The 57,057-nt window shown below is 72.2% G+C and carries 49 protein-coding genes (2 of these 49 only partly in view); 21 read left to right on the top strand and 28 right to left on the bottom strand.

The window, feature by feature from the left end:
* Positions 1-970 carry the 5' end (the start) of a BTAD domain-containing putative transcriptional regulator gene (locus ACZ3II_RS20805; RefSeq protein ID WP_465519307.1) on the bottom strand. The gene continues 2,066 nt to the left of window position 1, outside the view, so 970 of the gene's 3,036 nt are visible here — the first part of the coding sequence; its start codon is at positions 968-970; its stop codon lies off the left edge, out of view.
* 86 nt (positions 971-1,056) lie between these two features.
* On the opposite strand from ACZ3II_RS20805, the gene ACZ3II_RS20800 reads away from it, so the two are divergent.
* Positions 1,057-1,713: an ElyC/SanA/YdcF family protein gene (locus tag ACZ3II_RS20800; protein WP_465519306.1), complete on the top strand. Its 657-nt coding sequence runs from the start codon at positions 1,057-1,059 to the stop codon at positions 1,711-1,713.
* Between the two features lie 34 nt (positions 1,714-1,747).
* Entirely contained in the window at positions 1,748-2,137 is a 390-nt protein-coding gene (locus ACZ3II_RS20795; RefSeq protein ID WP_465519305.1) for a hypothetical protein, read from the top strand.
* Between the two features lie 67 nt (positions 2,138-2,204).
* Here the strand turns inward: ACZ3II_RS20795 and glnA are convergent, their stop codons facing one another.
* Positions 2,205-3,629: a type I glutamate--ammonia ligase gene (glnA, locus tag ACZ3II_RS20790; protein ID WP_465519304.1), complete on the bottom strand. Its 1,425-nt coding sequence runs from the start codon at positions 3,627-3,629 to the stop codon at positions 2,205-2,207.
* Positions 3,630-3,820: 191 nt separating this feature from the next.
* On the opposite strand from glnA, the gene ACZ3II_RS20785 reads away from it, so the two are divergent.
* Entirely contained in the window at positions 3,821-4,204 is a 384-nt protein-coding gene (locus tag ACZ3II_RS20785) for an RDD family protein (RefSeq protein ID WP_465519303.1), read from the top strand.
* A gap of 48 nt (positions 4,205-4,252) precedes the next feature.
* On the opposite strand, the gene ACZ3II_RS20780 is transcribed toward ACZ3II_RS20785, so the two are convergent.
* Together ACZ3II_RS20780 and ACZ3II_RS20775 are read right to left on the bottom strand one after the other, a co-directional pair.
* Entirely contained in the window at positions 4,253-6,439 is a 2,187-nt protein-coding gene (locus tag ACZ3II_RS20780) for an ATP synthase subunit B family protein (RefSeq protein WP_465519302.1), read from the bottom strand.
* 5 nt (positions 6,440-6,444) lie between these two features.
* Positions 6,445-7,449, bottom strand: a complete 1,005-nt coding sequence (locus ACZ3II_RS20775; protein WP_465519301.1) for a hypothetical protein — start codon at positions 7,447-7,449, stop codon at positions 6,445-6,447.
* 239 nt (positions 7,450-7,688) lie between these two features.
* Between ACZ3II_RS20775 and ACZ3II_RS20770 the strand changes: the two genes are divergently transcribed.
* The 3 genes from ACZ3II_RS20770 to ACZ3II_RS20760 all read left to right on the top strand — a co-directional run bounded on the left by ACZ3II_RS20770 (position 7,689) and on the right by ACZ3II_RS20760 (position 9,734).
* The gene (locus ACZ3II_RS20770) at positions 7,689-8,030 is read left to right on the top strand and encodes a WXG100 family type VII secretion target (RefSeq protein ID WP_465519300.1); all 342 of its coding nucleotides are present in this window, start codon (positions 7,689-7,691) and stop codon (positions 8,028-8,030) included.
* Between the two features lie 41 nt (positions 8,031-8,071).
* On the top strand, positions 8,072-8,356 hold the full coding sequence (locus ACZ3II_RS20765; protein ID WP_465519299.1) for a WXG100 family type VII secretion target: 285 nt from the start codon (positions 8,072-8,074) through the stop codon (positions 8,354-8,356).
* A gap of 181 nt (positions 8,357-8,537) precedes the next feature.
* On the top strand, positions 8,538-9,734 hold the full coding sequence (locus tag ACZ3II_RS20760) for a S8 family serine peptidase (protein WP_465519298.1): 1,197 nt from the start codon (positions 8,538-8,540) through the stop codon (positions 9,732-9,734).
* A 166-nt stretch (positions 9,735-9,900) separates the two neighbouring features.
* Here the strand turns inward: ACZ3II_RS20760 and eccB are convergent, their stop codons facing one another.
* Positions 9,901-11,253 (bottom strand): type VII secretion protein EccB, encoded by a 1,353-nt coding sequence (gene eccB / locus ACZ3II_RS20755; protein ID WP_465519297.1) that lies wholly within the window; start codon positions 11,251-11,253, stop codon positions 9,901-9,903.
* A gap of 6 nt (positions 11,254-11,259) precedes the next feature.
* Positions 11,260-12,669 carry a type VII secretion integral membrane protein EccD gene (eccD, locus tag ACZ3II_RS20750; protein ID WP_465519296.1) on the bottom strand — a complete coding sequence of 470 codons (1,410 nt, stop codon included), beginning with the start codon at positions 12,667-12,669 and terminating at the stop codon, positions 11,260-11,262.
* A gap of 91 nt (positions 12,670-12,760) precedes the next feature.
* Between eccD and eccCa the strand changes: the two genes are divergently transcribed.
* Positions 12,761-16,678 (top strand): type VII secretion protein EccCa, encoded by a 3,918-nt coding sequence (gene eccCa / locus ACZ3II_RS20745; RefSeq protein ID WP_465519295.1) that lies wholly within the window; start codon positions 12,761-12,763, stop codon positions 16,676-16,678.
* Positions 16,679-16,741: 63 nt separating this feature from the next.
* Here the strand turns inward: eccCa and ACZ3II_RS20740 are convergent, their stop codons facing one another.
* From ACZ3II_RS20740 to ACZ3II_RS20725, 4 genes are all read right to left on the bottom strand, one after another.
* Complete coding sequence (locus tag ACZ3II_RS20740) at positions 16,742-17,704, bottom strand: hypothetical protein (protein WP_465519294.1); 963 nt, start codon at positions 17,702-17,704, stop codon at positions 16,742-16,744.
* Positions 17,701-18,993: a type VII secretion protein EccE gene (locus tag ACZ3II_RS20735; RefSeq protein ID WP_465519293.1), complete on the bottom strand. Its 1,293-nt coding sequence runs from the start codon at positions 18,991-18,993 to the stop codon at positions 17,701-17,703. The genes ACZ3II_RS20740 and ACZ3II_RS20735 overlap by 4 nt, the downstream gene beginning before the upstream one ends.
* A 45-nt stretch (positions 18,994-19,038) precedes the next feature.
* Positions 19,039-20,697, bottom strand: a complete 1,659-nt coding sequence (locus ACZ3II_RS20730; RefSeq protein ID WP_465519292.1) for an AAA family ATPase — start codon at positions 20,695-20,697, stop codon at positions 19,039-19,041.
* Between the two features lie 288 nt (positions 20,698-20,985).
* On the bottom strand, positions 20,986-21,678 hold the full coding sequence (locus ACZ3II_RS20725) for a DUF4191 domain-containing protein (RefSeq protein ID WP_465519291.1): 693 nt from the start codon (positions 21,676-21,678) through the stop codon (positions 20,986-20,988).
* 160 nt (positions 21,679-21,838) lie between these two features.
* Here ACZ3II_RS20725 and ACZ3II_RS20720 point away from each other — a divergent pair, with 160 nt between their 5' ends.
* From ACZ3II_RS20720 to ACZ3II_RS20710, 3 genes are all read left to right on the top strand, one after another.
* The gene (locus ACZ3II_RS20720) at positions 21,839-22,006 is read left to right on the top strand and encodes a hypothetical protein (RefSeq protein ID WP_465519290.1); all 168 of its coding nucleotides are present in this window, start codon (positions 21,839-21,841) and stop codon (positions 22,004-22,006) included.
* Positions 21,970-22,278, top strand: a complete 309-nt coding sequence (locus ACZ3II_RS20715) for a LuxR C-terminal-related transcriptional regulator (RefSeq protein WP_465519289.1) — start codon at positions 21,970-21,972, stop codon at positions 22,276-22,278. The genes ACZ3II_RS20720 and ACZ3II_RS20715 overlap by 37 nt, the downstream gene beginning before the upstream one ends.
* A gap of 321 nt (positions 22,279-22,599) precedes the next feature.
* Positions 22,600-22,827, top strand: coding sequence for a hypothetical protein (locus ACZ3II_RS20710; RefSeq protein ID WP_465519288.1), 228 nt, complete (start codon positions 22,600-22,602; stop codon positions 22,825-22,827).
* Between the two features lie 55 nt (positions 22,828-22,882).
* Here the strand turns inward: ACZ3II_RS20710 and lipA are convergent, their stop codons facing one another.
* Positions 22,883-23,779 carry a lipoyl synthase gene (gene lipA / locus ACZ3II_RS20705; RefSeq protein ID WP_465519403.1) on the bottom strand — a complete coding sequence of 299 codons (897 nt, stop codon included), beginning with the start codon at positions 23,777-23,779 and terminating at the stop codon, positions 22,883-22,885.
* Positions 23,780-24,061: 282 nt separating this feature from the next.
* On the opposite strand from lipA, the gene ACZ3II_RS20700 reads away from it, so the two are divergent.
* Complete coding sequence (locus ACZ3II_RS20700) at positions 24,062-25,231, top strand: outer membrane protein assembly factor BamB family protein (protein ID WP_465519287.1); 1,170 nt, start codon at positions 24,062-24,064, stop codon at positions 25,229-25,231.
* Between the two features lie 304 nt (positions 25,232-25,535).
* Here the strand turns inward: ACZ3II_RS20700 and ACZ3II_RS20695 are convergent, their stop codons facing one another.
* The 7 genes from ACZ3II_RS20695 to lpdA form a co-directional block, all read right to left on the bottom strand.
* Positions 25,536-25,700, bottom strand: coding sequence for a peptide ABC transporter substrate-binding protein (locus ACZ3II_RS20695; RefSeq protein ID WP_465519286.1), 165 nt, complete (start codon positions 25,698-25,700; stop codon positions 25,536-25,538).
* Positions 25,700-26,329 carry a lipoyl(octanoyl) transferase LipB gene (lipB, locus tag ACZ3II_RS20690; RefSeq protein ID WP_465519285.1) on the bottom strand — a complete coding sequence of 210 codons (630 nt, stop codon included), beginning with the start codon at positions 26,327-26,329 and terminating at the stop codon, positions 25,700-25,702. Before lipB ends, ACZ3II_RS20695 begins: the two co-directional genes overlap by 1 nt.
* Positions 26,330-26,339: 10 nt before the next feature.
* Positions 26,340-28,223 (bottom strand): DUF6311 domain-containing protein, encoded by a 1,884-nt coding sequence (locus tag ACZ3II_RS20685; protein WP_465519284.1) that lies wholly within the window; start codon positions 28,221-28,223, stop codon positions 26,340-26,342.
* 26 nt (positions 28,224-28,249) lie between these two features.
* The gene (locus tag ACZ3II_RS20680; RefSeq protein WP_465519283.1) at positions 28,250-30,127 is read right to left on the bottom strand and encodes a DUF6311 domain-containing protein; all 1,878 of its coding nucleotides are present in this window, start codon (positions 30,125-30,127) and stop codon (positions 28,250-28,252) included.
* A 41-nt stretch (positions 30,128-30,168) separates the two neighbouring features.
* Positions 30,169-31,086, bottom strand: a complete 918-nt coding sequence (locus ACZ3II_RS20675; protein ID WP_465519282.1) for a TIGR01777 family oxidoreductase — start codon at positions 31,084-31,086, stop codon at positions 30,169-30,171.
* 88 nt (positions 31,087-31,174) lie between these two features.
* Positions 31,175-32,965, bottom strand: a complete 1,791-nt coding sequence (gene sucB / locus ACZ3II_RS20670; RefSeq protein ID WP_465519281.1) for a 2-oxoglutarate dehydrogenase, E2 component, dihydrolipoamide succinyltransferase — start codon at positions 32,963-32,965, stop codon at positions 31,175-31,177.
* Between the two features lie 37 nt (positions 32,966-33,002).
* Positions 33,003-34,394 carry a dihydrolipoyl dehydrogenase gene (gene lpdA / locus ACZ3II_RS20665; protein WP_465519280.1) on the bottom strand — a complete coding sequence of 464 codons (1,392 nt, stop codon included), beginning with the start codon at positions 34,392-34,394 and terminating at the stop codon, positions 33,003-33,005.
* A gap of 164 nt (positions 34,395-34,558) precedes the next feature.
* Between lpdA and ACZ3II_RS20660 the strand changes: the two genes are divergently transcribed.
* A complete protein-coding gene (locus tag ACZ3II_RS20660) occupies positions 34,559-34,879 on the top strand; it encodes a hypothetical protein (protein ID WP_465519279.1) in 321 nt (106 codons plus the stop codon).
* 19 nt (positions 34,880-34,898) lie between these two features.
* On the opposite strand, the gene ACZ3II_RS20655 is transcribed toward ACZ3II_RS20660, so the two are convergent.
* Entirely contained in the window at positions 34,899-36,434 is a 1,536-nt protein-coding gene (locus tag ACZ3II_RS20655) for a leucyl aminopeptidase (RefSeq protein ID WP_465519278.1), read from the bottom strand.
* 120 nt (positions 36,435-36,554) lie between these two features.
* Here ACZ3II_RS20655 and gcvT point away from each other — a divergent pair, with 120 nt between their 5' ends.
* Positions 36,555-37,646, top strand: a complete 1,092-nt coding sequence (gene gcvT / locus ACZ3II_RS20650) for a glycine cleavage system aminomethyltransferase GcvT (RefSeq protein WP_465519277.1) — start codon at positions 36,555-36,557, stop codon at positions 37,644-37,646.
* Positions 37,647-37,819: 173 nt separating this feature from the next.
* Here gcvT and ACZ3II_RS20645 read toward each other — a convergent pair whose 3' ends face one another.
* Together ACZ3II_RS20645 and ACZ3II_RS20640 are read right to left on the bottom strand one after the other, a co-directional pair.
* Positions 37,820-38,560 carry an adenosylcobinamide-GDP ribazoletransferase gene (locus ACZ3II_RS20645; RefSeq protein ID WP_465519276.1) on the bottom strand — a complete coding sequence of 247 codons (741 nt, stop codon included), beginning with the start codon at positions 38,558-38,560 and terminating at the stop codon, positions 37,820-37,822.
* On the bottom strand, positions 38,553-40,454 hold the full coding sequence (locus ACZ3II_RS20640; RefSeq protein WP_465519275.1) for a bifunctional adenosylcobinamide kinase/adenosylcobinamide-phosphate guanylyltransferase: 1,902 nt from the start codon (positions 40,452-40,454) through the stop codon (positions 38,553-38,555). The genes ACZ3II_RS20645 and ACZ3II_RS20640 overlap by 8 nt, the downstream gene beginning before the upstream one ends.
* Before the next feature lie 84 nt (positions 40,455-40,538).
* Here ACZ3II_RS20640 and ACZ3II_RS20635 point away from each other — a divergent pair, with 84 nt between their 5' ends.
* Both ACZ3II_RS20635 and ACZ3II_RS20630 read left to right on the top strand, forming a co-directional pair.
* A complete protein-coding gene (locus ACZ3II_RS20635; RefSeq protein ID WP_465519274.1) occupies positions 40,539-40,736 on the top strand; it encodes a hypothetical protein in 198 nt (65 codons plus the stop codon).
* Between the two features lie 10 nt (positions 40,737-40,746).
* The gene (locus ACZ3II_RS20630; protein WP_465519273.1) at positions 40,747-41,571 is read left to right on the top strand and encodes a site-2 protease family protein; all 825 of its coding nucleotides are present in this window, start codon (positions 40,747-40,749) and stop codon (positions 41,569-41,571) included.
* A gap of 7 nt (positions 41,572-41,578) precedes the next feature.
* On the opposite strand, the gene ACZ3II_RS20625 is transcribed toward ACZ3II_RS20630, so the two are convergent.
* From ACZ3II_RS20625 to ACZ3II_RS20615, 3 genes are all read right to left on the bottom strand, one after another.
* Positions 41,579-42,577, bottom strand: a complete 999-nt coding sequence (locus tag ACZ3II_RS20625) for an aldo/keto reductase family protein (protein WP_465519272.1) — start codon at positions 42,575-42,577, stop codon at positions 41,579-41,581.
* Between the two features lie 9 nt (positions 42,578-42,586).
* The gene (locus ACZ3II_RS20620; protein ID WP_465519271.1) at positions 42,587-46,771 is read right to left on the bottom strand and encodes a WG repeat-containing protein; all 4,185 of its coding nucleotides are present in this window, start codon (positions 46,769-46,771) and stop codon (positions 42,587-42,589) included.
* Between the two features lie 302 nt (positions 46,772-47,073).
* On the bottom strand, positions 47,074-47,388 hold the full coding sequence (locus tag ACZ3II_RS20615) for a hypothetical protein (protein ID WP_465519270.1): 315 nt from the start codon (positions 47,386-47,388) through the stop codon (positions 47,074-47,076).
* Between the two features lie 878 nt (positions 47,389-48,266).
* Here ACZ3II_RS20615 and ACZ3II_RS20610 point away from each other — a divergent pair.
* The 4 genes from ACZ3II_RS20610 (at position 48,267) to ACZ3II_RS20595 (ending at position 51,309) form a co-directional block, all read left to right on the top strand.
* The gene (locus tag ACZ3II_RS20610) at positions 48,267-48,416 is read left to right on the top strand and encodes a hypothetical protein (RefSeq protein WP_465519269.1); all 150 of its coding nucleotides are present in this window, start codon (positions 48,267-48,269) and stop codon (positions 48,414-48,416) included.
* Between the two features lie 277 nt (positions 48,417-48,693).
* Positions 48,694-49,554 (top strand): ABC transporter permease, encoded by an 861-nt coding sequence (locus ACZ3II_RS20605; RefSeq protein WP_465519268.1) that lies wholly within the window; start codon positions 48,694-48,696, stop codon positions 49,552-49,554.
* A complete protein-coding gene (locus ACZ3II_RS20600; RefSeq protein WP_465519267.1) occupies positions 49,547-50,347 on the top strand; it encodes an ABC transporter permease in 801 nt (266 codons plus the stop codon). The genes ACZ3II_RS20605 and ACZ3II_RS20600 overlap by 8 nt, the downstream gene beginning before the upstream one ends.
* Positions 50,344-51,309, top strand: coding sequence for an ABC transporter ATP-binding protein (locus tag ACZ3II_RS20595; RefSeq protein ID WP_465519266.1), 966 nt, complete (start codon positions 50,344-50,346; stop codon positions 51,307-51,309). The genes ACZ3II_RS20600 and ACZ3II_RS20595 overlap by 4 nt, the downstream gene beginning before the upstream one ends.
* 91 nt (positions 51,310-51,400) lie before the next feature.
* Here ACZ3II_RS20595 and ACZ3II_RS20590 read toward each other — a convergent pair whose 3' ends face one another.
* Positions 51,401-51,958, bottom strand: coding sequence for a helix-turn-helix domain-containing protein (locus ACZ3II_RS20590; protein WP_465519265.1), 558 nt, complete (start codon positions 51,956-51,958; stop codon positions 51,401-51,403).
* A 66-nt stretch (positions 51,959-52,024) separates the two neighbouring features.
* On the opposite strand from ACZ3II_RS20590, the gene ACZ3II_RS20585 reads away from it, so the two are divergent.
* Positions 52,025-52,732 (top strand): AzlC family ABC transporter permease, encoded by a 708-nt coding sequence (locus tag ACZ3II_RS20585; RefSeq protein WP_465519264.1) that lies wholly within the window; start codon positions 52,025-52,027, stop codon positions 52,730-52,732.
* Positions 52,729-53,037: an AzlD domain-containing protein gene (locus tag ACZ3II_RS20580; protein WP_465519263.1), complete on the top strand. Its 309-nt coding sequence runs from the start codon at positions 52,729-52,731 to the stop codon at positions 53,035-53,037. Before ACZ3II_RS20585 ends, ACZ3II_RS20580 begins: the two co-directional genes overlap by 4 nt.
* 694 nt (positions 53,038-53,731) lie before the next feature.
* Here ACZ3II_RS20580 and ACZ3II_RS20575 read toward each other — a convergent pair.
* The 3 genes from ACZ3II_RS20575 to nadA all read right to left on the bottom strand — a co-directional run.
* Positions 53,732-54,358, bottom strand: coding sequence for a DUF3043 domain-containing protein (locus ACZ3II_RS20575; RefSeq protein ID WP_465519262.1), 627 nt, complete (start codon positions 54,356-54,358; stop codon positions 53,732-53,734).
* 67 nt (positions 54,359-54,425) lie between these two features.
* A complete protein-coding gene (gene murA / locus ACZ3II_RS20570; protein ID WP_465519261.1) occupies positions 54,426-55,781 on the bottom strand; it encodes a UDP-N-acetylglucosamine 1-carboxyvinyltransferase in 1,356 nt (451 codons plus the stop codon).
* Positions 55,782-55,990: 209 nt separating this feature from the next.
* A protein-coding gene (nadA, locus tag ACZ3II_RS20565; protein ID WP_465519260.1) for a quinolinate synthase NadA crosses the window boundary here: on the bottom strand, positions 55,991-57,057 show its 3' portion. Its footprint extends 112 nt past the window's final position; the window shows 1,067 of its 1,179 coding nt (coding positions 113-1,179); its start codon lies beyond the right edge, outside the window; the stop codon is at positions 55,991-55,993.

Here is a 57,057-nt window from a genome sequence, read left to right as displayed (position 1 = left end):
CCGCCTCCCGCAGCCGGGCCGGCGTCTCCACCGCCGGACCGCTCAGCATCACCCGGCCCCGCAGGCCCAGGGCGGTGAGCACGGCTTGCGGGAGCTCGGCTGGGTCCCGTACCGGAGCCAGCTCCACCAGCCACGCCGAACCCGTCAGCCGGGCGCCGACCTCGACCGACAGCCTCGTCTTGCCGCTCCCGCCCGGGCCGGTCAGGGTGACCAGCCGATGTGCCGTGAGCAGCGCGCACACCGCCCGCACCGCGTCGTCCCGGCCCACGAAGCTGCTCATCTCGGCCGGCAGGTTCCCCACCCCGTGCTGCTCCCGCAGAAGATCCAGATGCAGTGCCGCCAGCTCCGCTGACGGATCCACCCCCAGCCGGTCCGCGAGCCGCCGCCGCGTCTCCTCGAACACCTCCAGCGCCCGCCCCCGGTTCCCCGCCCGGCGCAGCGCCCGGACCAGCAGCACCGCCAGCGGCTCGTCCAGCGGATGCGCCGCGACCAGCGCCTCCAGCTCCGGAACCACATCCCGGTGCGCCATCTCCCCGGCCAGCCATTGCCGAAGCGCCGCCGATCTCGTCGTCTCCAGCCGGGCAGCCTCGGGCCGGGCGACATCCGGGAACTCCAGCTCCCCGCGCCACAGGGCGAGCGCCTTCGCCGGATCCTCCACCGCCAGCCGGGCGAACCGGTGCGCGTCCACCCGATCCGGCTCGATCACCAGCCGGTATCCGGTCGCCGTCGCTTCCACGACCAGGCCCGGCGCGGCCCGCCGCAACCGCGACACCAGCGCCTGCAGGGCGTTCCCGGCGCCGGCCGGCGGCTCCGCACCCCAGATCCCGTCGATCAGCCGGCCGGCGGCCACGGTGCGGCCCGCCTCCAGAGCGAACAGGACCACGAGGGTGCGCAGCCGCGCCCCCGCCACGGGCAGCAGCACCCCGTCCCCATCCCGTACCTCCACCGCCCCGAGCACCGCGATCTCCACCCGTCGATTCTCCCGCCCGAGCCGCTCCGATGGTGACCGCCATCTCCGCCCGCCGGTCGCTCCGGGGCGCTGGCAGACTGATCACCGTGGAGTTCGAGGTGCTGGACGGGACACCGGGCCTGATGCTGGCCCAGGTCGCGCACGTCCTGATCCCCGGACACGGCCGCGACCCCGACGCCGTCGGCCTCACCCCGGGCGGCGCCGACCGCTGCCGGACCGCGCTCGCCGTGCACGAGCACCTGGGCCGCGGGCTGATCGTCTGCTCCGGCTACAAGTCGCCGGTGGACGGCAAGGGCGCCGACTGGACCGCCCTCGACGCGCCCGGTGAGACGTTCCGCGGCGTCCCGGAGGCCGACCTGATGCGCTCCTACCTGATGGCCGCCGGCGCCGACCCCACCGTCATCCGCGTCGAACGGCACTCCGTCGACACCGTCACCAACCTGCTCCGCGCCGAACACGAGGGCCACTTCGGCGACGACCGCCCGGTCGCCGTCGTCGCCCAGCGCGGCCACCTGCGCCGCATCCTGTCCACCGTGGCCCCGCGTACGCTGCGCCGCCCGTACCTCGGTGTGGTCGTCCCCACCGCCGGCGCCGCCCGGGAGAACCCCCTGGCCGCCCCGGTCAGCCGGCTGATCAGCGCATCCCTCCCCGCCGACCCGGCCGCCGCGATCGCCACGGCGACCCGCCGCTCGGAGTTCCTGTGGGGCGCCGCCCAGCGCCTCGGCAAGCGCTCCTACCACTAGCCGGCACGAGCCTCCGGATCGCTAGGCTCCGTCCATGATCGAACGACCGACCGGCCGGTGGCGACGTGAGACGGCCGAGCAGGAGGCTGCCGTGGCGGCCGGGAAACTGCCGCCCGGCGAGGCGTACGCGGCCGCTTGGTGGCCGGAGGACTTCCTCGCCCGAGTCGACGCCGTCCTGGCGGCCTACGAGCGGGACGTCGCCCGGCTCGATCCGGGCAGCGACGCGGAGGTGTGGGCCGCGGTCGAGCGTGTGGTCGTGGGGCTCAACGAGGCGGACAGCGGCGAGATCGAGACGACGATCCGCGAGGAGCTGTGCGAGTACATCGACGAGGTCCTGACCGGGGCGGGCGTCGACGTCGAGGCCCTGACCGGCCGGCGCGGCCTGGATCCCGCCGAGCTGACCGACCAGTGGCGCGACTGGTAGACACACGAGACGGCGGTCATCCCCGGCCGGAGCCGGGCATGACCGCCGTCGTCGTCAGGCGCGAGCGTCAGACGTTGTAGTACATCTCGAACTCGTGCGGGGTCGGGCGGAGCCGGACCGGGTCGATCTCGTTGGTGCGCTTGTAGTCGATCCACGTCGAGATCAGGTCGTCGGTGAAGACGCCACCGGCGGTGAGGAACTCGTGGTCGGCCTCGAGCGAGTTGAGCACCGCGTCGAGGGAACCCGGCACCTGCTTGACGTTGCCCCACTCCTCCGGCGGCAGGTCGTACAGGTCCTTGTCGATCGGCGCCGGGGGCTCGATCTTGTTCTTGATGCCGTCGAGGCCCGCCATCATCTGGGCGGAGAACGCCAGGTACGGGTTCGACGACGGGTCCGGGACGCGGAACTCGACGCGCTTGGCCTTCGGGTTGCTGCCGGTCACCGGGATGCGGGTGCAGGCGGACCGGTTGCGCTGCGAGTACACCAGGTTGACCGGGGCCTCGTAACCGGGCACGAGACGCCGGTACGAGTTGACGGTCGGGTTGGTGAACGCGAGCAGCGACGGCGCGTGGTGGAGCAGGCCGCCGATGTACCAGCGGGCCATGTCGGACAGGCCGGCGTACCCGGTCTCGTCGTAGAACAGCGGCTCGCCGCCGAGCCACAGGCTCTGGTGGGTGTGCATGCCGGAGCCGTTGTCACCGAAGAGCGGCTTCGGCATGAACGTCGCCGTCTTGCCGTGCTCCCAGGCGGTGTTCTTGATGATGTACTTGAACAGCTGCATCTGGTCGCCGGCGTGCAGCAGCGTCGAGAACTTGTAGTTGATCTCGCCCTGGCCGGCGGTGCCGACCTCGTGGTGCGAGCGCTCGACGGTGAAGCCGGTGTCGACGAGGCGGCGCACCATGGCGTCCCGCAGGTCGGCGTAGTGATCGACCGGGGACACCGGGAAGTAGCCGCCCTTGAAGGCGGTCTTGTAGCCGCGGTTGCCGCCCGGCTCCTCGCGGCCGCTGTTCCAGGCGCCCTCGATCGAGTCGATGTAGTAGAACGCCTGGTGGGCGGAGGTCTCGTGGCGGATCGAGTCGAAGATGTAGAACTCCGCCTCGGCGCCGAAGTAGGCGGTGTCGGCGATGCCGCTGGAGGCGAGGTAGGCCTCGGCCTTCTTGGCCACGTTCCGCGGGTCGCGCGAGTACGCCTCGCGGGTGAACGGGTCGTGGATGAAGAAGTTCAGGGCGAGCGTCTTCTGGATCCGGAACGGGTCGATGAAGGCGGTCGCGACGTCCGGCAGGAGCAGCATGTCGGACTCGTGGATGGCCTGGAAGCCGCGGATCGAGGATCCGTCGAAGGCGAGGCCGTCGGTGGCAACACTGTCGTCGAACGACTCGACCGGGATGTTGAAGTGCTGCATCACACCCGGGAGGTCACAGAAACGTACGTCGACGAACTTGACGTCCTCGTCTTTGAGGTATCGCAGGAGTTCCTCGGGATTGGCGAACACACGTCCTCCTGGCACAGTTTTCCGATACCGGGCGGCATGGGCCGCCACCTGGCAGGGCTGGTCGCGACGTTATGGGTCCGGAGTTGCCCCGGCGTATCCCTATTGTTTCCGCCGTGTTACGTAGTGCGTTCAGCAGGCACGGCGACAGCGCGAGCCGATCAGAAAAACCCTATCGCGTACGCTCGTAAGGCGTGGCTGCTTCAGTGAACGAGACGACCGCCCTGGAGCCTGCCGGCCTGGGCCCGCGCCTGGGTGCGATCGTGATCGACCAGATCCTCTTCGTGCTCGTCGCCAGTCTCTACGCCAGCCCGACGGCCACCCCCTGGCCGGCCGTCGTCGTGCTGATCGTGGCGAACACCTTCTTCCTCGGACTGTTCGGGCAGACGCCGGGCATGCGACTGTGCCGTGTCCGCTGTGCCTCTTACCCCGACGGTGGCGTGATAGGCCTGTTCCGCGGACTGATCCGCGCCGTCCTGCTGGCTCTCTTCGTCCCCGCGATCATCCTGAACAGCCAGGGCCGGGGCCTGCACGACCGCGCTGCCGGCTCGATCGTGGTCGCGGTCCCCCAGTCCTGAGCGTGTGGATTTCGGCCGTCATACGCGCCCGAAATCCACACGCGGGACTCAGCGGAAGGCCCGGCGGATCTCCGGCTCCGGCGGCTCGTCACCGCGGCCGGTCACCACGCCACCGCCCGGGGTGCGTACCCCGAACGCCTGCTCGTCGGTGACCAGCTCGTGCTCCTCGCGTACCGGGATCGGCTCCCCGCCGCCCCGGCGTTTGCCCAGCTCCGGCGAGACCGTGCCAGGCCGGTTCGGCGCGGCGGGAGCGTCCGGTGTGGCCGCCCGGCTGCGCAGGCCCCACGGCCCGCTGTCCGGCCGGGCCGGTTCCGGCGCGTCGATGACCCCGGAGCCACCGCGCCGCCGGGCCTCGTCGGCGCCGAACAGGTCCGACCAGGCCGCGCCGCCGCGTGCCGCCGTGCGATGCGGTTTCCAGGGCGGGGGAGCGGTGGGCGAGGCCGGGCGGTTCAGCACCGGTGGCGCGGTGCCGCCGGGCCGCTGCGCGGCGGGCGTCTGACGGACCTCCGCGGCACTGCCCGGCCGGATGTTGCGGTCCTCGACGGGATTTTTCAGTACGGGCGGAGCAGCCGACCCGGGCGGCCGCCGGAACGTGTCCGTCCCGCCCGGCTTGCCGGGTCTGGCGCCGGGCCGTTCCCCGCGCCGTCCGGCGCCGGGCGGCGGCGGGGTCACTCCCGGGGTACCGCCGGGACGTCCGGCCTGCCCCGGCGGGGTCGTTCCCGGGGCGCCGCGGCCGGGACGTCCGGCCTGCCCCGGCGGGGTGACGCCCGGCGGCTGCGTGCGCCTGCGGTCCCCGGGGCGCCCGCCGGGCGGGATCGGCGGGGTGATGCCGGGCGTGGTGATGCCGGGCGTGGTGCGGCCGGGCCGCTGGGCGCCGGGCGGCGGCGGGGTGACGCCGGGCGTGGTGCGCCCGGGACGGCTGCCGGGCGGCGGGACGAAGACGGGCCGGTTGATCTGCCGCCCGCCCGGAGGCACGATCGGCACGCTCGGGACGGCCGGCCGCCGGATGGTCCGTCCCGGCAGGTTGCCGGGCGGAATCGCGACGCTCGGCCCGCCGCCGGGCCGGGGGATCTGCGGCGGCAGCCCCGGCCGTACACCGCCGGGCGGGAAGATCGGGGTCCCGCCGGGCGGCAGCTTCCCCGGCGGAAGGGTGCCGGGCGGCAGAGCGCCCGGCGGCAGGGTTCCGGGAGGCAGGGTTCCCGGCGGGAGAGCACCGGGCGGAAGCGTTCCCGGCGGCAGGACCGCGGGCGGCAGCACGCCGTTGCCACCCGGCTGGGGCAGCGGCGGCGCGACGCCCGGCGGCACGGCCCCGGGCGGCGTCACACCGGGCGGAAGAGTTCCCGGAGGTACGGCATTCGGCGGCTGGACACCGGGCGGCAGGACACCGGGCGGATTGATGCCCGGCGGCAGCAGCCCCTGCGGCGGAGGGGTGCCCGGCTGGACCTCGCCCAGCGGCGGCGGGGATCCCGGAGCGGTCGATCCGGGCCCGAACACGGGACCACCGGGCCCGCCCGTCCCGGGAACCGCCGCGGGCTGGCTGAGCACCGCGTTCAACGGCTGCACCGGCGGACCGGCCCCGTTGCTGATCATGCCGAGGTAGTCGAAGTACTGGTTGCCGTAGTGCTGCGCCAGCGCCTGCGCCTCCTCCCGGTACTTCCGCTCGACAGCGGAGACGTCCTCCTCCCGTTTCGCCTGGGCTGCGTCGTCCCAGCCGTCGCGCTCGGTGAAGACCGCCTTGAGGTTCTCGCCGAAGCCGATGTCCTGCGCCCCGGCCAGTTCCTGCCGGTAGTCCCGCAGCAGCAGCTCCATCTGGTCACGTGCCTCGGCCGAGACGTCGCTCAGGTGCCGGAGCGCGACGATGTTGCGCTGCGCCGCGTCCATCCACTCGTCCAGGTAGACCAGGGTCTCGCCGGGTCCCTTCCGGAGGAAGGCGTCCCGGGCGGCAGGCGACTTCCAGGTCTCGTTGCGCAGCACGATGCTCTGGTTCAGCACGAAGTCCCGGACGTCCAGCAGCAGCTGCCAGGCGTTCTGCCACTGGTCGGCGAGCGTGGCGATCTGCTCCGGGTGCATGTTCCGGATCCGCTGGCTGATCTGCTCGATGGTGGCCGGGTTGCCCGGTCCGGGCGCCCCGGTGAACGGCGTGGTCGACGACGGGTACTCGGCGTACCGCGTCTGCCCGGTCTGTGGGGTGTACCCGTAGTTGCGGTCGGCGGTCGCGCCGAAGTGGTCGGCCATGACGATCAGCCCTCCACCCGGTACGGGTCGGCGATGGACGGGCCGACATGGTCCTGCCCGGCGGTCGCGACCCCGCTGTTGACCCGGTTCGTCACCACGATCCGCCCCTTCTCGTCACGTTCCTCGGTGACCGTGATCCGCTCGGCCGAGTCCGAGTCGGTGAACTCGGTCGTCCGGTGCACGGTGTTGCCGTCCGCGTCCCGGACGTCGGTGCTGCGCCCCTCGACCCGCTGGTCCTCGTCGAACCTGGTCCGGGTCTCGGTGGTGCCGATCTGCCTGCCGTCGGGGCCGAACGTGTCCTCGACGGTGATCTCCACGTTGTCGACCTGCCGGGTCGTCGCGCGGCCGGTGACCGACGCGACCTTCTCGCCCTTGCTGTCGTACACCGTCGTGGTGGTCGTGACCGGGCCGCCGGGCGGGCTGAACGTCAGCACGTCCCGCCGCTCGCCGTTCGGGCCGGTCGCCGTCTCCAGGGTCTGGTACGCCGAGATCCGTGTCGACGAGGCCGGCTGCCACAGCGGGCTGTTCGCGGGCGGCGGCACCGGCCCGGTGGCCGCCTGCTGCTCCTGGAAGGTCCGTCCGACGCCCTCGGGCAGCCCGGCCGGGCGCGGCGCGCTCTTGTCGCCGAACGCGAACAGGACGTCGTTGAGCGAGGCCGCCGCCATCGCGTCGCTGCTGCCGTAGCTGTCCGCCACGACCCGCGCCGCGTTCGCGATGTTGCCCACCGACTCGGCGAGCTTCTGCAGGTAGATGGACATCTCGCCGGCGTTGGCGATCAGCCCGGTCCGGACCGCGTCGGCCTCGCCCAGGATCTCGCCCTGGAACGCGGCGTCCGGGATCGTGCTCAGCGGCGCCAGGTAGCCGGCCCGGGAGGTGATCTCGTTCTGGTGGCTCGCCAGCCGGGTCGCGTAGTCCCGCAACCCCTCCAGGTCGATGTCGACCGGGATGGTGCCGTCCAACCACGGTGCGCCCGCGCTGCCGGCGTCCGGATAGGGATTGCTCGCGCCCATCACGCCTCCCGGGATTCCCTTCTCTCCGCCCCGCTATTGATCAAGATAATTGTTGATCGCGAAAGCGGCTGACAGAGGAGAGTACGCGCGCTCCCCGGATCGGGTTCGACGAGATTATTTGAAAAAGTCTCGAACCGAGTACGGGGGAGTGGCGTACGGATAGGCATAACCCACTGGCGGCCCGGAACCGGATCGCCGACCGATGAATCGGGGAGAAGATCGTGGCAGGAACGCCGGGCATGGGTCAGGTCCATGCCACTCAGGAACAGCTCACCGCGATGGCCAACCGCTGCGCCGACACCGGGCAGAACATCTCCAGCGGGATGAACCAGCTGCTCGGCCAGATCCAGGGCCTCAGCGGCGGCGCCTTCGCCGGTACCGCGAACAACGCGCTGCAGGACGTCTCCGCGCAGCTCAACGACGGCCTGAACAAGATCATGCAGGCGCTGGCCGAGCTCGGCGGCAAGATGTCCGCCGCCTCGCAGACCTACGGGGTCAACGACGAGGAAGCCGCCACGAACCTGCGCAACGCCGCCGCCGGTGGTGGCGACACCGCCGTCATGAACGCCCTTCGCGGCTGACCAGGCCCCGACGAGAACCCGGATCGGAGAGAGCAGAGACCATGAACATCACGTACAACTTCGGCCAGATCAACGAGGCCTCGGCCAGCATCAACAAGTTCCAGGGCGACATGGACCAGCAGCTCAACGACCTGTACACCGCGTTCACCCAGCTCTTCGCGCAGGACTGGACCGGCGCCGCGGGCACCGCCTGCGACGAGGCCCGGCAGAAGTGGAACCAGGGCGCCACCGAGATCAAGCAGGCCCTCGCCAGCGTCGGTGTGAAGCTGGGCGCCTCCGCCGACCGGATGCAGCAGGTCGACGCGCAGATCGCCTCGAACATGTGACGACCCGGCCGCGGAGGATCGGCCGCCGGCAGTCCCACCGGCGGCTGATCCGCGTACTTTTGAAAGGTACGGGGGAATGGCCGTTCCATCGCAATTCCGCCAGCAGCCCGAGACGGGCGTGAAACGCCGCGCGACGATCTCCGAATGGTCGCGAAAAGGGCTCCCGATCATCATTTCCGCCGTGACGGCCGGCACCCTCGCCGCCGTTCCGGCAGTCGCTGCTCCGGCAGGGGCCGCTCGGGTGGCAGCCGCCGCGCCCGGGCAGAACTGCGCCGAACCGGGCGAGGCGGAGGTCCGCGTGTCCTGGCCGCGGACCATGCTCCAGGCCCGCGACATCGGCCCGATCGAGAACGGCGCGGGCGTCCTCGTGGCCGTCCTCTCCACCGGTGTCGACGCCGGCCAGCCGCTGCTCGGCGGGCGGGTCGCGGCGGGCGCCGACGTGGCCGGCACCGGCCGGGCCGACACCGACTGCACCGGCGCGGGCACCCAGGTGGCCGGAGTGATCAACGGCCGGGCGGCCGGCGAGGTCGCCGGGATCGCGCCCGGCGCACGGGTGCTGCCGATCCGCGTGATGCCGGACGACCCGGCCGGATCCGAGCCGACGCCCGGGTCCCTCGCGCAGGGCATCCGTACCGCGGCGCAGAACGGCGCCGCCGTCGTGGTGGTGACCGTACCCGTCTACACCGGCCAGCGAGCGTTGGAAACGGCGGTCGCGGACGCGGTCGCCGCGGGCACGGTCGTGGTCGCGGCGGTCGGCGAGGTGGAGCGGGACGAGAAGGCGCGGCGTACGCCGTACCCCGCGGCCTACGACGGCGTCATCGGTGTCGGCGCGATCGGCCCGGACGGCCGGATCATGGCCGGATCCCGCCCGGGCGGCTTCGTCGACCTGGTAGCGCCCGGAGTCGACGTCCCGTCCACGCAGACCGGTCGCGGGCTGGTGCTGACCGGCGGCACCGCGATCGCCGCCGGATTCGTCGGCGCGTCGGCCGCCCTGGTCCGCGCACGGTACCCCGGGGCCACCCCGGCGCAGGTCACCCGGCTCCTGGCGGCCACCGCGAGCCCCGCCCCGGCCGACCCGGCGTTCGGAGCCGGTGTGGTCAGCCCGTACGCCGCCCTCACCTCCCGCATGGTCGGCACCGAACCCCGCGTGCTCCCCGGCGTGCCGGCCGCCGCGCCCGCGATGGACGCCGCCGAGTTCCAGCGCCGGGTCATCGCCATGAACGCCGCCGCGATCACCGCCGTCCTGGTGCTCGTCCTGCTCCTGGTCGCCGCCGCGTTCCGCCGCAGCCGCCGCCGCAAATGGCGCCCCGGCCTCCCACCCCGCCTGCCGACCCCACCCGAGCCCCTCGAACCCACACCCCCGGTGATGCTGCACTGACCCCAACCCCTGGCTGGTTGTCAGGGCTGTCTCGGCGGCCGGGAGACAGCCGTGACGACCAGCCGGGGAACGGCCGGGGCCGCGCTGGGGTTCGGGTCAGCGCGGACCGTGCGCGCCGGGGCACGGGACGGGCGGGATCGGTGGGGGCGGCGTACGGCGGAAGGGGTTAGTCGGCGGCCTGGACAGCGAGGCGCGGGTCCAGGGTGACCCCCTCCGGGATCGCGTTGATCAGGGCGGTCGGCACTCCGGTGGCGGCGGCCGGGTCGTAACCGAGCGCCTGCGCGGCGGCCTCACCGGAGAGCGGGTGGGCCAGGGCGACGTCGGTGACCAGTACCAGGGTGCCCGAGCCGGGGACCCGGACCAGGGCGAATCCGCCGGCGCCGACCTGGACGGAACTGGCGAGGGCGCGGCCGCCACCGTTGTTGCCGGGGGTGGGGATGGCCGCGCCGAACGATCCGGCGGCGCCCGCGGCGACGCCGACCTTCGGTGGCGCGCCGGCGTCGGCGGTGACCGCGCAGACGGCGTCGGTGGCGGTGGCGTTCTCCAGTGGGGGAACCTTCGCGGGCCCGGCCGCGTCGCCGAGGGCCCGGCTGACCGGGAGGCGGCCCAGGTCGTTGAGGGAGATCTCCTTCGGCCGCTCGCCGGACACCCCGGTCTCGATGGCCTGCTGCAGCTCGGTGATGCTGGCGACGCCGTCGTTCAGGACGATGTGGAACTCGGCGCCGCTGGCTGGCCGGCTGACCAGGATGTCGCCGTTGTCGAAGCCGGGGACCGCGCCGGACTCGTCGCCCGCTCCGGCGACCGGGACGGCGGTGATGTCGGCGCCGGCCGGGAGGGTGTCGAGCCAGGCGGGCGCGACCGGGACCGGCCGGCGGTTCTGGCCGAACAGGGCGTTGAAGGCCGCGGTCTGCGGGATGGGGTGCTTGCGGCCCTGCCAGATCAGGTGGGTGCCTGACGTCTCCGGATCGTCGTCGACCACGAGGGCGCTCGCGTCCAGGGGCTTGCCGGCCGGGCCTTTCCCGCCGACGACCAGGACGGCCTGCGGGTCGTTGCCGGGGACCGCGCACATCGTCCACGGCAGGCGAAGCTGGCGGGCCGGTTCGGGCAGGGAGGCGGGTGCGCCGGCGATGCCGATGACGTTGCCGCGCGGGGTGCCGGTGAGCGATTTCGCGGCGATCCGGTAGACCGGCGGGTTCGGGCGGCCGGCGGCGAGTTTCGCGGAGGCGAAGTTGAGCGCGGGCAGGAGGCGTTTCCCCCGGTAGACGAAGCTGGCGCCGGATTCCCGCTCGACCACCACGGCGCCCTCCTGCTGCCACTGGTTGGCGCCGGTGCGGGTGAGCAGGCCGTAGACGCCGAACCCGGCGGCGACCAGCACGGCGATCATGAGGCCGCCGAACAGCGCGCCGATGCCGCGTCGCAGCGGCGACTGGGCCGGGTCGGTCTCGCGCATGACGAGCGCGGAGATCACCCGCTGGTTCATGAACTGGTACGACTGGAGCTGATCGCGCCGGGAGATCATCGCCGGTCACCCGCCGATCGACGCGAACAGGCCGCGGATGTCGTCGAAGACCCCGATCACCGCGCAGGCCAGCGGGATCAGCGCCATGATCGCGACGATGTCCAGGATGTCGGCGGCCCGGCCCAGGTACGGCGACGGCGGCCGGCGGCTGTAGATCAGCGCCGTGGGCAGGGCCACCGCGACGATCACCGCGGCGACCGCGATCAAGGCCAGCCCGGACCGGTCGGCGGCGAGCGCCGGGCCGATCCCCAGGCCGGCCAGCCCGAGCAGGCCGGCGGTCAGCAGCGGCACCCGCTGCTGCGGGGTGGGCAGCAGCCGGGCCCGCAGCAGCAGCGCGGCGACCGCGGCGATCATCAGGAGCACCGTGGACGTCGTCGGGTCGGTGCGGGCCAGCCAGATCATCGCCACCACGCTGCAGATCGCCGCGGACAGGATGAACCCGGTGAGCACCTCGGAGGCCCGCACCACGGCGGCGAACACGTCCTCGCGGCGGGGCAGTTTCTCGTCCTTGAGGATCTCCTCCGCCCGGTTCGGCAGCTGCGGGAACGGCAGCCGCCCGATCCAGCCGGCCAGCACCGGGTAGGCCGGGAGCAGCCCGATCGCGGCGGTCAGCGCGACGGCGGCGGCGCCCGCCGGGGACATGCCGGCCAGCGCGAGCATCGCCGCGAGCAGACCGGTCAGCCCGGCCGCGATGCCGGCCACGAAGAGCCGGGTCAGGCCTGCCACCCCGGCGTGCCCGATCACGCTGACCAGCAGCAGGGTGGACGAACCGAGGACCAGGCCGGCGACGCCGACGTCGAGCGGGCCGGCCGCGTCCGGGGTGAGCAGCCAGGCGCCGCCGAGGAACGCCCAGGGCAGGCCGGCCGCGGCCACCACCGCGCCGGCGCCCGCGTCGCCGAACGCGCGGGAGAGCAGGATGCCGAGGACCGCCAGGGCGAGCGCCACCCCGAGCGCGAACGCGCCGGGCAGCACCCACGCCGGGCCGGTGGCGGCCAGCCCGGCCAGGCCCAGCAACAGCGCGGCGGCGGTGACGGCGAGACCGCAGCGCCGGGTCGCGGCGGGACTCCACGACCGGGCGGCCCGCCGGGAGCCGCCGGCGATCACCTCGACCACGTCGTCGTACGCCAGCTCGGGCCAGTCCTCCCGGGCCGGGTTGAGATGCAGCAGGGCGCCGTCGCGCACGCCCTGGGCCGCCAGGTTCTTCCCCGGCTCCAGGACGGTGCCGGTGGCGTGCCGCAGGACCCAGCCGCCGTAACGCTCCGACGGCTCGCCCAGGGCGCCCTCGGCGTGCCGCAGCAGGTGCGGCAGCAGCTCGGCGACCAGCATGTTGTCGGGCAGGGCGAGGTCGAGGCGGCGGGTCGGGGCCGCGATGGTGACCCGGGCCAGGGAGGGCCCGCTCGCTGCGGGTGCGCTCACAGAGGACAACGTAGCGCGTCCGGAAGATCCATTCACGCTCACGGATGAACGCTAGGATGGGCGTCGCTACGTCACCGACGGGGAGCCCAGCGTGACAGTAACGATCATCAAGCGCCCGCCACGCCGTCCCGCGCCCGCGATGCCGGGCGGCGAGGTCCCGCTCGACCCGCCGCCGGAGATCCCGCCGCCGCAGGGCAAGGGCTGGAGCCGGATGCTGATGATCCTGCCGATGGGCGCCGGCGCGGCGGCGATGGGCCTGATGATGGGCACGCAGCAGCGCGGCCCGATCGCGTACGTCGCCGGCGCGATGTACGGCGTGTCCATGCTCGGCATGATGGCGATGATGGCCACCAACAGCGGCGGCCCCGGCAAGCGCGAGATGATCGAGGCCCGCCGGCAGTACCTGCGCCACCTCTCCCAGCTGCGCGCCCAGGTCCGCGCCACGATCCGCCAGCAGCGCGAAGCCCTCTACTACCGCAACCCCGACCCGGCGACACTGTGGACGTTCACCGACAGCGGCCGGCTGTGGGAGCGCCGCCGCGGCGACGCCGACTTCACCGTGGTCCGGATCGCCGTCGGCCCGCAGGAGGTCGCCACCCGCCTCGTGCCGCCGCAGACCCGCCCGGTCGACGAGCTGGAGCCGCTGTGCACGATGGCGCTGCGCCGGTTCCTCAACACCTACTCGGTGGTGCCGGACCTGCCGGTGTCGGTGGCGCTGCGCGACTTCTCGCACATCTACGTGCGCGGCGGCGAGCGGCAGGCACACGACTTCAGCCGTGCCCTGATCGCCCAGATGGCCACCTTCCACGCCCCCGACGACCTGCGGATCGGGGTGTGCGTGCCGGACCACGATCGGTCCCGCTGGGAGTGGGCGAAATGGCTGCCGCACACCCAGCACCCGGACAAGACCGACGCGATCGGCCAGGTGCGGCTGGTCGCGCCGAGCGTGCCGGCGCTCGAGGCGATGCTCGACGACGTGCTGGTCAACCGGCCCCGGTTCGACCCGGCGGGCGCTCCCGGCGGCGGCCCGCACGTCATGGTGATCATCGACGGGGGTTCGACGGCGGGCTCCGACCATCTGATGACCGAGGGCGGCGTCGCCGGGGTCACCATCGTCGACCTGTCGGTGCCGCCGCCCCGGCTGCTCGACGACAGCTCGGTGGTGCTGGAGATCGCCGCCGACGGCACCGTCACCGGCACCACGATGGACGGTCCCACCGAGGTGGGCCGGGCCGACGCGCTGAGCCTGCCGGAGGCCGAGGTGCTGGCCCGGGAGCTGGCCCCGCTGCGGTTGTCCGCCGCGTCGTCGTCCGACGAGACCGCCATCTCCCAGGACACCGGGCTGGCCGAGCTGCTGGAGCAGGACGACCCGTACCAGATCGATCTGAACGCCCTGTGGGCCAGCCGCCCCAACCGGGACCGGCTGCGGGTGCCGATCGGGGTCGGCGCCGACGGCCGCCCGGTCGAGCTGGATCTGAAGGAGTCGGCGCAGGACGGGATGGGCCCGCACGGGCTGCTGGTCGGCGCGACCGGCTCCGGCAAGTCGGAGCTGCTGCGCACGCTCGTGCTGGCGCTGGCCATGACGCACAGCTCGGAGATCCTCAATCTGCTGCTGGTCGACTTCAAGGGCGGCGCAACGTTCGCCTCGCTGGACCGGCTGCCGCACACCGCCGCGATGATCACCAACCTGGAGGGGGAGCTGCCGCTCGTCGACCGGATGCTCGGCGCCATCCAGGGCGAGCTGACCCGGCGGCAGGAGCTGCTGCGCAAGGCCGGGAACTACGCGTCCCAGCGCGACTACGAGCGGGCCCGGTCGGCCGGGGTGCCGCTCGCGCCGCTGCCCAGCCTGCTGTTCATCGTCGACGAGTTCTCCGAGCTGCTCAGCGCCCGGCCGGACTTCATCGACATGTTCGTCCAGATCGGACGCGTCGGCCGGTCGCTCGGCATCCATCTGCTGCTGGCCTCGCAGAAACTGGAGGAGGGCCGGCTGCGGGGTCTGGAGTCCCACCTGTCGTACCGGATCGGCCTCCGGACCTTCTCGTCGATGGAGAGCCGGGCCGTGCTGGGGGTGCCCGACGCGTACGAGCTTCCCCGCTCGCCCGGCCACGGCTACCTGCGTACCGGTACTGAGGGCCTGGTCCGGCTGAAGGCGGCGTACGTGTCCGGCGCCGTCCGCAACAACGGCTCGATCCCGGGCGCCGGTGGCCGCGGCGGCAACCCGATCCGCGACTTCTCCACCTACTACGTGGCGCCGCTGCCGTCCGCGTCGGAGAAGGCCGAGGAGCAGCCGGAGGAGACCGCGGCCGGCGACACCCTGATCGAGGTGCTGGTCCGGCAGATGGAGGGCAAGGGCGCGCCCGCCCACGAGGTGTGGCTGCCGCCGCTGGACAAGGCGCCGACCCTCGGCCAGATGCTGCCGCCCGCGATGACCACGCCGGAGCCGGGGGCGTTGCAGGCGCTCGGCGGGATCATCGACAAGCCGTACGAGCAGCGCCGTGATCCGATGTGGCTGGACCTGGCCGGCGCCGCCGGCAACGTGATGGTGGTCGGCGCCGCCCAGTCCGGCAAGTCGAACCTGCTGCGCACCCTGGCGGTCAGCCTGGCGCTCACGCACACCCCCCGCGAGGTGCAGATCTACGGGCTGGACTTCGGCGGCGGGCCGCTCAGCGCGCTCGCCGGCCTGCCGCACGTGGGCGGCGTCGCCACCCGGCGCGACGTGGACAAGGTCCGCCGGACCATCGCCGAGCTGCACGGGCTGATGCGGTCCCGGGAGGAGATGTTCGCCCGGGAGAACGTGGAGGGCGCCGCGGCGTACCGGCGGGCCCGCGCCCAGGGCCGGTTCGCCGACGAGGCGTTCGGTGACGTGTTCCTGGTGGTGGACGGCTGGGCGACGCTGCGCACCGAGTTCGAGGACCTCGAGACGTCGGTGCACGAGCTGGCCAACCGCGGCCTCGGGTTCGGCATCCACATCCTGGCCGCGACGAACCGGTGGATGGACGTGCGGCCGCAGATCCGCGACGTCTTCGGTACCCGGGTCGAGCTGCGGCTCGGCGAGGCCGGCGACTCGGTGATCAACCGGCGGGAGGCGGTGAACGTGCCGGAGAACGCGCCCGGCCGCGGCCTCACCCCGGACGGCTACCACTTCCTCGCCGCCCTGCCCCGGATGGACCGCGAGCAGCGCGTCGACGACCTCTCCGAGGCGGTCGCCGAGCTGGTCCGGCACGCCGCCGAGCAGTGGACCGCGCCGCCCGCCCCGCCGGTCCGGCTGCTCCCGCCCGAGCTGCCGTTCGAGGCGCTGCCCCCGGCCCACGGCGGCCGGATCCCGGTCGGCATCGCCGAGTCCGACCTGGAACCGGTCTGGCTCGACTTCGACGCCGAGCCGCACGCGCTGCTCTTCGGCGACGTGGAGAGCGGCAAGAGCTCGTTCCTTCGCAGCCTCGCCCGGTCCATCGTGGCCACCCACAGCCCCGCCCAGGCCCGGATCCTCCCGGTCGACCTGCGGCGCAGCCTGCTCGGGTGCGTGCCCGCCGAGAACACCATCGGCTGGGGTACGTCCCATCAGGTCACCGCCGATCTGATCAACCAGGCGGTGGTGGTGATGAAGGAGCGGCTGCCCGGACCGGACGTCACGCCCGAGATGCTCAACAACCGCAGCTGGTGGAAGGGTCCCGAGTTCTACGTCCTGGTCGACGACTACGACCTGCTCGCCGGCGCCAACCCGAACCCGCTGAACCCCCTCCTCGAACTTCTGCCGCAGGCCCGCGACATCGGCCTGCACGTCGTGATCACCCGGCGGATCGGCGGTGCCGGCCGGGCCCTCTTCGACCCGGTGGTCGGCCGGATCCGGGAGCTCGCGTCGCCGGGGATCATGATGTCCGGGCCGCGGGAGGAGGGCGCGCTGTTCGGCAACCTCAAACCGCAGCCGCTGCCGCCGGGCCGCGCCTGGATGATCACCCGGCGGCATGGCGCGCGGCTGGTGCAGCTGGCCTGGTCACCGCCGGTCCGTTGATCTCTCCGGCTGGTTGTCAGGGCTGTCTCAACCGCGTTGAGACAGCCCTGACAACCAGCCGGGTCAGCGGCGGGGCGGGCCGATGTACTGCTGCTCGATGCCGGTCTGGTGCAGATGCACGTACCGGTCGTCGCCGTCGCCGATCAGCGCCAGCATGTCGTCCGCCATGCTCTGCAGCAGCTGCCCGCTCTGCGCGCCCAGCCGCAGCGCCGACGCCGCCAGGGCCGCCTCGTCCCCGCCGAGCCGCTGCAGCACCGTGATCCCGGCCTCCTGCAACACCGGCGTCCCCGGCCGGTCCAGCTGCCGCAGGATCGTCAGCCCGGCGTGCCACGGCCCCAGCGGGGGACTGGCCGCCGGCCCGGTCACGCCCAGGTCGTACACGGTCAGCAGCGGGGTCTGCGCGGTCCCGCCGAACGGTCCGCCCGGCTCCTGCCCGACCACGGTCAGCCGGTTCGGCAGGCCGGTGGCCCGCTCGCCGAAACCCGCCCACGCCCGCGGCTCGGTCGTCACCACGACCACCCGGACCCCGACCGAGAACGCCCGGAAGATCAGCAACTGGGCCGCCCACACGCCGCCGACCAGGGCGGCCCGGACCGGGTTCGGCCCGAACAGCCGCACCGGCACCGGGGCCTGCCGCTGGTCACGCCCGAGCACCAGGCCGGCCGGGCCGGGCTGGTTGGTGGTCATCCGGCGCAGCCCGGCCCGGGGGATCGCATGCCAGCCGATCCGCAGCCGGCCGGCCCGTCCGGACGGGCCGGTCCGGTCCCGGGGCCCGTCCTCCGGGGGTGTGGGCGGGCCGTCCGGGGGTCGTTCCGGGACGAACGTGCCCGGGCGGGCCAGCGGCGCGTTCGTCACCTGTGGCGCGACCCGGCCCCGGGCCGCCGACGGCTGGGCGGCGGGGACGCGCACCGGCACGGAGGCCCGCCCGGATGTCACCTGGCCCGGCTCGCGGCTCGCGGGCGCTGGTGCGGGCGGCGGTTGCTGTCGCTGGTAGGGGCCCTCCTCCTGGGGCCACGGGTAGCTCATCCGGCGCCTCCTCCGGTCGGTGCGGTCGCGTACGCCGCAGGCCCCTGCTCGCCGTCGAGCGCCAGCAACTCGCCGCCCGCCCGGCGCACCCCCTCCTGCAGCACCCGGTCCAGGGCCGCCGGGTCGGCGTCGGGGCGGGTCGCCAGCCGGATGAAGGCCCGCACCGCCACCTCGTCGCCGGCGCCCGCGTCGAGCACCAGGGCGACGCTGGTCTGCGCGGCCGGGGCGGTCGACGCCCACGCGAACAGTGACCCGATCTCGGTGGCCGACGCGGGCCAGGTCTTCAGCCAGTACGTCCGGTGGACCAGCCGGGCCGACCGCCAATGCCCCCATGCCTCGTCCACGCCCGGCCCGTCGGCGAGCGCCCACGGCTCGACGTCGCAGGACCGGGCGAGCAGCGCCAGCAGCCGGTCCGCGTCGAGGGCCCGCCCGGTCACCCCGAGCCGCCGCAGGCTGGTCACCACCTTGCGGGCCAGCCCGGCGACCAGGGTGGCGGCCGCCTCCGGGTCGGCGGTGTGGTCGAGCAGCGCCTCGGCCAGGGCGCGGGCGTCGACACGGACGCTGATCGACGACTCCCGGAAGGCGGGCACCGGCCCGGCCGCTTCGACGAGTTGCCGGTACGAGGCGCCGGCCGGCGACGCGGCCGGCACGTCCGGGCTGGGCGCCGGCACGGTGTGCGTGACGAGTTCCAGCACCAGGCCGGGCTGGCCGGTGCCGGCGAGCGCCCCGACGAGGGTGTCGAGGGGGATCGGGCCGGCGGCCGGATCGAGCCCGACGGCGCTGAACCAGCCGGCCTCGTCCCGGGCCACACCCACCGCGCCGTCGGCGTCGTCCGAGGTGGCGACGTCGCGGACGGTCAGTCCGGGGGCGATCGTCCGCAGCGCCGCCAGGACCGGCCCGTTCCGCTGGTCGAGGCGGGCCGTACGCCGCCGTCGATGGTCCCGGGCGACCTGCCGGTGCTCCAGCCACCAGCGGTGCTGCCGCCGGGAGAAGAACACCAGCAGGAGCACGGCGGCCGCGGCGCCGGCGGCCAGGACGGCGAGCGGGGTCTGGGTGAACGACGCGGCGACCGCCAGGATCGAGGCCTCGGCGACCAGGATCTGGGTCACGTGGAACGGGCCGAGATGTCCCTTCTTCGGCACCGCGCGGACGGTGGCCTCCGGTGGCCGGTACGCGACGGCGGGCCGGGACCGGGGCGGTGGTGGCGGCGCCGCGGGAGGCGGCGGCGGGGAAACAGCGCCGCCACGGACCGCGGCAGCGCCGTACGTCGTTCCTTCACCACGGTGCACCGATCGCCTCCCCGGGGAGAACAGGTCACATGAGACAAACGTAGGTCAGCGGACCGCCACCCGCAGATCGTCGACCGTCAACGTCCGCAGGTCGTCCCGGCTGGGCATCCGGCCCATCGCCCGCAGCCGCCCGGACTGGGCCTTGCGCATGCCCTCGAGCAGCTTGCGGGCCTCCCGGGCGTTGCCGAAGTTACGGTCCCGTTCGAGCCGTCCGAAGTGGTCGAGCAGCGCCTCGGGCAGCCCCGGCCCGAACAGGTAGTCGTCGGTGCGGGCGATCCGGCCGGCGATCATCACGAGTTCCTCCGGCCCGTAGTTCTCGAATTCCATGGTCTTGGCGAACCGGGAGGCCAGACCGGAGTTCGCGTCCAGGAAGTCGGACATCTCCCGGGTGTACCCGGCGACGATCACCGCGACCCGGTCCCGGTGGTCCTCCATCAGCTTCACCAGCGTGTCGATCGCCTCCTGGCCGAAGTCGGCGGTCGCCCCACCGGCCCGGGCCAGCGTGTACGCCTCGTCGATGAACAGCACCCCGCCCATCGCGTCCTCGAAGACCGAGGTGGTCTTCTCCGCGGTGTGGCCGATGTACTGCCCGACCAGATCCCGCCGGGACACCTCACGGAACCTGCCGTCCGGCAGCACCCCCAGCGCCTTGAGCAACTGCCCGTAGATCCGGGCGACCGTCGTCTTCCCGGTCCCCGGCGCGCCCGTGAAGATCAGATGGTGGCTGACCGCGCCCACCGACAGGCCCGCCGACCGCCGCCACTCGTTCACCTGGATCTCGTCGAGCAGCGCCCGCACCTCGTCCTTCACCCCGGCCAGCCCGATCATCGAGTTGAGTTCGGTGATCAGCCGGTCCATCTCGGCGAGGTCCTGTGCCGTGCCGGCGGTCGCCACGCCCGCCCGCGGGATGTCGCCGCTCTCGATCAGATCCACCGTCGCCTTCGCGGTCGGATCCACCGTCACCGGCCGCTCGCGGGCGTCGGTCACCACGCACCGCACGATCTCGGCGGCGCACTCCGCGCCGATCTCGATGCCCGACCTCTCCGTGCCCCGGACCGTGGTGGCCACCACCCGGACCGATTTCGCGTGCACCACCATGATGCCCACGTCACCGATGCCGCTGATCTCACAACCCTCGATCAACGGGCCGGACTGATAGACGTACACCCCGCGCTTGCCGCAATCGCGCACCGTCGAGCGGGCGACGGTCACCTTCGAGCCGACCACGATCACGCCGTCCGCCTTCACGTCGCGGACCTCGCACTCCTCGACGGCGCCGTCGGCGTAGGAGAACTCGAACCCGGACTCGCCGCCCGGCACCACCACCCGGGTCGCCTCGACCAGCGCGCCCCGCTCGGCCTTCAGCCCGGCGTTCTGCTCCGCCCGCAACTCGCAGTCCCGCAGCCGCAGCTCGGTCCGGTCACCGGCCACCCGCACCGCCGGATGCACGTCCGAGAGCAGCGTCAGCCCCTCCACCTCGACCCGGCCCGCGGTGACCGTGAGCGCCGGCCCGCCCAGGCCGGACGCGTCCACCACGGACGATCGCGGCTCGCCGGACGCCCGCACCGTCAGATCACGCCCGGCCGGATCGATGCGCTCCCGGTAGGTGCCGGGAGCCAGGGTGATGACCGCCCCGTCGGGCGCCTGCTCGAGGGCGTCGGCCAGGGTCGGATAGGTGCCGGGGACCGCCAGGGTGCTGACCACGAGCGGAACTCCTTCGTGCCCACGGGTGCGAGTCTGCGTCACCGTCCGGCGTGGATCGCCGGCGGCGGCGTAGACCCGAGGCTAGCGCCCCGGACCGATCATGGAGGCACTTGTCGATGAATGCGGCCCACTCACCCTCTTGCGCGGGTTCCGCTCACACCGACTTATCCGGTACGCCCACACATGCACGCCCTGGCACGACAACGGCAGACCGTCCCTCGCAGAGACGACGACGCCCGCCCCGCTGGTCGCGGGACGGGCGTTACGTCGTACAGCCGGAAAGGGTTGTCAGCGAGGCCGCTGCTGCCGGAAGGCGCCCTTGCTCGGCCGCATGTTCTTCGGGATCGCGCCCTTGGGCATCTGCGGCCGCGACATCAGGGCGCCGAGCCGCTTGTCCAGAGCGTTCACGTCCTTGCCGGTGAGGTTGCGGGGCAGCTTCAGCATGGTCGTCCGCAGCTTGCGGATCGACAGCTGACCCTCCTCGGTGCCGATCACGTAGTCGTAGAGCGGCGCGTTGCCGATCACCTTCACCAGACGCTTCTTCTCCTGGCCGAGCAGGCCGCGCACCCGCTGCGGGTCGCCCTCGCCGAGCAGGATCACGCCGGGCTTGCCGATCACCACGTGCACCATGTCGAACTGCGTGGTGGAACTCGCGGCCGGGCGCACCCGCCAGTCGCCGCGCATGTTCTCCATCAGTGAGGCCGCGGCGCCGGGCTGGCCCTCCGCCACGTTCATCATCGCCGTGTTCGACCGCAGGTTCAGCACGATCAGCACGGCCAGCAGCGTGAACAGGATGCCGACCGGAATCCACGGCCAGGAGCCGGTCAGGAGCACGATGGTCACGGTGATCGCGAGCGGGATCACGACGGCCGCGATGACCAGCGGGACGAACCACTTGTCCTGCTTCGCCGTGAAAGCGAACACCTGGCCGATCTGCTTCAGCCGCGTGCCGGACGGCACCTTCTCCTGGGGTTTTGCCATAGCCGCAAAGTGTAGTGGGACTCAGGTACCTTACGGCGTCCCGGGCACCTGAGGACGTGCCGGTAAGGAGGGGACGGGGCGGGAGATCAGGCGACATCCCCATGCGAACGGGGCGCCTGAGCGCGAAAAGTCGGTGACACACCACCGACAGGAGCGTCAGATGATCCCGTTCAGCGACCCCGGCACCCCGTTCGACCTGGTCCGGCACCGCCTCGACGACCTGCTCCGGGAGGCCGGCGACCGGCGGCGGGCCTGGGAGAACACGACCGAACGGGTACGCCGTACCGGCCGATGGCCATGGCCGCGCCGGCCCGGGCGGGCGGACTGACCGCGACGATCGGGCCGGAAGATCTGTCGTACCCGCGCGGCATGCTCGACCTCATGACGGTGAGCGCGCACAGCTCGGCCGGGAGCCCGACCTGGCTGTGCTGCGCTCGGCGCTCGCCGACCCCTCCGCCGGCCTTCCCGACCTGCGCCCAGCGCCTCTTCATCTCCCCGAAGACCGCGAGCGTCCATGTCTCCCGCATCATCGCCGAGCTGGAGGTCACGACCCGCGTCGAGGCCGCCGCGGTGGCGCACCGCCTCGGCCTGTTCAGCTGAGGCCGGATCCAGCGCCGGCTCGGGTGGTGGAGTGACCACCCGGCCGCCGGCGCGGCCTCGAAGGCGTTCCAGCGGCATGCCGGCCCCAGAAGCGGGACGACGATTTCCGGGGGCGCGGCAATGGTCACTCCACCCGCCATCCCGGCGCGCCGCGGTTCACCACGTAGTGGCAGCACCGGCGCCGATGTGGTGACCACGGGAACCGGCGAGCGAGTGGGAAAGGCTAAGGCGGTAGGACGCGGATCCGATGGTGGGGGCCGACTCTGATTCGCCAAGGGCGACCTGCCCTGCTGGGGTCATTCGCTACGTCCGGAGGCATGTATGGATACCGCAGTCGAGGTGAGTTATGGCGTGGCCGGCATGTTGGTCGGGCCGAACTCTCTGCTGCCGTGGTGGGCGTGGCTGGCTCCGCTCGCCATGGTCTTCATGAAGCTTCTTGCGCCGGTGTTCCTTCCGGAGGTGGCCGAAGCCAAGTGGGCTTCCGAGAGGGATGACGACAAGGACGGCAAGAAGGGCAAGAAGTCGAAGAAGGCCAAGAAGAAGAAGTAGGCGGAACGCGAAGAGCCCCGTGCCGGACGGCACGGGGCTCTGTCGTGGGCGGGGGTCAGCCGCGGGCGTCGAGGGCCTGACGGTAGAGGCGGCCGGCACGGTAGGAGGACCGGACCAGCGGGCCGCTCATCACACCGGCGAAACCGATCTGCTCGGCCTCCTCGCGGAGCTCGACGAACTCCTCGGGCTTGACCCAGCGCTCGACGGGGTGGTGCCGCGGGGTGGGGCGCAGGTACTGCGTGATGGTGATCAGCTCGCAGCCGGCGGCGTGCAGGTCGCGCAGGGCGGCGGACACCTCGGAGCGCTCCTCGCCCATGCCGAGGATCAGGTTGCTCTTGGTGACCAGGCCGGCCGCGCGGGCCTGGGTGATCACGTCGAGGGACCGCTCGTAGCGGAAGCCGGGGCGGATGCGCTTGAAGATGCGCGGAACCGTCTCGACGTTGTGCGCCAGGACCTCGGGGGCGGCGCCGAACACCTCGGCGAGCTGCTCGGGGTCGGCGTTGAAGTCGGGGATCAGCAGCTCGACGCCGCAGCCGGGCTGGAGCTTGTGGATCTGGCGGACGGTCTCCGCGTAGAGCCAGGCGCCGCCGTCGGGCAGGTCGTCGCGGGCGACGCCGGTGACGGTGGCGTAGCGCAGGCCCATGGTGGCGACGGACTCGCCGACGCGGCGGGGCTCGTCGGCGTCGAACTCGGCCGGCTTGCCGGTGTCGATCTGGCAGAAGTCACAGCGGCGGGTGCACTGGTCGCCGCCGATGAGGAAGGTGGCCTCGCGGTCTTCCCAGCACTCGTAGATGTTGGGACACCCGGCCTCCTGGCAGACCGTGTGCAGGCCCTCTTTCTGCACGAGACCGCGCATCTCGGTGTATTCAGGGCCCATCTTCGCCTTGACTTTGATCCACGGCGGCTTCCGCTCGATGGGAGTTTCGGCGTTGCGCGCCTCGATGCGCAGCATGCGGCGGCCCTCGGGAGCAATAGTCACAACCCGAAGATACGCCCGCCACGGCCGGTCGCGCCGCAGGGGCGACGAGGCTCACGTGACCATTGGTGTGAAGGCCGTCACTCAGAATTCGGGAGAAAGGCGCATCGGCGACTGTTAGCGTTCACGGCCCGCGCCGATCCGCCGACCGGAAGCCGCCGTCCGAGAGCGGCGAAGGGTGGCGACACCCCGGCGAGGGGCGGCGATCGCGACCCGATCACACCGTCGAGGATTGACATACGGCGGGATCATGTCGGCGTGGTTATCGACCTCGACCGGCCCCCACCGTCCCGCACGGCGCCGCCGTCCCCGCTCCGGCCGCGCGTTCTGGCGCTGGCCCTGGCCGGGCTGCTGACGTTCCTGCTGGGCGCCTCCCAGCCGCCCGGCGCCGAGCCCGCGCCGATGCCGGTCGCGGCGCGGACCGGGGCGCGGACGGTGGCGTGGCTGCTGACGGGGGACGCCCTCTACAGCGTCCACACGCGGCCGCAGGACTCGGTGCTGACCGTGGTGGCGCGAACCCTGTCCGGCGGCCGGGAGCGGTGGAGCCGGCAGATCGACGGGCAGGGCTTCAACCCCGAGCTGCACGAACTCGGGCCGAACCTGGCGCTGTCCCTCGGCGGCGTGTGGATGTCCCTGCTGGACGCGGCCACCGGCGCGGAGGTCTGGAACGACCACGCGTATCCCGGCGCGATCCTGGCCGGTGACCTGATCGTGCTGTTGAAGGACGACGTGCGCCTCGGCGTCCTCGACCCGCGGACCGCCCGGCCGGTGTGGTGGCAGACGGCGCGGACCCCACCGATCGCGGCGGTCACCACGGCACGCCACCTGCAGGTGCTCCACGGGGACGGCACCGCGGTCCTCCATGATCGGCGCACCGGGGCGAGGGTCGCCGAGGCCCGCGGGATCCCGATCGGCGACGGCTTCGACGACCGCCCAAGGCTGTCGGTCGCCGGTGACATGGCATTCGTCCTCGGCCGCGGCAACGTGACGGCGCTGCGGCTGCCCTCGCTGGACCGGTTGTGGACGACGCGGATGAACCACCCGACCGCCGTGAACCGGTGCGGCACCCGGCTCTGCGTGACCGGTTCGGCGGGTCTGACCGCTCTGGATCAGCAGAACGGAGCCGTCGCCTGGACCGGTCCGGTGTGGGTCTCCTGGCACAACGGCCTGGCGGCGTCGCGGTCCGGCCAGGTGGCGCGCCTGGACCCGGAGACCGGCGCGGTGACGGGACGGGAGATGTCCGGCTGGCTGAGCGGTGATCTGTTCCTGCGCAAGAGCGGCGAGGAGCACTACGTGATCGACACCGTGACCGGCCGCATCCGGGGCTGGCAGGTGGCGCCTGGCGGCTGGCTGAGGTGCACGAGCACGCGTACGCACCTGGCCTGCCCGGCGGGCGGCGACACGGTGACCGCCTGGCGCCTGAACTGATCAAGAGCTTCAACCCGGCGACGGTACGGGCCACGCAACGTCCCGTGACTCCCCGTGGCTGCGGCAGGAGTCCCTCCGGACCGTCCCCGGGTGCGGGTCATGCATGCGCGTCCCGGTTACCCCCCCGGCTGGTTGTCAGGGCTGTCTCAGCGCCGCTGAGACAGCCCTGACAACCAGCCGGGGTTCGGGGTGAACCGGTAGCCGGGATCGCAGCCCGTCGGCCGCGCCGTCGGCCGTGAGTCCCGCCTGCCTCGCGGAGGACTGGCACGGGACCGTCGTTGGCCCGTACAAGAAAAGAAAGAACCTAGAGGAAGACGGCCACCGTGACCACCGCGACGATCACGAAGGGGATGATCGTCGTGCAGACGAGAATGGCCCAGGCGATGGGGTGGCCGAAATTGAGCACCACCCCGCCGCCCTGCTTGGGGACGAAGACGCGTTTGTCGCGCGGATCGCGGTGGAGGGCCATCAGAGCAGCGTCGCCAGGTGGCGCTCGATCACCGGCATGACCTCGCTGACCGGGACCGGGCGGCCGACCTCGGCGCTGAGCGACGTCACGGCGGCGTCGCGAATGCCGCACGGGATGAACCGGTTGAAGTTGGACAGGTCGCAGTCGCAGTTGAGGGCGAACCCGTGCAGCGTGACGCCGCGGGAGACGCGGATGCCGATCTGCGCGATCTTGCGGTCCAGGCCGCCCTCGGTCGCCTTGATCCAGGCGCCGCTCCGGCCCTCGACGCGCTCGACGGTGACGCCGAACTCGGCGCACACGTCGATCAGCATCTGCTCGGTGCGGCGCACGTAGGCCACCACGTCGACCGGGTCGGGCAGGCGCAGGATCGGGTAGCCGACGAGCTGGCCCGGGCCGTGCCAGGTGATCTTGCCGCCGCGGTCGACGTCGACGACCGGAGTGCCGTCGAACGGGCGGTCGGCGGGCTCGGTGCGCTTGCCGGCGGTGAAGACGCTGGGGTGCTCCAGCAGCAGCACGGTGTCCGGCTGGGTGCCGGCGACCACCGCCTCGTGCAGACGCTTCTGCTCCTCCCAGGCCGCCAGGTAGTCGACCAGGCCGGGGCGCAGGACGGTGAGAACGGAAGAGGTCACAGCCGCAAGCCTAGCCCCGGGCCGGTTGATCGACCGGATCCACACCCGGACGGATTCGCCACACCAGCACGTCCTGCACGTGCTCGGGCTCGCCGAGCAGGTCGGTGCAGAGCAGGACCAGGGCCGCCCGGTTGAGCGGGCCGCGCGGGCCGGTCATCTCGTCGGGCAGGTAGATCGCCTCGAGCTTCCAGTACTCGAAGTCGACCCGGGCCCGGGCACGCTCCACATCGGTGACCCGGCTGACCTGGCCGTACCGCCCGGCCCGGTAGAACAGCCGCCCGGTCGGCCGGTCCGGCGGGCCGAGCCGCCCGACCAGATGCCGGCCGGTCTCCTCGTAGTCCTGCGGACCGAGGAAGTACCCGGCGGGGATGCGGAACTGCGCAGCGCCGCCGTCGGCCATCGTGGTCGCCTGCCAGCGCATCGCGTCCACCGCCACGTCCACGGCCAGCGGCAGCGTGGTCATCACGCCGCCGTCGGAGACGTAGTCGCGCCACCGGCCACTGGAGATGAACTCCGGCTCCGGCGCGCGTTCCAGGGTGCGCAGCGGCAGCGGGGCGATCGGGGCGAGCGCGGCCACCACGGCGGCGCCCAGGGCCACCCGGGTGAGCTTCGGGCGGTTCAGGAACTCGTCGACGAACAGCGCCAGCACCAGCGCGATGATCACCACGACCACGAGGGTGTACCGGACCGGCAGCGCCGAGTCGAACAGCGGAATCTCGGTGAGCAGCGCGTACGGCAGCGGGATGTGCTCCTGCTCGGCGCCCATGAACCGCAGCCGGGGGCCGAGCGACAGCACGAAGAACAGCAGCCCGACGACGCTCAGGGCGCGCAGCGTGACCCGGCGTTCCGGCGAGGCGCGCCGCCACAGCAGCACCAGCGCGGCCCCGACCAGCAGCAGCAGCGGGGCGCCCAGGAAGGAGGTCGCCTCGGTCGCGTTCGGCGCCAGGTCGGCGCCCCAGCCGAACAGCCCGGCCAGCGACTGCAGCGGGAAGGCGGCGTAGGCGACCAGATCCTCGGAGTAGAAGTCCATCAGGAAGCCGGTGCCGGAGAACTTGAGCGGCCCGTTGAAGTGCATGTACAGCGGGTACGCCAGCAGCGCCCCGGCGAGCACCGCGCACACGCCCAGCGCCTTGAGCACCGGCGGCAGGGCGGTCCGCGCCATCTGCCGGCCGGGCCCGGACAGCAGCCAGACGCCGAGGAACAGGCCGCTGGCCAGCGCACAGAAGAACAGGGCCTCGGCGGCGATCGAGAAACCCATCGCGCAGAGCAGGCCGAGGACGAGGCCGTTGCGCAGCCAGTGGTCGCGTTCCGGCAGTTTCAGCACCCACCAGGCGACGATGCCGACCATCCAGCCGGAGGTCCAGTTGAGGTGACCGTTGGCGTGCGAGATCAGGCCCGGGCAGAACCCGAAGAGCATGCCGCCGACGGCCGCGGCGAGCCCGCTGCGGACCAGCCAGCGGCGCAGGAAGAGGTACCACACGAAGGCGGAGCCGGCCAGGTTCAGCGTCAGGATGGTGGCGAACGAGATGGACGGGCCGGCGAGGTGGGTCAGCGGCGCGAACAGCACGGCGTAGAACGTGCTGGACGTGTTCATCGCCAGGTTGACGCCGCGCGGCGCGTTCAGCAGGTCGGTGAAGAACGGGTCGGTGCCGTGCTGGAGCAGGTAGACGCCGTACGCCAGCATCCACTCGAACTGGCCCTGGTCGCTGACGTTGTCGGCGACCACGTTCCGGTACGGCGCCGACCAGAGCCCCTGGCACACGTACACCGCGGCGGCCAGCGCCACCACGGCCATGGTCAGGTGGGCACGCCAGCGGGAGGGCGGTCTGCCCGGTTCGTCCGGCGATGCGGCTTCGGCTGGCGAGGTGATCGGGGCAGGCGCGGCGATCGTCACGTCGCGGAGGTTATCCAGCCCCGAACTCATCGGTCGATCGGGTCCATGCCGGGACGGATACGCCACAACAGCACATCGTCCACCTCCTCCGGCGGCCCGAGCAGATCGGTCGCGGTGATCTCGACGGCTTGACGGAACAGCACCATGTGATCGGAGCCGGTGATCTTCTCGGGCAGGAAGACCGCCTCCACGCCCCAGTATGCGAAATCGGCGCGAGCCTGGGCGCGGTCGGCGTTGCTCAGCTCGGTCACGTACCCGTAGATGGCGGCGCGGGTGAACAGCCAGTCGGTGGCCAGCGTCGGCGCGCCGATCCGGCCGGCCTGCTCACGACCCTCCGGGCCGGTCGTCATCGGGCCGAGGAAGTAGCCGCCGGGCATCCGGAACTGCGGGCCGCCACGGGCCATCGTGTACGCCTGCCAGCGCTGCCCGTCGGCGTGCACGTTGAGCGCGAACGGCAGGGCGGTGAGGATGCCGTTCTCGGACACGTACCGCTGCCAGGTGCCGTCGGCGATGAAGTCCGGCTCGGGCGCCCGCTCCTGGTGCCGCACCGGCAGCGGGAAGACCGGCAGCAGCGCGACCACGATCGCCGCGCTGATCCCGGAGTGCACGTTCGGCGAGGTGAACCGGCCGTCCATGATCTCCTGGGTGACCAGGGCCAGCACGATGCCGACGACACAGGCGGTGACCAGCGCCAGCCGCAGCGGCAGCGCCGCGTCGAACAGCGGCAGCTTGGCCAGCAGCGCGAACGGCAGCGGGAACCCCGGCCACTCCTCGCCCATCCAGTTGAACCGGGGGCCCCAGGACAGCACCATGAAAACCCCGCCGGTCACCAGGATGGCGCGCAGCGTCGCCTTGCGCCCGGGCGCCGCCCGGCGCCACACCAGCACGGCCGAGACCACCGTCAGGATGACCAGGGGCACGCCGAAGTAGCTCGTCTCCTCGGTGCGGTTGGGGCCGAGCTCCGAGCCGAGACCGAAGACGGCCGCCAGCGACCGGCTGGCGAACGACAGGTACGCCGCCGCGTCCTCGGCGAAATACCGCTGGTTGTAGCCGGTGCCACTGAACGTCTGCGGGCCGGCGAAATGCATGTACAGCGGGTAGGCCAGCAGGCCACCGGCGACCACCCCGGTCACCGCGCACGCCTTCAGCACCGTGCCGGCGGCCGCCCTGGCCTCGCCCCGCACCGGGCCGGCCAGCGACCACACCACCACGAACAGCGCGCTCGCCAGCGCCGTGTAGAACAGCCCCTCCGCGGCGATCGTGAAGAACGCCGCCAGCATCAGCCCGAGGACGAAACCGTTGCGCAGCCAGTGGCCCGGCTGCCGCAGCCGCAGCACCTGCCACAGCACGAGCGGGGCGACCCAGCCCGCCGTCCAGTTCAGGTGGCCGTTGGCGTGCGAGATGACACCGGGCGCGAAACCGCAGAACATGCCGCCCAGGGCCGCCGCGACGGCGCTGGGGGTCAGCCAGCGGTGCAGGAACAGGTACCACGCGAAGGCGGACCCGGCCAGGTTCAGCGTGAGGATCGTCACATAGCTGATCTGGGGACCGGCCAGGTGGGTGAGGGGCGCGAACAGGATCGTGTAGACCGAGATCGAGGTGTTCGCCGCCAGGTTCACCCCCCACGGCACGTTCAGCAGATCGGTGAAGAACGGGTCCGACCCGTGCCCCAGCGTGTAGACGCCGTAACCCAGCAGCCACTCGAAGAACGCCTGGTCACCCAGGTTGTCGGAGAGGCCGTGCCCGAACGGGTCACGCCACAGACCGTTCGTCACGTAGACGGCGAGGCCCAGGGCCAGCAGTCCGACGATCAGGTGGGCGCGCCAAGGACGGGCACGGGACGGCGCGGGCGGCTCGGCGGGGGGATCGGCGGACGCGGCGGGGGCGGAGGCGGCGAGGGACATCAGCCGCAGGTTAGCAAGAAAGGCTGATGATCCAGGACCCCTCAGGGCCGCATCGCCGGTTCCGGTCGCAGGGCGGCCGCCAGGGCGGCATCCATTCCGGGGTACGCCCACGCGAACCCGGCACTCGACAACACCCCCGGCAGCACCCGCTGACTGCGCTGCGCCTCCCCGGCCAGCTCGCCGATCACCAGGTCGAGCACCGGCCCCGGCACGGTCAGCAGAGCCGGCCTGCGCAGCAGCCGGGCCAGCTCCCGGGTGAACTCCGCGTTCGTCACCGGGCGGGGCGACACCACGTTCACCGGGCCGGCCAGGTCCTCACGGTCCAGCAGGAACTCCGCGGCGGCCATCCAGTCCTCCTGGGCGACCCACGGCATCCACTGTTTCCCACCGCCGATCCGCGAGCCCGCGCCCAGCTTGAACGGCAGCAGCAGCAGCTTCAGCGGCGCGTTGGCGGCATGGATCGTCGGCGCGGTCCGCAACAGCACCACCCGGGTGCCGGCGTCCTCTGCCGGGCGGGCCGCGGCCTCCCACACCCGGCACAGGTCGGCCAGGAAGGTGTTGCCGGCCGGCGCCTCCTCGGTGACCGGCTGGTCGCCGGTGTCGCCGTACCACCCGACGCCGGAGGCCTGGAGCAGGGTGCGGGGCCGCTGCCCGGTGGGCAGGCGGCCGATCGCCTGGGCGATGGTGTCGGTGGTGTCGATCCGGCTGGACCGCAGCACCCGCTTGTACGCCGCCGTCCAGCGCCGGTCGCCGAGGTTCGCCCCGGCCAGGTTGATCACCGCGTCGGCGCCGTCCAGCACCGCCACGTCCAGCCGGCCCTGCGCGGGGTCCCAGGTGGCCTCGCCGGGCCGCTCGGTGGGACGCCGGACCAGCCGGACGATGTCGTGCCCGCTCTGCCGCAGCCGCTCGGCGAGCTCGGTGCCGAGGAAACCGGACGCACCGGCCATGACGATCCGCATGCTCTGATTCTTTCCCGAAGATCTCTCATCGCAAAACAGACCCGGGGGGTACGCCGTGAACGGCGCACCCCCCGGGTCTCTGTCGTCCTTACAGACCGAGGTCGGCCTCGAAGTGCCCGGCCTCCAGACGCTCCTTGAGCGTCGCCAGGAAGCGGGCGGCGTCGGCGCCGTCCACGATCCGGTGGTCGTACGAGAGGGCCAGGTACACCATCGACCGCGGCGCGATGATCTCGCCCAGCTCCGGGTCGTTCACGATCACCGGGCGCTTGACGACCGCGCCGAGACCGAGGATGCCGACCTGCGGCTGGTTGATGATCGGCGTGTCGAACAGCGCGCCCCGGCTGCCGGTGTTGGTCAGCGTGAAGGTGCCGCCACCGATCTCGTCCGGACCGATCTTGTTGTTGCGGGTGCGGTCCGCCAGGTCCGCGATCCGCTTGGACAGACCGGCCAGGTTGAGATCACCGGCGTCCTTGATGACCGGGACGACCAGGCCCTTCGGCGCGTCCACCGCGATGCCCAGGTGCTCGGCGCCGTGGTACGTGACGGTGCCCGCCTCCATGTCCAGCGACGAGTTCACCACCGGGTGCTGCTGCAGCGCCTCGACCGTGGCCAGGGCGAAGAACGGCAGGAAGGTGAGCTTCACGCCGTGCTTGGCCTGGAACGCGGCCTTCGCCTTGTTCCGCAGGTTGGCGATCTTGGTGACGTCGACCTCGACGACGGTGGTCAGCTGAGCCGAGATCTGCAGCGACTCCACCATGCGGCGGGCGATCGTCTGACGGATCCGGGGCAGCTTCTCGGTCCGGCCACGGAGCGGGCTCGGCTCCGGCTTGGCCTTCTCCGCGACCGGGGCAGCCTTCTCGGCCGGGGCTGCCGGGGCCGGAGCGGGCTGCGCCTTGGCGGCGGCGGCCTTCTCAGCGGCGTCGAGGACGTCCTGCTTGCGGATGCGGCCGCCCACGCCGGTGCCGGACAGGGTGGACAGGTCCACGCCCTTCTCGGCGGCCAGCTTGCGGACCAGCGGCGTGACGTAACCGGCGTCGCCGGCCCCGTTCGAGGAGGCCGGAGCAGCCGGAGCAGCCGGAGCAGCCGGGGCGGCCTGCGGGGCGGCGTCCTTCGTCTCCGCGGCGGGCGACGGCGTCGCGTACGACTCGCCGCTCACCTGCGGAGCCGGGGCGGTCTCCACCTTCGGCGCCGGGGCCTGCTGAGGCGCCGGGGCGGGGGCCGGCTTCTCCGGCTCCGGGGCGGCGGCCGGGGCGCTGCCCGGGGTGCCGACGATCGCCAGGACGGCGCCGACCTCAGCGGTCTCGTCCTCGCCGACCTTGATCTCCAGCAGGGTGCCGGCGACCGGCGACGGCAGCTCCGTGTCGACCTTGTCGGTGGAGACCTCGACCAGCGGCTCGTCCGCCTCGACGGTCTCGCCGACCTGCTTGAGCCAGCGGGTGATGGTGCCCTCGGTGACGCTCTCGCCCAGGGCGGGCAGCTTCACCTCGGTGCCCTCGGCCGCGCCGCCGCCGTTCTGCGGCGCCGGGGCCTCGGCCTCGACCGGCTTCTCGGTCGACGGCTCGGCCGGAGCCGGCGGCTCCGGCTCGGCCTGGGCCTCCTCCTGCTGGGCCGGCGCGGGCGCGGCCGAACCGGCGTCCTCACCGTCCCCGGCGATGACCGCCAGCTCGCTGCCGACCTCCGCCGTCTCGTCCTCGCCGACCACGATCCGCGAGAGGATGCCCGCGGCGGGCGACGGGATCTCCGTGTCGACCTTGTCGGTGGAGACCTCGAGCAGCGGCTCGTCCGCCTCGACGCGCTCGCCTTCCTGCTTGAGCCAGCGCGTCACGGTTCCCTCGGTGACGCTCTCACCCAGCCGCGGCATGGTTACCGATACCGGCATGTTCTCCCAAACTCCTTAACGTCAGAACGCGATCGAATCAGCTGTGCGCGTGCAGCGGCTTGCCCGCGAGCGCGAGGAAGGCCTCGCCCAGCGCCTCGTTCTGCGTCGGGTGGGCGTGTACGAGCTGGGCGACCTCCTCGGGGAAGGCCTCCCAGTTGGTGATGAGCTGGGCCTCGCCGACGAGCTCGCCGACCCGGGCGCCGACCATGTGGACGCCGACGACCGGCCCGTCGTTCACCCGGACCAGCTTGATGAAGCCCGCGGTCTTGAGGATCTGGCTCTTGCCGTTGCCGCCGAGGTTGTAGTTGTACGTCGAGACCTTGTCCGCGCCGTACTGCTCCTTGGCCTTGGCCTCGGTGATGCCGACCGACGCGACCTCCGGGTCGGAGTAGGTGACCCGCGGGATGCCCGCCTCGTCGATGACCGCCGGGTTCTTGCCGGCGATCTCCTCGGCCACGAAGATGCCCTGCTGGAAGCCGCGGTGCGCGAGCTGCAGGCCGGGCACGATGTCACCGACGGCGTAGATGTTGCCGACACCGGTGTGCAGGCGCTCGTTGGTGATCACGAAGCCGCGGTCCAGGGTGATGCCCTGCTCCTCGTACCCCAGGTTCGCGGTCGTCGGGCCCCGGCCGACCGCGACCAGCAGCACCTCGGCCTCGAGGGTCTCGCCGCCGGCGATGGTCACCCTGACGCCGTTGTCGGTCTTCTCGACCTTCTCGAACGGCTTGCCGACCTTGAAGTTGATCTTCCGCTTGCGGAAGGCGCGCTCGACCTGCTTCGAGATCTCCTCGTCCTCCGCGGCGACCAGGCGGGGCAGGGCCTCGATGATGGTCACGTCGGCGCCGAACGACTTCCACACGCTGGCGAACTCGACGCCGATCACGCCGCCGCCCAGGACGATCGCCGACTGCGGCACCCGGTCCATCTTGAGCGCGTGCTCACTGGTCAGCACCCGCGTGCCGTCGACCTCCAGGCCGGGCAGCGAACGCGAGTAGGAGCCGGTGGCGAGGATGACGTTGCGGCCGGTGTACCGCTGGCCGTCCACCTCGACGGTGTCCTTGCTGACGAGCTTGCCCGCGCCCTGGACGATCGTGATGTTCTTGTTGTGGCCGAGCAGTCCGGTCAGCCCCTTGTAAAGGCGGCCGACGACACCGTCCTTGTAGGCGTTGACGCCCGCCATGTCGATGCCGACGAGGTCGGCCTTCACACCGAACTGCTCGCTCTCCCGCGTCTGGTCGGCGATCTCCGCGGCGTGCAGCAGCGCCTTGGTCGGAATGCAGCCGCGGTGCAGGCAGGTGCCGCCGAGTTCGGCCTTGTCGATCAGCGCCACCGACAGATCGAACTGGGCCGCGCGCAGGGCGGCCGCATAGCCACCACTGCCCGCTCCGAGAATGACGATGTCGAAGGTTCCGCCGTTGGGCTGGCTCACGTTGACTCCAGTGGTCGCATCGTCTCCGGTGTGGGTCACACAATGGAAACGGTCACAGTCCCGTCACCGACATCTTGTCACTTCGCGACCCGGTCAATGCAGTCAGGTGCCCCACGACACGTCGGCCCGACGTACCCTTGCGGGATCGAACGCGAGGAGGAGCGGTGGCTTGGTTTCGGCGGCGTCCCCGATCCGTCGGTGCCCTCGGACGGCCGGTTGATCAGGCCGATCTCGAGCATCTTACGCAATTCTTCCGCTCCCGGCGCGGAGTCGAGGGATTCATCGAGCCACAGACGACGGTGACCGAGACCACCCTGTTGCTTGTCGCACACGACGGCGAGTGGACCCGCCGGCGCATCCAGTCGCCCGAGGTGGCCCGCCGGCTCGCCCACAAGCTGTCGATGCCGATCTACGACATCAAGCTGCTCGGATATCCACAGCGGATGCGCGACTACAACGAGCGGCAGAAGCGCCGCCCGGACTGACCGGGCGGCGCGCCGGCCGTCAGACCAGGTCGTCGATCAGCTTCAGGAGGGTCCGGACCGGGACACCGGTGCCGCCCTTGGTCCAGTAACCGTTCGCCTCACCGGAGTGGTAAGCGGGACCGGCGATGTCGATGTGCGCCCACTCCACCCCCTCGGCCACGAACTCGCGCAGGAACACGCCACCCTGCAGCATGTGCCCGGCCCGGTCCAGGTTGGCGTTGGTCTGGCAGATGTCGGCGATCTCCGACTCCATGCCCTTGCGCACGTCGTCCGGCAGCGGCATCCGCCAGGCCGGCTCGCCGACCGCGGCGCCCGCCGTCTCCACCAGCTTCGTCGCCTCGTCCGAGCCCATCAGACCGGAGATCCGCTTGCCCAGCGCGATCACCTGGCCGCCGGTCAGCGTCGACGTCTCGAAGAGATAGTCGGTGCCGTCCGCGCAGGCCCGCGCCATCGCGTCGCCCAGCACCATCCGGCCCTCGGCGTCGGTGTTGAACACCTCGACCCGCTTGCCGTTGAACATGGTGATCACGTCGCCCGGCCGGTACGCCGACCCGGACGGCATGTTCTCCGCGATCGCCAGGTAACCCGAGACCGCCACCTTCGGCTTCAGCGCCGCCACCGCGAGCATGGTCGCCGCGACCGCAGCGGCCCCGGCCATGTCCGACTTCATCTCCCACATGCCGGCGGCCGGCTTGATGCTGACGCCACCGGTGTCGAAGGTGATGCCCTTGCCGACCAGCGCCACCCGCTTCGGGCCGTCCACGCCGTCCGGGGTGTAGGTGAGCTTCACCAGCCGCGGCGGGGCCTCGGAACCCTGCCCGACCGCCACGATGCCGCCGTACCCACCGGCCTTGAGCTGCTCGAAGTCGAGCACCTCGACCGCGAGGCCCGCCTCGGTCGCGGCCGCCGCCACCTGGTCGGCCAGGTCCGCCGGGCGCAGGTTGTTCGGCGGGGTGTTCACCCAGTCCCGGCTGAGCCGGACCGAACGGGCCACCACCTCGGCGCGGCGCAGCTCGGCCGCTGCCGTCTCGTCCGACGCGTCCGGCACGTGCAGGCGCAGCGCGGCGACCGGGTCACGGCGGCCCTTCTGCGGCTTCGTCTTGTAACCGGCGAACCGGTACCCGCCGAGCAGCGCGCCCTCCAGCGCCGCGCGCAGCACCGGCGCGGCGTCCGCGTCGTCCGGCACCGGCAGGGCCAGCGCCACCGTCTCGCTGCCGGCCAGCGCGCGGACCGCCGCGCCGGCGCCACGGCGCAGCGTCTCCAGGTCCGGGGCCGGACCGTTCGGCTCGGTGCCGAGACCGACCGCGACCAGCAGCGGAGCGGCGATCGTGCCGAGGGTGGCCAGCTTGGTCACCTCACCGGCCGCGCCGGTCGCGCCGAGCAGAGCCAGCGTCGCGGTCAGCTTGCCGTCGAAGGCCGCGGCGATGCTCTCGGCGCCGGCGGCCGGCAGCAGCGTGCCGTCCTCGTCGGGCTGACTGTGCAGGCCGATGACGATGGCGTCGGCCGCGGACTCGGCCGGATCGGTGTCGACCAGGGTGAGGGTGGGCTGGGGCACTCGAACTCTCCGGGACGTCGGGACAGGAAGCACGCCTGTGGGCGCCCTCCCGGCTATGAGGAAGACTGTGTTGTCCCCGCGACTCTAAACCCGGCCAAGGTCACCGGTAAGTTGAGTCTCATGTCTGCCGAGCTTCTTCAGTCCCCCCTGCACGACCGGCACGCCGCCCTCGGCGCGAAGTTCGCCGCCTTCGGCGGATGGGACATGCCCCTGGAGTACGCGGGCGGCGGCGTCCTGAAGGAGCACGCGGCGGTCCGCGAGTCGGCCGGCGTCTTCGACGTGTCGCACCTCGGCAAGGCCCGGGTCCGGGGCGCCGGGGCGGCCGCCTTCGTGAACTCCTGCCTCACCAACGACCTGGACCGGATCGCGCCCGGCAAGGCGCAGTACACGCTGTGCTGCGACGAGAGCGGCGGCGTGGTCGACGACCTGATCGCCTACCTGTACGGCGACGACCACGTCTTCCTCATCCCGAACGCCGCCAACACCGCCGAGGTGGTCCGCCGGCTCCGGGCGGCCGCCCCGGACCCGCTGGAGATCACCGACGAGCACCGCTCGCACGCCGTCCTGGCCGTGCAGGGCCCGCAGTCGGCGGAGATCCTCGGCAAGCTGGGCCTGCCGCTCACGCACGACTACATGTCCTTCGCGACGGCCTCCTTCGGCGGCGCCGAGCTGGTCGTCTGCCGGACCGGGTACACCGGCGAGCACGGCTACGAGCTGGTCGCGGACTGGGACGCCGCGCCCGCGCTGTGGGACGCGGTGATCGCCGCCGGGGCGCGGCCGTGCGGGCTCGGCGCCCGGGACACGCTGCGCACCGAGATGGGCTACCCGCTGCACGGCCAGGAGCTCACCCTCGACATCAGCCCGGTGCAGGCCCGGTCCGGGTGGGCGGTCGGCTGGGGCAAGCCGGAGTTCTGGGGGCGTGCGGCCCTGCAGGCCGAGAAGACCGAGGGCCCGCGGCGGGTGCTGCGCGGCCTGGAGCTGACGGGCCGCGGCATCCCGCGGGGTCACATGCGGGTGTACGCGGGGGAGCGCCTGATCGGGGAGACCACCAGCGGCACGTTCTCACCGACGAAGAAGATCGGTATCGCGCTGGCCCTCATCGACACCGAGCCGGCCCTCCTCGACGGCGACCTGGTCGAGATCGACATCCGCGGCCGCCGCACCGAGGCCCGCCTCGTCAAGCCCCCTTTCGTCACCCCTTCCGTCCGCTGACCTCAACCCCCGGCTGGTTCTCAGGGCTGTCTCGGGGCGGGTGAGACAGCCCTGAGAACCAGCCGGGTTGCGATCTTGTGCGGCTGGTTGTCAGGGCTGTCTCGGGGCGGGTGAGACAGCCCTGAGAACCAGCCGGGGTTTGATCTTGCTGGGCTGGTGTGGGGGAGCGGGGCTCAGACGGCGCTGAGGGTCAGGGTGATCAGGGTGAGGGTGACGGCCAGCTCGACGGCCGCGCCCAGGACGTCGCCGGTGATGCCGCCGAACCGCCGTACCGTGTGACGCAGCAGCAGAAGCACCGCGGACAGGGCGACGGCGACGGCGAGGGGCCCCTGCCACGGACGGCCCGGAACCGCGGCAGCACCGAGGCCCGCGACGCACGCCGCGCCGATCAGCACCGCGGGCAGCGGGACCGTCGAGGCGACCATCGCGCCCAGGCCTTCCGGGCGGGCGGGCGGCACTCCGCGGCGACAGGCGACGGTGATCGCGAGCCGGCCGGCGGCCCAGGCGGTCACCACGGCCCACGGCCCGGCGACGGTGAGCGTACCGGCTTGAATCAGCAGGGTGACGGCGAGCGCCGCCACCCCGAACGGCCCGATGTCCGGCTTTTTCATGATTTCCAGGGCGGCTGCGCCTGACCGGTACGACCCCAGCGCGTCCACCGTGTCCGCCAGCCCGTCCAGATGCAGCCCCCGGGTCAGCAACGCGCCCGCCGCGACCGTCACCCCGGCCGCGACCAGGTCCGGTGACCCGGCCGCCCGCAGGCCCAGGAGCAGCCCGGCCAGCGTCAGCCCGAGCACCGCGCCGACGGCCGGGGCCACCGCCATCGCCACCGCCGCGGTGGACCGGTCGACCCGGCCCGCCCGCAGGGGCAGGACGGTCAGGGTGGTGACCGCCAGCCGTACGCCGTCAAGCACCCGTGGTCGAAGCCGGGCCCGGGCCGTGCGGCTCCGGCTCGGCGAACTCCGCCGGCTCCCCGATGATCTCCGGCTCGGCCTCGGAGCCGGTCTCAGCAGCGTCGAAGGCGTCGAGGCCGTCGTCGCCGACCTCGCCCAGCAGCGCCGGGTGCACCGGCGCCGACGCCGACAGGCCGATCGCGGTACGCAGCAGCGGCAGCACCGACAGCGCGTTCGCCCCTTCCCCCAGGTCGAGACCGGTCTGCAGCACCGGGGTCAGGCCGAGCACGTCGGCGCCCTGCTTGACCAGCGACAGCGTGCCCGCCTCCGGCAGCAGGCACCAGTGCCGGGTCTGGCTGGCCAGGTCCCGGGCGACCAGGCCGGCCGCGATGCCGAGCGGGCCGTCGACCAGCACCGGGATCCGCCGGGCGGCGGCGCCGAGCAGCAGGCCGGTGGCGACGGCGACGTCCAGGCCGCCGATCTGCTGGAGCACGTCGGTGGCGCCGCGCGGCTCCTGGCGGATGCGGTGCAGCGCGTCCCGTACCGCCGCACACCGCGCCATCCAGGCCGCATCGTCGAAACGCGCCCCGGGGACCTGCACCCGCGGCAGCGTCGCGACCGCCTCGGCCCCGGTGGTCGCGGCGAGCACCGCGGTGGCGGCGGCCTCGGCCCCGGCGCTGATGCCGGCGAGCACGATCACGTCCCGGCCGGCGTCGGCCGCGGAGTCGGCGAGTTTCCAGCCGTCCCGCAGCGCGGCCTCCACCGACTTCTCGTCGGTGACCGGGCCGTCCTCCATCGCCCCGGCCGGCGCGGTGCGCAGCACGGAGATGTCGGCGCCGTGCTGACCGGCGAGCCGCCCGAGCAGGCCCTCGCCGCGTTCGGCCTCGGCGAGGCGGCGTTCCACATCGGCGAGATCGGTGCCGGCGACAGCGCCGCCGGTACGGGTGCCGGCGATCACCACCACCCGGGGGCTCGCCCACGGCCGGGGCGTCACGGTGCCCTGGGTGGCCGCCGCGAACTCGACCGCCTCGCCCAGCGCGCCCAGACCGCCGCCGGGCAGGTCCAGAGAGGCCAGTCGTTCCCGGGCGTCCGGGCCGGACTCGCTGCTCGGCAGCGGCAGGTCCATGCCCGGCTTGATCTCGGTGAGCCCGGACGCGACCAGCGGCAACGTCATCGTGGCGCCCTGCAGCGCGTCCACCGGCGCGGGCTCCGTTTCGGGGGCCACGACCGGCGCGACCACTGTGGGCGGTTGGGCCGGCGGCGGCGGGGGAGCGGGAGTGGACGGGGTCGGCACGGCGACCGGGCGGGACGACACCGGGGCCGCGGCGACGGGTTCGGGGGCGACGGGTTCGGGGGCGACGGGCTCGAGAGGGCCGCCGCGCAGCCACGCCGGCTGGCCGGCGACCACCAGGGCCACCCCGTCACACGCCGCCGCGAGGGCCTGATTGGTGGTGCCGAGCGCGTCGGCGAACGCCCGCCCCACCGGCGTGACCGGGACCAGCGACAACCCGACCTCCGGGCTGACCAGCACCACGCGCGCCTGTGTGTCACGGACCGCCTCGGCGAGCGCCGCCACGTCGGCCTCGTCGTCGTTGGGCTGCCGGGCCGGGTTCAGCACGGCCGCCACCCAGCCGCCCAGGTCGTCGACGAGCAGTGTCTCGTCCGGACCGGCCGCGCGCAGCAGCTCGGTCAGCAGGGCCGGGTCGGCGCCGGTCTCCTCGGTCGTCCAGGACTGCGGCCGCCGCCGCTGATGCTTCTCGATGCGCTCGAGCCATTCGGGGTCGTCCTCGCCGCCGGCCGCGGTCGCCACATATCGCACCGACGGCGCGCCGGCCACCAGGGACTCGGCGAACCCGGATTTGCCGGAGCGGATACCACCGAGCACCAGAACCGTGTTCCACCGATCTTCGGACATGCCCCGTACCTTAGAGCCGGGTCGCACGCGCGGACGCCGTAGGGTGGAAGCCCATCGGAGTTTGCGACGTGAGGGGGTGGCTCCATGGCATGGATGTGGCGGTACGAAGACGCCGACGGGAAGCCGGTCGATGGCCCGGCCGAGCCGTTCAGCAGCCAGGCGGACGCCGAGTCCTGGATCGGGCAGGAGTGGCGGAACCTGCAGAGTGCCGGGATCAGCACGGTCACGCTGGTCGAGGACGACCGGGTGGACTACCAGATGAGTCTGCAACCGGCCGAGTGAGCGGGCTGACGTGACGTACGAACCGGTTTACACCCGTACCCCGCGCAACGCCTTCGTGCCGAGCCCGGTCTTCGTCGGCATCGTCGCGGTCTTCGTGGCCAGCGGCGTGATGACCTGGACCGGGTTCGGCAACGTCGGGCTGGACGTCTTCCTGTTCATCATCTCCGGCTGGCTGATCTCGCTGTGTCTCCACGAGTACGCCCACGCCGTCCTCGGCTACCTCTCCGGTGACCTGACCGTCGCCGACCGGGGCTACCTGCGGCTCAACCCGCTGAAGTACACGCACCCGCTGCTGTCGATCGTGCTGCCGGTGATCGTGGTGATCCTCGGCGGCATCGGCCTGCCCGGTGGCGCGGTCTGGGTGGACCACCGCTACATCCGCAGCAAGGTGAAGGACTCGCTGATCAGCGCGGCCGGCCCGCTGACCAACGTGGTCCTGGCCGTGCTGATCGCGATCCCGTTCCTGATCGGCCTGGCGCCGGACGTGGTGCCCAGCGGTCTCGGCGGCGTCACCCTGTCCGACACCAGCCACGGCGCGTTCTGGGCGGCACTGGCCGCGCTCGGGTTCCTGCAGGTGACCGCGAGCGTGCTGAACTTCCTGCCGATCCCGGGCCTGGACGGCGGCGGCATCATCCAGCCCTGGATGAGCCCGGCCTACCAGCGCGCCTGGAACCTGATCGCCCCCTGGGGCTTCCTGGTCCTGTTCCTGGTGCTCTGGCAGACCCAGGTCGGCACGTACTTCTTCGAGCTGGTGGACTGGCTGGCCGGGCTGCTCGGCATCGACCTGGAGCTGTACGCCAGCGGCCTCCAGCTGATGCGGTTCTGGGAGAACTAAGGCGTTTCTACGGGCGTTTCGCGGGGCTGGAGGTGAGCGACGGGTCGCGGGTCACGATCGGATCCACGATCTCGTCGATCGCCTTCAGCAGCCCGTCGTCCAGCCTGACCCCGGACGCCTTCACGTTGTCGCGGACCTGCTCGGGCCGGGACGCGCCGATGATCGCGGCCGAGACGTTCGGGTTCTGCAGCACCCAGGCCAGCGCCAGCTGCGCCATCGTCAGCCCCGCCTGATCGGCGAGCGGCCGGAGCCGGGCGACGGTGGCCAGCACGTCGTCGTCGAGCCAGCGGGCGATGAACCCGGCCCCGGCCTTGTCGTCGGTGGCCCGTGATCCGGCAGGCGGCTGCTCCCCGGCGCGGTACTTGCCGGTCAGCACGCCCTGCGCCAGCGGCGACCAGACGATCTGCCCCAGGCCGAGCTCGGCCGACGCCGGCACCACCTCGGCCTCGATGACCCGCCACAGCATCGAGTACTGCGGCTGATTCGACACCAGGCGGACCTTCAGCTCGCGGGCCAGCGGCGCGGCCGCCCGGATCTGCTCGGCGGTCCACTCGGACACCCCGATGTAGAGCGCCTTGCCCTGGCGTACCACGTCGGCGAACGCCTCCATGGTCTCGTCCAGCGGCGTGTGATGGTCGAAGCGGTGCGCCTGGTAGAGGTCGACGTAATCGGTGCCCAGGCGGCGCAGCGAACCGTCGATCGACTCCAGGATGTGCTTGCGGGAGAGGCCGCTGGCGTTCGGGCCCTGACCCGTACGCCAGAAGACCTTGGTGAAGATCTCCAGCTCCGCCCGGGTGGAACGGGAGAGCGCGCGGCCCAGGACCTCCTCGGCGCGCGTTCCCGCGTACACGTCGGCGGTGTCGAACGTGGTGATGCCGCAGTCGAGGGCCGCCCGCACACACGCGAGGGCGGCCTCCTCCTCCACCTGCGAACCGTGGGTGATCCAGTTGCCGTAGGCGATCTCGCTGACCAGCAGGCCGGAACGGCCGAGATGACGAAACTCCATCCTCCGAACCTAGAGGACCGGTCTGGCCTCCTCGGGCAGCCGCTCGGCGACGTCCTCCCGCGACGGATGGCTCATCTCGGTCAGCGGGGCGCCCTGACGGTCCAGCGCACCCCACATGCCCGCCGCGTTGCGCACCAGGAACGCCGCCGGATGGATCACCACGGCCGCGTGCACGGCGTCGATCACCGCCCGCCCGGTCCGGTCCACCACCCCGAAGCGGTCCCCGGCGTCCACCACCGCCAGGCCCTCGTCGGTGAACCCGTCCACCGGCCCGCCGGTGTGCGACACCGTCGCGAAACCCTGGTACTCCGGCTGCACCACGATCCTGCCGTTGCGGTCCACTGCGCCCCACAGGCCACCCTGCCGGACCGCGGCCAGCCCGCGGCGGAACGGCAGGGCGTCCTCGAACCCGCCGGCCGGCACGCCGAGCCGGTTCTGCCGGTCGATCGCGAACCAGCCGCCGTCACCCCGCGACACCCAGGCCAGCCCTTCCGCGAACCGGCTCACCGCCACGTAGCCGTGTGCCGCCGGAATGACCAGCTCACCCGACGTGTCGATCAGTTCCCAGGCCGGCGAGCCGGGACGGCGTACCCAGGCCAGCCCCTCGGCGAAGGGTTGCGCCGCCTCGTACCGGGGGTCGACCGCGGCCGCGTATCCCCAGAGCCCCGCGCCCTCGTCCAGCAGCGGAACCGGCGCGCCCGGCAGCCCCAGCAGCTCGTCGCGGGTCCGCGGGTACGGGCCCCAGCCCTCCCCGGACCGCCGGGTGATCTCGTCGAGCGCCAGCTCGACCCGCTCCACCAGCTCCGGATCCGCACCCCCGCGCACGTCCAGCGCCCGCTCGAAGTGGTTCACCGCCTCCAGGTAGCGCCCCTGCTCGAACGCCGACCGCCCGGCCAGCTCGATGATCTCCGCGCGGGTCCGCGACGGCAGCTCCGGCGAGTCGGCCCGCGCGTACAGCAGATCCGCCTCCGCGAACTCGGCCCGCCACTGCAGCACGTGCGCCAGCCGCGCCTGCGCGATAGCCACCGTCCGCAGCTCACCCGCGGCCTCCGCGTGCCGCAGCGCCTCCCGCCCGTCCGCGAGCGCGTCGTCCAGCTCACCGACGACGCGGTTCACCACGGCCCGCAGACTCAGCAGCCCCGCACGCACGTTGTCCCGCTCGGCGAACTCCAGCCGGTCACTGAGCCGATCCACCAGATCCCACAGCCGATCCGGGTCGTCGACCTGCTCCCGCAACGTCCGCGGATCGAACGCCCACGGATACGACGCCAGAATCTGCTCCGGATCCGCCCGCCGCCGATCCGCCGGATTTCGCTGGTCCTGCCGCTGCCGCACCGGTTCGACCCGCGGGGGCGGCGTGGTTGCGGTCACTTCCTTCGGGGGTACGACCGGAGCACCGGTCCCCTCCGGGCCGGCCACTGCCACGTCATCGCCCGGCAGTACCGCCGTGTACTCCTCGGTGGCCGCCGCCTCGGCCTCGCCAACCCCGAGCGGGGCGGTCACCTCTTCGCCCGTGACACTTTCGATCCGGGTGGTCTGTTCCTCATCCACCTCGCCGCCGATCACAGCCGTCTGCTCGTCGTCCGGCTCCGCGGCGTGGATCGGTTCGGTGACGTCGTGCGGTGCCGCGGTGACGAGCCGGGTGGTCTGCTCCTCATCCACCGTCGGGAACGCCTCCGTGGCCTCTGCCGTCGCGAGTCGGGTCGTCACCTCATCGTCCGCGACGTCCTGCCGCACTGCCGTCACGACAGCGGCGGTCTCCTGTTCGGACACATCTTCCGGCTCGACCGCAACCGCTTCCGTCGCGCCGTGACCAGCCAACTGCTCTTCGGCGTCGGCTGCCTCAGACCCTGTTCCGCTCGCACCCGCCGCATCCTCTGCCGGCACTGCGCCGAATGCGGTAGTCGCCTCGCCGGACCCGGGAAACGTGTCGAATCCGGGTGAATCGTCAGCCTCTGCAGCGGATTCAGCAAGCGGCTCGCCCTCACCCCGCGGTTCCGGAATGGCCAGCGTCTCCGGCTCGGCGACATCCCGCCGTTCCCCACTGAGAACGACCGTTCTATCCGCCTCGTCACCGTCTGGAACGCCGGCCACGTCCGCCACGGACAGCGACCCCGGTCCGGCGTGCTGCTCTCCGGAAAGAACCGCCGTCGCTTCCTCGGATCCTTCGGTCTCCTGAGCCGCGTCCACGATCCAGCCCTGCGCCTCGGCAGCCTCCGGACCAACCTCGGCGTCGTCACCCGGCGAACGAGTCTCGTCCCCGCCGGTCTCACCGGCAGGTTCCGCGCCGGTGACGTCTTCCGGCTCCCGCTCGATCGTCAGCGGCAGGTCCTCGACGGAGTCACGACCCGTTCCGTCCTGGCTGTACGCGCCGACCTCTACGGCCTGACCTGCCTCGACGGCGACGTTCGCCGTTTCCGCCGAGACGCGTCCGGAGTCGACCGCCTCTTCGACGTCATGCACGACGGCGTGGTCTGCCGGGAACGCGAGTTCCTCCTCGTCCTGCCCGGCCGGGGCGCGCTCGCTTCCGTCTTCAGCGGCTTCCTCGTACTCGACCGCTTCGGAAAGATCCTCGCCAACGGTGGCTTCGCCGTTCTCCGCCGCCTCGTCGTCGTCCAGCTCGGCCTGAACGATCCCCGTGCGGGGCCCAGCCGGCCCACTCTCCGCGGGTTCCTGGCTCTCCTCAAGTGAGACCAGGCCCGGGGTCATCTCGGAGTCGATCTCGGCAACATCCGGAATCTGCTCGAAGTCGGTCTTCTCATCCACCAGCCTCGGAACCTCTCCGAGGTCGGCGGATTCGGACTCGGTGAGGTTCGAGTCCTGCTCGAGGTCGGTCTGCTCATCCTCGGAGAGGCTCGGGACCTGTTCGGGGTCGATGTGCTCCGCTTGGGTGAGGTTCGGGGCCAGCTCGAGGTTGGTCTGCTCATCCTCGGTCAGGTTCGAGACCTGTTCGGGGTCGGCGTGCTTCGCTTCGATGAGGTCCGGGACCAGCTCGGGGTTGGTGTGCTCGGGCTCGGTGAGACCGGCGGTCTGATCGAGGTCGGCATCGTCGTTCCCGCTGGTGCCCGAGTCCGGGACGATGTCGGTGCGCCCGTCCTCGCCCGGGCTTTGCGCGAGGTCGGTGCGCTGTTCCTGGATGGTGGCCAGGGCGTGCGTGAGGTCGGAGTCTTCGTCCTCGCGGGTGCCGAGGCTCTCTGTGAGGCCGGTGTGCTCCTCCGCAGCGGTGACCGAAAGCTCGTCCTCCGTGAGCAGCGGGACGTCGCCGGAGTCCGTCGAAGCGTTCTCGAGGGCGGCCGATGCCTGTTCGGAGTCCGTGTGCTCGACGCTGTGAAGGGCCAGGTCCTCGCCCGCCTCCTGCGGTTCCATCGCAGTGGACTTCGGCTCGGTCGGAGCGAACGCGAACCAGCTCATCGGCTTGTTCGCCACGTCGGTGACGGTTGCCTCGTCCGCGTCGGCCGTTTCCGGCTCGGGAACCGGCGTAGTCGCCCCGAGCCCACTCATCGACAACAACCAGCCGAGACCGTGGGCCTCCGGCCCCTCATCGGTACCCGGCTCGGCCACGACCCGGCCACTGCCGTCCGCCGGTACGTTCGGTGCGCGCTCCGGCTCGACAGCGGCCTGCGCGCCCGCTTCGCTGTGCCGTACGTCCACGACATCGGAGCCGGCCTGACCAGCGTGCGCGCCGAGCATCCGTACGTCGATGACCTGGGTGTGTTCCAGGTTGTGCCCGGGAGTCTCCGTCCCGGTACGCCGCAACCCGAAAGGCCGGGTCGGATCGTCCGGTCCGGACACCGCCTCGTGTTTTCCGTGCGCCGGAGCGGCCTGCCCCAGCCGTCGCGGATCGAGCGGCCGCGTCGGCTCCTGCTCGTCCGCCTCGTGCCGGCCGCGGGCGGCATCCTCCCCGAGCCGTTCATGATCACGCGGGAACGAGATGCCCTGAGCGCCCGCGGCTTCCCTGCTGGCCGCCACGGAGTGACCCGCAGCCCGCGTGTCGTTCCCGGCCACCCCGGAGACGGGCGCGGCGCCTGTCGTGGAATGCGCGTCGTATCCGGTCGGTTCGGAGGCGGCATCGGGCGTGCGGTGCGGCTTCTGGAGCGGCTGCGGGATCTGGAACGCCTGGGTGGTTTCCGGCGCGAGGTACTCGCCCGGAACAGCGGTTCCCGAGGCCGGCGCGCCACGGCCGGGAGCGGACATCGCCCGCGTGGCCTCATCGGCATCCGGTCGACCGTGCGGGTGCTGGCGGCCGCCTGCCACCGGCCCGGCGTGCAGATCCGTCTGTGCCGGGCCAGAAACCGGCGCGGCACCGCCCGCATTGCCGGGAACCCCAGCGACCGCTGGTCCGCCCGGATTGCCGGGATCGGCCGGGTTTTGGGCGGCCCCGTGTGCCATCGCCCCACCGGGAACGAACGTTCTTCCTGGCCCGCCGGCCACCGCCGGGTCGCCTGAAACACCGGAGACTGCCGGCCCACTCGGAACCACGGGCACCGCGGGTCCGCTCAGTACCCCGGGAACAGCCAGTCCGCCGGCCACCGCCGGACCAGCGGGAACGGCAGGAACGCCGGGAACGGCGGGAATGGAAGGACCACCGGGAACGGAGGGACCGCTGGTAACGGGAGGAACGTCCGGAACAGCAGAGGCGCCTGGAACGGCGGGAACGCCTGGAACGGCGGGAACGCCTGGAACAGGAGGAATGCCCGGAGCGGCAAGAACGCCGGAGACCGCCGGGCCGCCGGGAACGCCAGGGACCGCCGGGAACGGCGATATTCCTGAGTGCTGCGGCGCTGCCAGACCGGAGACCGGAGCCACCCCACCGGGCACACCACGGCCGTGGGTGGGCGCCGGCATGCCGGGGTTCTGACCCGGAACGGCGGGGTAGACCGCCGCCGGAGGCATCACCGGCTGCGCCGGGGTGACCCGGGTCGGCTGTGCGGCCGGACGGGCCGGCGCGGGCGAGTTCCGGTCCTGCGGCGCTGGGCGCAGATCGAACGGAGCGTCCGGGGTGCGGCCGTCGCGCACCGGACCACGTTCGCCGGAGTAGGCCGGGAAGGCGTCAGCAGGCGCCGGACGAGCCGCGCCATAAGCGGGCCCCGCGGGCGACGTCGGGCCCACTTCGCCACCCTGACGCGGAATGTACCGCTCCTGCCCCCGATGAGCTTGTTCCTGCTCGGCCCACCCACGCCCCGGCCCGGAACCGGCCGCCACGGGCCCTCCGAAACGCTCCGGTGAAACCGGGCGCCCCTGAGCAGGAGACTCACCCTGTGCCCCCGAGGCTCCCGGCCCACTACGCGCCCCAGGGCCGCCAGGCGTACTGTGCGACCCAGGTCCGCCGGGCCCAGCGTGAGGGACGGCGCCGCCGTGAGAGCCAGGGCCACCATGAGAGCCAGGGCGATCAAAGGAGCCGGGCCCACCCTGCGACCCCGGTCCACGACCCGAAACGGGCGCACCATAAGAACCAGCGCCACGCGGCGGAACCCCACCACCGTGCGAGCCAGGAACACCGGACCCACCCTGCGACCCGGGCACGCCACCGCGCTGCCCGGAACGTTCCCATTCCTGCTGTGACCGCCCCGGTGAAACCGGCGCCACCGGCATCGGATGCCCCGGGCTGACCGGAACGGATCCCCCCGGCCGCCCGTACACCGGCGCGGATCCCCGCCGCTGTTCCGCCCCGCCCTGAACCCGGTCGTGCATGTGGATCGGCCGGTTCCAGGACGGCTCGTCGCGGGGGGTGTCACGCTGCTCGGCCTCGTACCGCGCCGCACCCGGAACCGACGCCCGGCCCGCCGGGCTGACCGGCACGGAGCTGGCCGGCGCCGAACTGCCACGGGACGCCTCGTAGACCGGGGTGTGCACGGCCTTGCGGCGTCCCGGGTCGCCGGGGTAACGCTGTCCGGGGACCGGCTCCCACTCCCAGGTGATCTCGTAGACCCAGGCGGGTTCGTCGTCCCAGTGGTCCGGCCGGGAGCTCCAACCGTTCATCGGGCGAGACCCGTCGAATGGCAACGCTCCGTCACGGCGAACTCCACCTGTCGTGAAAATTGAGCCGCATCCGGTGGGGCGACCCGCGTAGAGTCGCCCGGCTCCGTCGCGGGGGTTTCGGAAAGGAGATTAACGGCGTGGACCATCGAGACGCCAGCGTGCCGACGATCTCTCGCATCGGTCCGTTCCGCGCCTCCGTCACTACTTTCGGTGCGCTGATCGGCTCGGGTTTCCGGCGGTACGCGACCTACCGGCAAGCCACCATAGCCGGAACGTTCACCAACATCGTGTTCGGCTTCCTGCGCTGCTACGTGTTGCTGGCGGTGGCGGCGGGCGCGGCGGGCAACCGGCCGGCGGGTTATGACGCGGAACAACTGGCGACGTACGTCTGGGTGGGTCAGGGCCTACTCAGTGTGATCGGTATCTGGGGCTGGACGGAATTGGCCGACCGGATCCGTACCGGTGACATCGCGGCTGACCTGTTACGTCCGGTCGGACCGGTCACCGCCTATCTCGCCGCCGACCTCGGCCGGGCCCTGTACGGGATGCTCACCCGGTTCGGCCCGCCGCTGCTGGCCGGCGCCCTGTTCTTCCCGTTGCACACCCCGGCGCGCTGGCAGACGGTCCCGCTGTTCGCGCTCTCCGTACTCCTCGCCGTGATCATCTGTTTCGGGTGCCGGTACGCCGTGAACGCGACCGCCTACTGGCTCCAGGACGCCCGCGGCCCGATCACCCTGTGGACCCTCGGCTCCGGCGTGCTGGGCGGCCTGTACTTCCCGTTGCGCCTGCTCCCGCCCGAGATCGCGGTGACGCTGTGGGTGGCGACGCCGCTGCCGAGCCTGCTGCAGACCCCGCTCGACGTGATCTCCGAACGGGACGGGCCGGCGCTGCAGGCCGGGCTGGTGGGCCTGCAGGTGGTGTGGGCGATCGTGGTCCTGTCGGTGGCCGTGCTGGTGCAGCGGCGGGCGGAGCGGCGCCTGGTGGTGCAGGGTGGGTGAGATCCGGGCGTACGCGGCCCTGGCCTCCGCGCAGATCCGCTCCGCCACCGCGTACCGGTCGTCGTTCCTGGTGGAGATGTTCGGCAACATGGGCGCCACGGTGTTCGACGTGCTCACCGTGCTGGTGCTGTTCCGGGCGACCCCGTCGGTCGGCGGGTTCTCGCTGTGGGAGGCGATCCTGATCGTGGGGCTGAGTTCGGCCGGGTTCGCGCTCGCCGATCTCACGGTCGGCAACGTGGATCATCTGAAGACGTTCGTGCGGACCGGGACGATGGACGCGGTGCTGGTCCGGCCGCTGCGCGCGCTGCCGCAGCTGCTGCTGATGGATCTGCCGGTCCGGAAGGCGCTGCGAGTGGTGCTCGGGTTGACCGTGCTCGGCGTGGCGCTGGCCGTCAACGACATCGACTGGACGCCGCTGCGGGTGCTCCTGGTGGTACTGGCCCCGGTCACGGCGGCGGTGTTCTTCGGGTCGATCTTCGTGATCAGTGCGAGCCTGGCGTTCTGGTGGGTCGACTCCGGGGAGATCGGGTCGGCGTTCACCTATGGCGGCCGCGACTTCACGTCGTACCCCATCACGGTCTATGGCCCGTGGTTCCGCAACCTGTTCGCGTACACCCTGGGTTTCGCCTTCGTCGCCTATCAGCCGGCGCTCGCGCTGCTGGGCCGCCCCGATCCGCTCGGCCTGCCGGTCTGGGCCGGTTTCCTGTCCCCGCTGGTCGCGCTCGGCGCGGCAGGCATCGCCGCCGCCGTCTGGCGTTCCGGCATCCGCCACTACCGGAGCACCGGGTCATGATCGAGATGCGAGATCTTCACAAGAGCTTCGCGGTACGGGTGAAAGCCGGCCGATTCCGCCGGGAGAAACGGACTGTCGCGGCCGTGGACGGGGTGAGCCTGACCATCGGCCACGGCGAGATGGTCGGTTACATCGGCCCGAACGGCGCCGGCAAGTCCACCACCCTGAAGATGCTCACCGGCGTCCTGACCCCGTCGTCCGGCGAGGTGTCGGTGTGCGGCCTGACCCCGGTGCCGCAGCGCACGAAGCTGGCGCTGCGCATCGGCGTGGTCTTCGGCCAGCGTTCCCAGCTGTGGTGGGACCTGCCGTTGCGGGAGTCGTTCGCGCTGCTCCGGCACATCTACCGGGTGCCGGCCGCCGACCACGCGGCCCGCCTGCGGCGCTGCCGGGACCTGCTCGACCTGGACGAGTTCCTGGACACCCCGGTCCGGCAGTTGTCGCTCGGCCAGCGGATGCGCGGCGAACTGACGGCGGCCCTGCTGCACGGCCCGGAGGTGCTGTTCCTGGACGAGCCGACGATCGGCCTGGACGTGGTCAGCAAGCAGGCGGTCCGCTCGTTCCTGGCCGAACTCGGCGCGACCGGCGACGTCACCCTGGTCCTGACCACCCACGACCTCGCCGACATCGAACGCCTCTGCGAACGTCTCGTGGTGATCGACCACGGCCGGGTGGTGCACGACGGCAGCATCGAGGCCCTGCACGCCCGGTACGGGTCCCGCCGCAGCCTCGTCGCCGATCTGGAGAAGCCGCTGCCGGACGGGTTCGCGCTGCCGGGCGCCTCGCTGACCGCCGTGACCGCGAACGGTCACCGGGTGACGTTCACGCTGGACTCCGCGGCCGCCGGGGCCGCGGTCGCCGGCCTGGTCGCCGCCGTCCCGGTCCGCGACCTGTCCCTGCTCGAGCCGGACATCGAGGACGTCGTCGCCCGCCTGTACGCCGAACGCCCCTCCCCACCGTGTTGATTTGCGGCGCGCATGACGGCCGTACTCCACACGCTCGTCGGCTTTTCCGCGTGTTGATTTGGGGTGCGCATGACGGCCGTACTCCACACGCTCAGGGGTGTTCGGTGACCAGGATCGCCCAGGTGCCCGGCGTCAGGGCCTCGTAGCTGTGCGGCACGTCGCCGGGAAACGTCACGTAGTCGCCCGGCTCCAGCTCGACCAGCTCGTCGACCGGGCCGAGCCGCATCCGCCCGCCGCACACCACGATGTGCTCGACGCTGCGCGGGATGTGCGGTTCCGCGTCCCGCCGTGATCCCGGCTCCAGCTCCAGCAGGTAGAGATCCCGGCGCGAGTGCGGCGCCCCGGCGGCCAGCAGGGTTCCGTAGAAATCGGCGTTGTCGGCCCGTACCCGGGGCGCGCTCCCGGCCCGGATGACCCGTACCGGAGTGGGCGGCGGCTCGATCAACCGGCTGAACGGGACGCCCAGCGCCACCCCGAGCGCCCACAGCGTCTCGATACTCGGGTTCCCGGTGCCGGCCTCCAGCTGGGACAGCGTCGACTTGGCCAGCCCGGCCCGCCGGGCCAGCTCGGTCTGCGAGATGCCGGCCCGGTCACGTTCCCGGCGCAGGGCCGCGGCGATGACGGCCAGCGGAGGTGCCGGCTGCTGCATGTTCGCTCCATCGGTCTAGTCGTTCGGTTTGACGAACGCCGCGATCGACGTTCAGTATGTCGAACCATGGGGACGATATATCGAACACGCGCCCAGGCGCGCGACATCGGCGCCCTGGCCGCCGCCTCCCTCGCGGTCGGCGCGTCGTTCGGGGCCATCGCCATTGCGTACGGGCTACCCACCTGGGTTCCGGTCGTCATGTCGACGCTGATCTTCGCCGGTGGCGCCCAGTTCCTCGCCGTCGGCCTGCTCGCCGCGGGCAACCCGGTCGCCGCCGTCCTCGCCGGCCTGCTGCTCAACGCCCGCCACCTGCCGTTCGGCCTCGCCGTCGCCGACACCCTCGGCACCCGCTGGCGCGACCGTCTCCTCGGCAGCCACCTGATGACCGACGAGACCGTCGCCTTCACCCTCGCCGAATCGTCCCCGCAGGCCCGCCGGCGGGTGTACTGGCTGGTCGGAGGCTCCCTCTTCCTCGCCTGGAACACCGGCGTCGTCCTCGGCGTCCTCCTCGGCGGCGCCACCGGCGACCCGGACGCCCTCGGCCTCGACGCCGCCTTCCCCGCCGGCCTGATCGCCCTGATCCTGCCGTCCCTCCGCGACCGCGACACCCGAGCGGTCGCCCTGACCGGCGCGGCCGCCGCCGTCCTGCTCACCCCGGTCCTTCCCGCCGGCCTCCCCGTCATGTGCGCCCTCGTCGGCCTCTTCACCCTCTTCCGCCCCTCGGCCCGCAGTCGCGCCGAGGCCGCCTCCCACACTGAGAAAGGGGTGCGGTGATGCTCGCCGCGATCCTGGTGCTCGCCGCCGGCACCTATGCGTTCCGGCTGAGCGGAGTGCTCCTGCGCGACCGCCTGGAACTCTCCCCGGCACTGCAACGGATGCTCCCGATGTCCGCCGCCGCCCTGCTGGCCGCTCTCGCCGCGACGGCCGCCCTGATGGCCGGCAGCGAGTTCGCCGGTTTCGCCCGTCCCGCCGGAGTCCTGGCCGGCGCCCTGCTGGCCTGGCGGAAAGCCCCGTTCGTCCTGGTCGTCATCGTCGCCGCCGCGGTGACCGCCCTGCTCCGCCTCGCCGGCGTCGAGTAACCGCCGCTCCTCCGCGGCTGGTTCTCATGGCTGTCTCGCCCACCCGAAGACAGCCATGAGAACCAGCCGGACAGCACCACCGGCGAGCGGACATTCTCCGCCCCACCCGTATGACCGGTGGCGGAGAACGCCGGCCGTCGTTGCGGCGGGTCTTCGGCACTGGGAGTGCCGTCTGAACGACGGCTGACCACGCCATCCGGTCAGGACTCACCGTTGACGGCCGGCAAGCGGCACGCCCGCGCAAAATTTGCCGCCGACCGGCCGATCGGCAGCCGTCGCCTAGCCCTGTTATCGCGGGTCGTTGGGGTGGTTGGGCGACGGCTGGCGTTCTTGGCCGTCGCCCAAGCCGGTCATGGTGGGTCTGTTGGGTGGTTGGGGGACGGCTGGCGTTCTCGGCCGTCGTCCAGCCCGGTTACGGCGGGTTGGTGGGGTGGCTGTGCGACGGCTGGCGTTCTCGGCCGTCGGTGAAGCCGGTCACGGTGGGTCCGTGAGGTGGTGGGGCGACGGCTGAGGTGTGGGCTCGGCGTCGAGGCGGGCGGCGGCGGGGGTGGCCGTCCGGGGCATGCATGAGGAGCAGCCGGGGACGGTCGGGAGGGGACGCCTGCCGCAGCCGTGGAGGGTCACGGGACGTCGCGTGGCCCGTACCCCGGAAATGCGGAACGCGGAGGCCGCCCGGCCTCCGCGTTCGGAAGGATCAGATCGAGGCGCCCAGCTCCACCTTCGGCTTCGGGATGCGCATGCGGCGGAACGTGAGGCCGCGCATGATGCCGTAGAAGTAGAGCGATCCCATCTTCTGCGCCGTCTGCGGGAAGCGGGTCTTGACCAGCTTCTTGATGCGCCGGGCGATGAAGACGCTGTCGACGAAGACGGCCAGGGCCAGGCCGGCCCACAGCAGGTTGCTGGCGATCTGGACCGCCTGGATGGCGATCGACGAGCCGATCAGCACGATGACGGCGCCACCGATGAAGTACGACCCGACGGTGCGGCGGGAGTCGACGATGTCGCGGACGAGGGAGCGCTCCGGGCCGCGGTCACGGGCGAGCAGGTAACGCTCGTCGCCGTTGCGCATGCCCTCGTTGGCCTCGAGGCGCTCGGCCCGCTGCCGCTCGCGGAGCTGCTTGTAGGCCTCTTTGCGGTTGGCCGGGGCCGGATCCTGCACGCGGCGGCCCTGGACAGCCCGTTTCGGCGTGACGACGCCCAGCTCCTTCTTGCTGGGCGTGTAGCCCTTGGGGCGTGCCACCTCGGGCTCCTCAGGGGTGACCGAGGAGGAGGTGGTGTCGGCGACGAGGTCGTTTGACTTGCGGCGAAACAGCGGGGACACGACAGAAGCGTAGCCAAACGGCGCGGTGTGTTACACACCGCGCCGTTGATCGTGACTAAATTGCCGGTCAGGGCCGCTCGACGTGAGCGCCGAGGGCGGCCAGCTTGGCTTCGAAGTCCTCGTAGCCGCGCTTGATCAGGTCGACGCCGTAGACCCGCGAGGTGCCTTCGGCGGCCAGCGCCGCGATCAGGTGCGCGAACCCGGCCCGCAGGTCGGGGATGCGCAGGTCGGCCGCGTGCAGCTTGGACGGGCCGGCGATCACCGCGGAGTGCATGAAGTTGCGGCGGCCGAACCGGCACGGGGTGCCGCCGAGGCAGTCCCGGTACACCTGGATGGTGGCGCCCATGGAGTTCAGCGCGTCGGTGTAGCCGAGCCGCTGCTCGTACACCGTCTCGTGCATGATCGAGATGCCGCGGGCCTGGGTGAGCGCGACGACGAGCGGCTGCTGCCAGTCGGTCATGAAGCCGGGGTGCACGTCGGTCTCCAGCGCGACGGCCTTCAGCTCGCCGCCGGGGTGCCAGAACTTGATGCCGCCCTCGGCGCCGGAGACGCCCGAACGCGCCACCCGGTCGTCAGTGATCTTCAGCTCACCGCCGATGTTCCGGTAGACGTTCAGGAACGTCATCATGTCGGCCTGGCGGGCGCCGAGCACCTCGATCTCGCCACGGGTGGCGAGCGCGGCGGCGGCCCAGCTGGCGGCCTCGATCCGGTCCGGGATCGGCTTGTGCTCGTACCCGTAGAGGCGCGGCACGCCCTGGATCTCGATGACCCGGTCGGTGTGCACCGTGATGATCGCGCCCATCTTCTGCAGGATGCAGATCAGGTCGATGATCTCCGGCTCGATCGCCGCGTTGCGCAGCTCGGTGACGCCCTCTGCGCGGACGGCGGTGAGCAGCACCTGCTCGGTGGCGCCGACGCTCGGGTAGGGCAGCTCCAGCTTGGCGCCGTGCAGACCGTTCGGGGCGCTCAGGTGCATGCCCTCGGGGGTCTTGTCGACGACCGCGCCGAACTCGCGCAGCGCCTGGATGTGGAAGTCGATCGGGCGCGGGCCGATGTGGCAGCCGCCCAGGTCCGGGATGAACGCGTGCCCGAGGCGGTGCAGCAGCGGCCCGCACAGCAGGATCGGAATCCGGCTGGAGCCCGCGTGGACGTTGATCTCGTCAGTGCTGGCGCTCTCCACGTTCGTGGGGTCCATCACCAGCTCGCCGTCCTCGGCGCCGGCGGTGACCTTGACGCCGTGCAGCTCGAGGAGCCCGCTCACCACTTCGACGTCGCGGATCCGCGGGACGTCGTAGAGGCGGCTCGGTGACTCACCGAGCAGCGCGGCCACCATGGCCTTGGAGACGAGATTCTTGGCGCCACGGACCCGGATCTGCCCCTGCAGCGGCGTACCGCCGTGCACGATCAGGACATCGTCGGTCAACGTAACCTCCAGCCGGTGGGCGCGTGGGCGCGCCCGGAGTCGAGTAGGCAGAGCGCGGGCGGGGGTACCCGATTCTGCAACCGGGGAAGCATAGCGCTGAGTGACAACCACGGCAGCCGTGGCGAGGCGTGAAACGCCGTTTAAATGCTGTTGACTAAGGCGCGCTTAATGAATCCCCCGAAGGGGTGGATTCGTACGGCTACACAGAGTCACGGTAGAGCGAGCATCTGGTCGAGCGCGACCCGGGCCTCGTGGGCGGTCTTCTCATCCACGGTGATGACGTTCGGCACCCGGCCGGCGACCAGCTCCTCCAGCGTCCACACCAGGTGGGGGAGGTCGATGCGGTTCATCGTGGAGCAGTAGCAGACCGTTCGGTCGAGGAACATGATCTGCTTGTCCGGGTGGGCGAGCGCGAGCCGGCGCACCAGATTGAGCTCGGTGCCCACCGCCCACGCCGAACCGGCCGGCGCCGCGTCCAGGGCCTTGATGATGTATTCGGTCGAGCCCACGTAGTCGGCGGCGCGCACCACGTCGTGCCGGCACTCCGGGTGGACCAGCACGTTGACGCCGGGGACCCGCTCGCGCACCTCACGGACGCTGTCGAGGGTGAACCTGCCGTGCACCGAGCAGTGCCCGCGCCACAGGATCATCTTCGCGTTGATCAGCTGCTCGTCGGTCAGGCCGCCCTGGGGCTTGTGCGGGTCGTAGAGGACGCAGTCGTCCAGGTCGAAGCCCATCTCCAGGACGGCGGTGTTGCGGCCGAGGTGCTGGTCGGGCAGGAAGAACACCTTCGACCCCTGCTCGAACGACCAGTCGAGAGCCCGCTTGGCGTTGGACGAGGTGCAGACCACGCCCTTGTTGCGGCCGACGAAGCCCTTGATGTCGGCGGAGGAGTTCATGTATGTCACGGGGACGATCTGATCGGTGATGCCGAGGTCCTCGAAGTGCTCCCACGCCGTCTCGACCTGGCCCAGCACGGCCATGTCGGCCATGGAGCAGCCCGCCGCGAGATCCGGCAGGATCACGCGCTGCGAGGGGGTCGTGAGGATGTCCGCGCTCTCGGCCATGAAGTGCACGCCGCAGAACACGATGAACTCCGCGTCCGGGCGGGCCGCCGCCTGCTGGGCGAGCTTGAACGAGTCACCGGTGACGTCGGCGAACTGGATCACCTCGTCACGCTGGTAGTGGTGGCCGAGGACGAACACCCGGTCGCCGAGCGCCGCCTTCGCCGCGGTGGCACGGGCCACCAGGCCGGGGTCGCTGGGGGCGGGGAGAT

It is taken from the genome of Actinoplanes sp. NPDC019969, assembly GCF_055562375.1.
Note: the sequence above shows the minus strand (reverse complement) of the source record. Positions and strands in the feature narration are given on the sequence as shown.

Excerpts from the sequence above, each read along its gene's own strand:
- ACZ3II_RS20710 (WP_465519288.1), top strand. The coding sequence starts at position 22,600 with ATGGATACCGCAGTCGAGGTGAGTTATGGCGTGGCCGGCATGTTGGTC.
- ACZ3II_RS20680 (WP_465519283.1), bottom strand. The coding sequence starts at position 30,127 with ATGTCCCTCGCCGCCTCCGCCCCCGCCGCGTCCGCCGATCCCCCCGCC.
- ACZ3II_RS20720 (WP_465519290.1), top strand. The coding sequence starts at position 21,839 with ATGATCCCGTTCAGCGACCCCGGCACCCCGTTCGACCTGGTCCGGCAC.
- ACZ3II_RS20675 (WP_465519282.1), bottom strand. The coding sequence starts at position 31,086 with ATGCGGATCGTCATGGCCGGTGCGTCCGGTTTCCTCGGCACCGAGCTC.
- ACZ3II_RS20640 (WP_465519275.1), bottom strand. The coding sequence starts at position 40,454 with ATGTCCGAAGATCGGTGGAACACGGTTCTGGTGCTCGGTGGTATCCGC.
- ACZ3II_RS20585 (WP_465519264.1), top strand. The coding sequence starts at position 52,025 with ATGGGGACGATATATCGAACACGCGCCCAGGCGCGCGACATCGGCGCC.
- eccB (WP_465519297.1), bottom strand. The coding sequence starts at position 11,253 with ATGATCTCCCGGCGCGATCAGCTCCAGTCGTACCAGTTCATGAACCAG.
- ACZ3II_RS20770 (WP_465519300.1), top strand. The coding sequence starts at position 7,689 with ATGGGTCAGGTCCATGCCACTCAGGAACAGCTCACCGCGATGGCCAAC.
- ACZ3II_RS20775 (WP_465519301.1), bottom strand. The coding sequence starts at position 7,449 with ATGGGCGCGAGCAATCCCTATCCGGACGCCGGCAGCGCGGGCGCACCG.
- ACZ3II_RS20620 (WP_465519271.1), bottom strand. The coding sequence starts at position 46,771 with ATGTCCGCTCCCGGCCGTGGCGCGCCGGCCTCGGGAACCGCTGTTCCG.
- ACZ3II_RS20795 (WP_465519305.1), top strand. The coding sequence starts at position 1,748 with ATGATCGAACGACCGACCGGCCGGTGGCGACGTGAGACGGCCGAGCAG.
- ACZ3II_RS20635 (WP_465519274.1), top strand. The coding sequence starts at position 40,539 with ATGGCATGGATGTGGCGGTACGAAGACGCCGACGGGAAGCCGGTCGAT.
- ACZ3II_RS20715 (WP_465519289.1), top strand. The coding sequence starts at position 21,970 with ATGGCCATGGCCGCGCCGGCCCGGGCGGGCGGACTGACCGCGACGATC.
- ACZ3II_RS20595 (WP_465519266.1), top strand. The coding sequence starts at position 50,344 with ATGATCGAGATGCGAGATCTTCACAAGAGCTTCGCGGTACGGGTGAAA.
- sucB (WP_465519281.1), bottom strand. The coding sequence starts at position 32,965 with ATGCCGGTATCGGTAACCATGCCGCGGCTGGGTGAGAGCGTCACCGAG.
- ACZ3II_RS20590 (WP_465519265.1), bottom strand. The coding sequence starts at position 51,958 with ATGCAGCAGCCGGCACCTCCGCTGGCCGTCATCGCCGCGGCCCTGCGC.
- ACZ3II_RS20610 (WP_465519269.1), top strand. The coding sequence starts at position 48,267 with ATGTGGATCGGCCGGTTCCAGGACGGCTCGTCGCGGGGGGTGTCACGC.
- ACZ3II_RS20725 (WP_465519291.1), bottom strand. The coding sequence starts at position 21,678 with ATGGCAAAACCCCAGGAGAAGGTGCCGTCCGGCACGCGGCTGAAGCAG.
- ACZ3II_RS20765 (WP_465519299.1), top strand. The coding sequence starts at position 8,072 with ATGAACATCACGTACAACTTCGGCCAGATCAACGAGGCCTCGGCCAGC.
- lipA (WP_465519403.1), bottom strand. The coding sequence starts at position 23,779 with ATGCTGCGCATCGAGGCGCGCAACGCCGAAACTCCCATCGAGCGGAAG.
- ACZ3II_RS20740 (WP_465519294.1), bottom strand. The coding sequence starts at position 17,704 with ATGAGCTACCCGTGGCCCCAGGAGGAGGGCCCCTACCAGCGACAGCAA.
- ACZ3II_RS20625 (WP_465519272.1), bottom strand. The coding sequence starts at position 42,577 with ATGGAGTTTCGTCATCTCGGCCGTTCCGGCCTGCTGGTCAGCGAGATC.
- ACZ3II_RS20780 (WP_465519302.1), bottom strand. The coding sequence starts at position 6,439 with ATGGCCGACCACTTCGGCGCGACCGCCGACCGCAACTACGGGTACACC.
- ACZ3II_RS20695 (WP_465519286.1), bottom strand. The coding sequence starts at position 25,700 with ATGGCCCTCCACCGCGATCCGCGCGACAAACGCGTCTTCGTCCCCAAG.
- gcvT (WP_465519277.1), top strand. The coding sequence starts at position 36,555 with ATGTCTGCCGAGCTTCTTCAGTCCCCCCTGCACGACCGGCACGCCGCC.